The 57671-nt window shown below is 58.7% G+C and carries 33 protein-coding genes (1 of these 33 running past the window's edge); 9 read left to right on the top strand and 24 right to left on the bottom strand.

Annotation, left to right across the window (positions count from 1 at the left end; all coding sequences use genetic code 11):
• Window positions 1-103, bottom strand: the 5' end (the start) of a protein-coding gene (locus MPRO_RS14815) for a sugar diacid recognition domain-containing protein (RefSeq protein WP_158651832.1). The gene continues 1082 nt to the left of window position 1, outside the view; only the first 103 of its 1185 coding nucleotides appear in the window; its start codon is at window positions 101-103; the stop codon falls past the left edge of the window.
• Between the two features lie 193 nt (window positions 104-296).
• Here MPRO_RS14815 and pyk point away from each other — a divergent pair, with 193 nt between their 5' ends.
• Window positions 297-1742, top strand: a complete 1446-nt coding sequence (gene pyk, locus MPRO_RS14810; protein WP_067294195.1) for a pyruvate kinase — start codon at window positions 297-299, stop codon at window positions 1740-1742.
• 94 nt (window positions 1743-1836) lie between these two features.
• Here the strand turns inward: pyk and MPRO_RS14805 are convergent, their stop codons facing one another.
• Window positions 1837-2460 (bottom strand): LysE family translocator, encoded by a 624-nt coding sequence (locus MPRO_RS14805; RefSeq protein ID WP_067294192.1) that lies wholly within the window; start codon window positions 2458-2460, stop codon window positions 1837-1839.
• Window positions 2461-2811: 351 nt separating this feature from the next.
• Between MPRO_RS14805 and MPRO_RS14800 the strand changes: the two genes are divergently transcribed.
• Complete coding sequence (locus MPRO_RS14800) at window positions 2812-4233, top strand: aminotransferase-like domain-containing protein (protein WP_067294190.1); 1422 nt, start codon at window positions 2812-2814, stop codon at window positions 4231-4233.
• A 21-nt stretch (window positions 4234-4254) separates the two neighbouring features.
• Here the strand turns inward: MPRO_RS14800 and MPRO_RS14795 are convergent, their stop codons facing one another.
• From MPRO_RS14795 to chvE, 14 genes are all read right to left on the bottom strand, one after another.
• Entirely contained in the window at window positions 4255-5061 is an 807-nt protein-coding gene (locus MPRO_RS14795; RefSeq protein ID WP_067294187.1) for an efflux RND transporter periplasmic adaptor subunit, read from the bottom strand.
• Window positions 5061-7040, bottom strand: coding sequence for a preprotein translocase subunit SecA (locus MPRO_RS14790; RefSeq protein WP_067294183.1), 1980 nt, complete (start codon window positions 7038-7040; stop codon window positions 5061-5063). Before MPRO_RS14790 ends, MPRO_RS14795 begins: the two co-directional genes overlap by 1 nt.
• Window positions 7041-9188, bottom strand: a complete 2148-nt coding sequence (locus MPRO_RS14785) for a biotin/lipoyl-binding protein (protein ID WP_067294180.1) — start codon at window positions 9186-9188, stop codon at window positions 7041-7043.
• A complete protein-coding gene (locus tag MPRO_RS14780) occupies window positions 9189-11015 on the bottom strand; it encodes a GAF domain-containing protein (RefSeq protein WP_067294177.1) in 1827 nt (608 codons plus the stop codon).
• A gap of 87 nt (window positions 11016-11102) precedes the next feature.
• Window positions 11103-11429, bottom strand: coding sequence for a DUF3467 domain-containing protein (locus tag MPRO_RS14775; protein WP_067294174.1), 327 nt, complete (start codon window positions 11427-11429; stop codon window positions 11103-11105).
• Between the two features lie 18 nt (window positions 11430-11447).
• On the bottom strand, window positions 11448-32024 hold the full coding sequence (locus tag MPRO_RS14770; RefSeq protein ID WP_067294171.1) for a DUF4347 domain-containing protein: 20577 nt from the start codon (window positions 32022-32024) through the stop codon (window positions 11448-11450).
• Between the two features lie 84 nt (window positions 32025-32108).
• A complete protein-coding gene (locus tag MPRO_RS14765; RefSeq protein ID WP_082708814.1) occupies window positions 32109-33458 on the bottom strand; it encodes a TolC family outer membrane protein in 1350 nt (449 codons plus the stop codon).
• Between the two features lie 1320 nt (window positions 33459-34778).
• The gene (locus MPRO_RS14760; protein ID WP_067294168.1) at window positions 34779-36284 is read right to left on the bottom strand and encodes an aldehyde dehydrogenase (NADP(+)); all 1506 of its coding nucleotides are present in this window, start codon (window positions 36282-36284) and stop codon (window positions 34779-34781) included.
• A 51-nt stretch (window positions 36285-36335) separates the two neighbouring features.
• Entirely contained in the window at window positions 36336-38081 is a 1746-nt protein-coding gene (gene araD, locus MPRO_RS14755; protein WP_067294165.1) for an L-arabinonate dehydratase, read from the bottom strand.
• Window positions 38078-38881 carry an SDR family NAD(P)-dependent oxidoreductase gene (locus MPRO_RS14750; protein ID WP_067294162.1) on the bottom strand — a complete coding sequence of 268 codons (804 nt, stop codon included), beginning with the start codon at window positions 38879-38881 and terminating at the stop codon, window positions 38078-38080. The genes araD and MPRO_RS14750 overlap by 4 nt, the downstream gene beginning before the upstream one ends.
• Window positions 38878-39843 carry an AraD1 family protein gene (araD1, locus tag MPRO_RS14745; RefSeq protein WP_067294159.1) on the bottom strand — a complete coding sequence of 322 codons (966 nt, stop codon included), beginning with the start codon at window positions 39841-39843 and terminating at the stop codon, window positions 38878-38880. Before araD1 ends, MPRO_RS14750 begins: the two co-directional genes overlap by 4 nt.
• Before the next feature lie 11 nt (window positions 39844-39854).
• The gene (gene mmsB, locus MPRO_RS14740; RefSeq protein WP_067294156.1) at window positions 39855-41066 is read right to left on the bottom strand and encodes a multiple monosaccharide ABC transporter permease; all 1212 of its coding nucleotides are present in this window, start codon (window positions 41064-41066) and stop codon (window positions 39855-39857) included.
• Between the two features lie 14 nt (window positions 41067-41080).
• Window positions 41081-42604, bottom strand: a complete 1524-nt coding sequence (gene mmsA / locus MPRO_RS14735; RefSeq protein ID WP_067294154.1) for a multiple monosaccharide ABC transporter ATP-binding protein — start codon at window positions 42602-42604, stop codon at window positions 41081-41083.
• A gap of 68 nt (window positions 42605-42672) precedes the next feature.
• Window positions 42673-43734 (bottom strand): multiple monosaccharide ABC transporter substrate-binding protein, encoded by a 1062-nt coding sequence (chvE, locus tag MPRO_RS14730; protein ID WP_067294151.1) that lies wholly within the window; start codon window positions 43732-43734, stop codon window positions 42673-42675.
• A gap of 168 nt (window positions 43735-43902) precedes the next feature.
• On the opposite strand from chvE, the gene MPRO_RS14725 reads away from it, so the two are divergent.
• The gene (locus tag MPRO_RS14725) at window positions 43903-44844 is read left to right on the top strand and encodes a LysR family transcriptional regulator (RefSeq protein WP_067294148.1); all 942 of its coding nucleotides are present in this window, start codon (window positions 43903-43905) and stop codon (window positions 44842-44844) included.
• 24 nt (window positions 44845-44868) lie between these two features.
• Here MPRO_RS14725 and MPRO_RS14720 read toward each other — a convergent pair whose 3' ends face one another.
• On the bottom strand, window positions 44869-45636 hold the full coding sequence (locus MPRO_RS14720) for an SDR family NAD(P)-dependent oxidoreductase (RefSeq protein ID WP_067294145.1): 768 nt from the start codon (window positions 45634-45636) through the stop codon (window positions 44869-44871).
• 110 nt (window positions 45637-45746) lie between these two features.
• On the opposite strand from MPRO_RS14720, the gene MPRO_RS14715 reads away from it, so the two are divergent.
• A complete protein-coding gene (locus tag MPRO_RS14715; RefSeq protein WP_067294143.1) occupies window positions 45747-46088 on the top strand; it encodes a winged helix-turn-helix transcriptional regulator in 342 nt (113 codons plus the stop codon).
• Between the two features lie 59 nt (window positions 46089-46147).
• Here the strand turns inward: MPRO_RS14715 and MPRO_RS14710 are convergent, their stop codons facing one another.
• The 4 genes from MPRO_RS14710 to hemH all read right to left on the bottom strand — a co-directional run bounded on the left by MPRO_RS14710 (window position 46148) and on the right by hemH (window position 50803).
• Window positions 46148-46999 carry an AraC family transcriptional regulator gene (locus tag MPRO_RS14710; RefSeq protein WP_082708812.1) on the bottom strand — a complete coding sequence of 284 codons (852 nt, stop codon included), beginning with the start codon at window positions 46997-46999 and terminating at the stop codon, window positions 46148-46150.
• Window positions 47000-47138: 139 nt separating this feature from the next.
• On the bottom strand, window positions 47139-48311 hold the full coding sequence (locus tag MPRO_RS14705) for a Gfo/Idh/MocA family protein (protein ID WP_067294142.1): 1173 nt from the start codon (window positions 48309-48311) through the stop codon (window positions 47139-47141).
• Window positions 48312-48329: 18 nt separating this feature from the next.
• Entirely contained in the window at window positions 48330-49265 is a 936-nt protein-coding gene (locus tag MPRO_RS14700) for a sugar phosphate isomerase/epimerase family protein (RefSeq protein WP_067294139.1), read from the bottom strand.
• A gap of 512 nt (window positions 49266-49777) precedes the next feature.
• Window positions 49778-50803, bottom strand: coding sequence for a ferrochelatase (gene hemH / locus MPRO_RS14695; RefSeq protein WP_067294136.1), 1026 nt, complete (start codon window positions 50801-50803; stop codon window positions 49778-49780).
• Between the two features lie 260 nt (window positions 50804-51063).
• On the opposite strand from hemH, the gene MPRO_RS14690 reads away from it, so the two are divergent.
• Window positions 51064-51279: a TIGR02450 family Trp-rich protein gene (locus MPRO_RS14690; protein WP_067294133.1), complete on the top strand. Its 216-nt coding sequence runs from the start codon at window positions 51064-51066 to the stop codon at window positions 51277-51279.
• Window positions 51280-51399: 120 nt separating this feature from the next.
• Window positions 51400-51615 carry a TIGR02450 family Trp-rich protein gene (locus MPRO_RS14685; protein WP_067294131.1) on the top strand — a complete coding sequence of 72 codons (216 nt, stop codon included), beginning with the start codon at window positions 51400-51402 and terminating at the stop codon, window positions 51613-51615.
• Window positions 51616-51701: 86 nt separating this feature from the next.
• Here the strand turns inward: MPRO_RS14685 and MPRO_RS14680 are convergent, their stop codons facing one another.
• Both MPRO_RS14680 and MPRO_RS14675 read right to left on the bottom strand, forming a co-directional pair.
• Complete coding sequence (locus tag MPRO_RS14680) at window positions 51702-52571, bottom strand: alpha/beta fold hydrolase (RefSeq protein WP_067294129.1); 870 nt, start codon at window positions 52569-52571, stop codon at window positions 51702-51704.
• Window positions 52572-52887: 316 nt separating this feature from the next.
• Window positions 52888-54123, bottom strand: a complete 1236-nt coding sequence (locus MPRO_RS14675) for an OprD family outer membrane porin (protein ID WP_067294126.1) — start codon at window positions 54121-54123, stop codon at window positions 52888-52890.
• Window positions 54124-54255: 132 nt separating this feature from the next.
• On the opposite strand from MPRO_RS14675, the gene MPRO_RS14670 reads away from it, so the two are divergent.
• The gene (locus tag MPRO_RS14670) at window positions 54256-55227 is read left to right on the top strand and encodes a LysR family transcriptional regulator (protein ID WP_082708810.1); all 972 of its coding nucleotides are present in this window, start codon (window positions 54256-54258) and stop codon (window positions 55225-55227) included.
• Here the strand turns inward: MPRO_RS14670 and MPRO_RS14665 are convergent.
• Window positions 55210-55446, bottom strand: coding sequence for a hypothetical protein (locus MPRO_RS14665; RefSeq protein ID WP_067294121.1), 237 nt, complete (start codon window positions 55444-55446; stop codon window positions 55210-55212). The two genes, MPRO_RS14670 and MPRO_RS14665, sit on opposite strands and share 18 nt — an antisense overlap.
• A 79-nt stretch (window positions 55447-55525) precedes the next feature.
• Between MPRO_RS14665 and MPRO_RS25860 the strand changes: the two genes are divergently transcribed.
• Together MPRO_RS25860 and MPRO_RS26515 are read left to right on the top strand one after the other, a co-directional pair.
• Window positions 55526-55687, top strand: coding sequence for a hypothetical protein (locus MPRO_RS25860; protein WP_158651831.1), 162 nt, complete (start codon window positions 55526-55528; stop codon window positions 55685-55687).
• 223 nt (window positions 55688-55910) lie between these two features.
• On the top strand, window positions 55911-57425 hold the full coding sequence (locus tag MPRO_RS26515; protein WP_067294118.1) for a M20/M25/M40 family metallo-hydrolase: 1515 nt from the start codon (window positions 55911-55913) through the stop codon (window positions 57423-57425).
• Window positions 57426-57671 lie beyond the last annotated feature (246 nt).

Raw genomic sequence — 57671 nt, 5'->3', positions numbered from 1 at the left:
TGCGCGCAGCATCGCCGGAGCCAATGATGACACCGTGGTGATCCATCACGTTGACGTTCACACCGGTGATTTTCATCGCCCGATCAACGATTTTTTGTGCCATCTGTCGATCTATAAACATCGCTTTCACTCTCGTGCGCCTGAGCGCTGCACTTGTTCCCAGCCAGCATCATGGCTGTTCACTTGCACAAAAAACAAGACACCGGAGTGACTTTTTTCCGTCGTCTGAACGAAGCCCTGTAACAGTTGCCGGATGATAATGGCTGCAATCCGAATCCCACTGCGCAGGTGCTCTAATGCGAAGAACAAAGATAGTTGCGACCCTTGGCCCATCCAGCGAAACCCCGGAACAGATTGCCCGCCTGGTAAAAGCCGGCGTCGATGTGGTGCGGCTCAACTTCTCCCACGGCAGTGCCGACGAGCATCAGCTGCGCGCCGACCGGGTGCGCGAAGCCGCCCGTGCCCAGGGGCGCCATGTCGCCATTCTGGGTGACCTGCAGGGTCCCAAGATCCGCATCTCCCGCTTTGCCGAAGGCCCGGTGACACTGGCCACGGGTGACCGCTTTATTCTGGATGCAGCCATGGCGAAAGACGCCGGCAACCAGGAAAGAGTCGGTATCGACTACAAGGAACTGGTAGATGACTGCAGCGCAGGCGATATTCTGCTGCTGGACGACGGTCGCCTGGTGCTGGAAGTCAGCGGCGTACAGGGCCGCGAGATTCACACAAAAGTGCAGATCGGCGGCAAGCTGTCGAACAACAAGGGCATCAACCGCCAGGGCGGCGGCCTTTCGGCAGAGGCCCTGACCGACAAGGACAAGGCCGATATTCTGTCGGCGGCCAAGATAGGCGTGGATTACCTGGCCGTATCCTTCCCCCGCAGCGGCGACGATATCCGCTATGCCCGTGAACTGCTCGAAGCCACCGGTAGCAAGGCCGGTATCATTGCCAAGATCGAACGGGCCGAGGCCGTCAGCAGCACCGAGGTACTGGATGGCATTATCGATGCGTCCAACGGCGTGATGGTGGCGCGCGGCGACCTGGGCGTGGAGATCGGTGATGCCGAGCTGATTGGCGTACAGAAACAGATCATCGAACGCGCCCGCAAGCGCAACAAGATCGTGATCACCGCCACCCAGATGATGGAGTCCATGATCAGCAGCCCGATGCCGACCCGCGCCGAGGTCTCGGATGTGGCCAACGCCGTGTTCGATGGCACCGATGCGGTGATGCTGTCGGCCGAAACCGCCGCCGGCGACTATCCGGTGGAAACAGTCGAAGCCATGGTGCGGGTCATCAACGGCGCCGAAAAGCACCCAAGCATGCACAGCTCCAAGCACCGCATCAATCAGGAGTTCACCCAGATCGACGAAACCATCGGCCTGGCGGCCATGTATGCGGCCAACCACCTGGTGGGGGTCAAGGCGCTGATCTGCATGACCGCCACCGGTGCCACACCGCTACTGATGTCGCGCATGAGCTCGTCGCTGCCAATCTTTGCCCTGGCGCCCAGCGGTGAAACTCTGCGCCGCGTGGCCCTGTTCCGCGGTGTGCATCCGCTGGCCTATGACCTGTCGGGTCTGTCCAACGACCAGATCAACCAGCAGTCGGTGGATGCCCTCAAGGTGTTGAACGTCGTGGCCGACGGTGACCTGGTGCTGATCACCAAGGGGGATTACATGAACGTGCACGGCGGCACCAACACACTTAAGGTGGTGCGGGTCGGCCAGCCGATTCACTGATAACCCCGGCTCGAAGCAACAACTGCCGCTTCGAGCCACCCCGCACCAGCCTGCATCACCTCGCGCCACCCCGAAACAGCGGGTGGCACAGCGGTCACAGCAGAATCAGCACCACACAGCCGGCGGTCAATACCCCCATCAACAGGTTGAACAGCCGCCAGTGACCCGCGGTTTTCAGCAGGCGCCCAAGCGCCACCCCAAAGCCGGCCCAAAGTGCAATGGACGGCAGGTTCACCAGTCCCATCACGCCTATCACCACGATCACAGATGCGGTGAAAGCATCCCCACCCAGCGTAAAAGACGCTATCGCACTGATCGCCATCACCCAGGCCTTGGGATTGGCAAACTGAAACGCCGCCGCCTGGATAAATGTCATGGGCCTGGCCTTATCGCCCTCAAGCCGAACCCTGTTGGGCGGCGGTGCACTGGCGATCTTCCAGGCCAGCCACAGCAGATAGATACTGCCCACCAGTTTCAAAGCCTGCTGCAGCACCGGCCACTGCTGAAACACCGCATTCAGCCCCAGCGCAACCGCACTCATCAGCACCATGACACCAATAGAGATCCCCAGCATATGAGGCACAGTGCGGCGAAAGCCGTAGAGCGCACCCGAGGCCGTCAGCATCATGTTGTTGGGGCCAGGCGTCGCCGACATGCTGAAGGCAAACAGCATCATCGGGCCCACCAGCGCCAGCAATTCCGCCACGGGCGCGCTCATGCCCCTTCTCCTGTTGAAAGCCCTGCTGACAATTGCGCAACCCAACCACGCGCTGAGGCCGCACACGAAGGCCCATGACACCTATTTTCAGCGCTCGGTCTTTTAATCAATAGCATGACTCAGCTCCCCTGCTCTTGCGAATAACTCTGCGAATAACTCTGCGAATAGCTACTGCGAATCCACTTAATTGTATGGATACAATATGACGCTAATTCACGAATTAAGTTAAACAATATCGATAGAGGACAGTATTATCCGCAAACAAAAAGGGTTCAATTGTAGATTTGTCACGCATACAATCCATTATCACCCCGACAACCCTGCAGAGGGCCGCACGGCCGGAGAAGAAAAATGACTGTTCAGCAACGTGCACAATCGCGCTGTCACTGGTTGCCGGAGCTTGAGCGTGACAGCAGCCCGCTTTACAAGGCGCTGGTCGATCAACTGGCCCGGGATATCGCCGACGGCAACCTCAAACCCGGTGATCGCCTGCCACCCCAGCGCCTGCTGGCGGATGCACTCCAGGTCACAGTGGGCACCATCACCCGCGCCTACCGTGAAGCAGAACGCCGCGGCCTGCTGGAAGCAAAGATAGGCAGCGGTACCCGGGTGCGTGCGCAACAGACTGAGGCTCCCGGATTCCGTCACCTCTCCGCCGCTGGCCAAAACAGCATAGACCTGTCGCTAAGCACCCCGATCGAGACGCCTCTGCGCCAGCAGCAACTATCCGCCCTGATGGAGCGCCTGGCCGGCAGGCCCGATGTGTTAGAGGCCGCGTTGCACTACCAACCCGAGCAGGGCAATAGCGCGCAACGCAGCAGCCTTGCCCGCTGGCTCAGCGCCCAGGGCCTGCCGATGGCGGCGGACGAACTGATATTGACGGAGGGTGGGCAGCATGCGGACTTTCTGGCGCTGCAGGTGCTGGTACGCCCCGGCGAAGCCGTGGCCTCCGATGCCCTAACCTACCCCGGCATGATTGCCGCCGCCCGCCAGCTGGGGTTGAAACATCTGCCCGTGCCCATGGATGGCGAAGGCATGCGACCGGATGCGCTCGAGCGGCTCTGCCAGCAACAGCGCATCCGCCTGCTCTACCTGATGCCCGAGTACAATAACCCCACGGTCGCGCAGATGAGCCAGGCCAGGCGTGAAGCCATAGTCGAGATTGCGCGGCGCTACGATTTGTTGCTGCTGGAGGATGGGGTTCAGTACGTCGCACCTGAGCATCGCGGCCAGGCGTTCTACCAGCTGGCGCCGGAACGCGCGCTCTATATTTTCAGCGTGTCCAAGATTCTGGCAGGTGGTCTGCGTTTTGGCGCCCTGCGCGCCCCCGCCAGCCTGATCACCCAGCTCAGTGCCGGTCTGCGCGCCCAGTGCTGGGCCAGCTCCAGCCTGCCGGGCGCCATTGCCTGCGAATGGCTCGCATCCGGCATGGCCGAAACGCTAATTGACTGGCAATGGCAGGAACTGGCGGCTCGCCAGCAGCTCATGCGCGAATGCCTGCAAGGATACGAACTGAATTACCACCCCTGCGGCCTGCACGCCTGGCTGGCACTGCCAGACCCCTGGCGGGCGGTCGATTTTGTCCAGCGCGCTGCCGAGCGCGGCGTCACCCTGATCGGCGCCGAGCCCTTTTGCGTTGGCAGCCAGCCCGCGCCTCAGGCCGTGCGTATCTGCCTCACACCACCGCCAGCCCGCGACCAGCTAAAGGTGGCGCTGGAACGCCTGAGGGAACTGCTGCACGAAGGCCCGTCGCTGAAAGCCCTGCTGGTGTGAGCCAGAGCATTAGGCTTCTGTCTATTTACCCGCGACCTGATTGAGCTCGAAGTTGACGCTGCACTTGAGGCCTGCGGGCAGCAGGTAGTCGGGGTTATCCAGCTGCAGGCGCACGCCGAAGGTGCTGCTGGCGGCATCGAGCACGCGGTCAACGATCTCGACCCGCGCCTGGTGGCTGCTGTTCAGCGGCGCCGCCAGGGTCACCATGGCGGTGGCGCCGGCCTTGATCTTGCCGTGATATTCCGCCGGCACTACCGCCTCAACGTAGAGCGGGTCCAGCTGTACTACCTGCAGTATGGGTTCTTCGCCGACGTACTCACCGGGATCCAGAAAGGTCTCGACCACCACGCCTGTGAGCGGGCTCTTGATGGTTTTCTGCTGCAGCAATGCCTGGGTCTGGCCCAACTCATAGCCGTAGAGACGGTTGGTGATAACGATTTCGTCTTTTTCCTGCTCCGAAATCAGATTGCGCTCATAGAGTTCGGTATTGCGGGCGATGGTGCGCTTGCCATACTCGGTCTGGGCACGGTTGAGCTTGAGCGTAGCCTCCTCTACTTCGGAGCGCAGCTTGAACAGCACCTGGCCCTTTTTCACCTGATCCCCCCGCCCGACCTTCACCGTATCCAGAACACCCACTACTGGGCTGGCAATGTTCGCATCAATACTGGGGGTCAGCAGGCAATCGGTGGCGAGATTCGGGCTCTCGGCCGACAGGGCCAGGGGCACTTCCAGCGGCGCGGCGAGCAGCAGCTCCACTTCATCCAGGCTGGCGGCAAAGCTGCTGCCGGCCAGGCTAAGCAGGGCGATAGATACGAGTGTCTTGGTCATCAGTCGGTAGATCCCGAGAAAGCGAGCAGCTCATTGAGCCTAAGATCATACTCAAGGGTCACCTGGCGGGCCAGGTAGTTTTGCCGCTCGGTATACTGTTGTTCAGTGCGCAACGCGGACAAAGCCATGCGTTGCCCACTGGCAGTTGTGAGGCCCAGAGACTGGGCGGTGGTCAGCAGACTTTTGGCCTTGAGTGTGCGCAGCGGCTGATTTTCCAGCGTCAGCATCATCTCGAAACTGCCCGGATCTCCCTGGCGTGCACAGCGCCCGGCCAACTGCCGGTCGACCCGCCCCGACTCGTAGTGTTCGGTGAGGATAACGTGCAGGCCACCGGCCTGCTCCACCACCGGGTCCAGCTTGATATCGGTGCCCCGGCCCGCCATATGCGTGGCCAGGGTGATACGCCCAGGCTCTGCCGCCCGGGCCACGATCTGGGCTTCACCCTGGTCCTGCTTGGCACTGAGAAGCTGATGTTCAATACCGGCCTGGCGCAGGTAGCCGCTGCCACACTCGGAACTGGCCACCGACTGGGTTCCGATCAATACCGCCCGGCCCTCAGCGATCAACTGCTGACAGCGCTCAATCACGGCGGCCCAGCGCTGCGCATCGGTGGCGAACACCCGTGCAGGCCAGGTCTCGCGCCTGGATGGTTTATGGGTGGGCACAGGTGTAACCGCCAGGCCATAAACCCGCCAAAGCTCCTTGCGCACTTCCCAGGCGGTGCCGGTCATGCCGCACAGATGCAGGTAGCGGCGAAAGAAATTCTGATAGCTGATACGGGCCAGGGTCACGCGCTGCTGCGTTAGTTCGCAGGCCTCCTTGAGCTCCACCATCTGGTGCAGCCCGCGCTCCCAGGAGCGCCCCTCCATCACCCGGCCACTGAGGGGATCTATCAGTTCAATCTTGCCTTCACGCACCAGATAGTCTTGGTCCACCCGGTAGATCAGCCGCGCCAGCAAGGCCTTGTGGACGATCTCCTCACGCCGGATGGAGCCACGGAACAGCGGCCCAAGACCTATGCTGAGCCTGCGCAGAGTCTCACAGCCCTGCTCGGTCAGATCGACGCTGCGCCTGTCCCGGTCAAGATTGAAATCCGTACCCTCGCCCAGCTGAAACGACAGCTGATAGCCAGTTTCGATAAAGGCCTGTTCCTCGGCGTTACCCTGGGTGCCGGAGATGATCAGCGGCGTGCGGGACTCGTCGATCAGCACGCTGTCGACCTCGTCCACCAGTGCAAAGTGCAACCCGCGCAGCTGCAGCTGTTTTTCCAGCCGGGTGCTTTTAAGCGACTCCACCTGAAGCCGCAGTGGGTGCGTCTGGGGCATTTTCATGCGATCGCGCAGGTAATCGAACACCAGTTCCTTGCCGGTCACGTAGACGATATCGCAGCCATAGGCCTGGCGCCGCTGCACGGGAGTTGCAGCATGCGTGATCAGGCCGAGACTCAGACCAAAACGCAGGTACAGCGGCTGCATCTCCATGGCATCGCGTTCGGTGAGGTAGTCGTTCACGGTGATTACATGCACCGGCAAGCCGGCCAGGGCCGCAGTGATCACCGGCAACACGGCGGTGAGGGTCTTGCCCTCGCCGGTTTTCATCTCGGCTGCGCGCCCCTGCAGCAGAATCCAGCCGCCCACCAGCTGGCTGTCAAAGTGGCGCATGCCCAAAGTGCGTCCCGACAGCTCGCGGATAATGGCGAACAGCTGCGCGACCTGGGCATCGTCAAAACCCGTCACGCGCAGACGCTCGCCCAGCAGGCGGGCCTGCTCTATCAGGCTGTCGTCGTCCTCGACCTCAGTCGCACGGGCAAACAGCGCCACCTGACGGACAAAGCGCTGCTGGCGCCCGTGCAGCCGCCTGGGACTTTGCTCCAGCAGTCCCTGCAGCCGCTGACCGAGACGCTGCAGCCAGCCCAGCTGCGGACGCACGCGCTCGGGTCTGTGGCGGTAATCCGCCGGCGGATGGGAGGCGCAGCCCACCTAAAACTCCAGCTCGCGCAGCAGCACGCGGCGCAGATTGCGGTAAATGCGAAAGCCGATGGCCTCGGGTGTATGTTCGAAGCGCACATAGACACGTTCACCGATTTTCTGAATCGGCAGGTTGTCCACACCGACATCAAACAGAAACACGGTATCGAAGGCTTCCGGCTGGTCCTGATTGCCGGGATCAAGCGCAAATTGTCCACCGCCTGTGACCGATAGCGCGGGGCTTGGCAGTATTTTCTGGGCGCTGGGCACCTCCGCCAGCATGCGCGCCGGAAGTTCCTGTTCGACCTGCTCCGACAAACGCACACTCAACCCCTGCAGGTCGTTGCGAATGGACTCGACATCATCCTGCCCCACCGCCACCCGCACGCGGTAATCCCCCGGCTGCAGCAGATAGCCCATCAGGGTGCCACGCGGTATCAGGCGCCCCAGGGGGTCAACCGGCAGCGCCAGCTGAAATGCGCCCTGGGCACGGCTGCGCAGCGTCAGATCACGCTGTTCATCGGCATAGCGCGCCAGGGTCGCCCGAGCCTGGGTAATTTCCTCCAGCACCATGCCGGCTTCGTTGCGCCGCTCATCGGCAATGGCAGTCTGGTACAGCACCATCAGCTCCTTCAGCCGCCCCACCGCCTGGGCGAGATCGGCCTCCAGCTGCGGATTATCACTGACAAAGAGCACCTGGCCCGCCTCCACCGACTGGCCGGAGCCAACCTCGATCTGTTGCAGAAAACCGTTACTGCGGGCCTGAACCTGGGCCTCTTCCGGGGCCCAGAAAATGCCCTGGGCCAGGGTCATTTTGGGTACTGGCATAACAAACAGCAGCGCAAACAGCAGGCCACCGAGGCCCAGGGTAACAGCCAGAATACGGCCTCTTTTATGTAACACGCTTCTATCCATGGTCAGATACTTGAGGATGGCCAGCAGGGGTTTGCCGAACATGTTGTAAAGCGACAGCATGGCCAGCAGTATGCCGATAAAAAACAGCTCGCTGGCCACAAAGAGCACAATAGTAAGGGTAATGAATACCCGGTACACGAAGCTGGCCAAGGCATAGCAGAACAGCCACCAGGCTTCCCGCCGACTGTAGGCCGGCGAGGTTTCGTCGCTCAGCCCCAGCAGGTAACGCTTGCACAGATAAGCCACCTGACGGGTGCTGCGCGCCCCCAGGTTCGGTATCTCGAGCCAGTCTCCCAGCACATAGTAGGCATCAAAGCGCAGCAGCGGGTTACCGTTGAACAGCACCGTCGATACGCCGGCGATCAGCAGCGTATTGAAGGCCAGGCTGCGCACCACACCGGGTTCGGCATGAACCCAGACCCACATGGCCAGGGCCGCTATCGACGCCTCCACCATAATGCCCGCCGCCGCCACCAGCATGCGCTGGTACTTGCTGCGAAAGGACGCCGAGGACGAGGCATCCACATAGGGGATGGGCATGAAGATCAGGAACATCACCCCCATCTCGTGCACCTCACCGCCCCAGCGTTTGACCGCATAGGCATGGCCGAACTCGTGCACCAGCTTGACCACCGGATAGGCCAGCCAGATCAGAAGCAAGTTTTCCGCCGCCAGTACCCGATCGGCCAGGTTCTCGGTCAGTTGCGGCCAGTGGTAGGCCGCCTGGCTTAGCGCCCAGCCAATGCAGAACAGCCACAGCAGCGCGGTCACCGGATTGAACAACCAGCGGCTCAGGCCCGCGGTGCGGTTGAGAAAGGGCTCCGGATCCAGCAGGGGAATTTTGATCGCCAGGGGCGACTTGAAGATGGCCAGCAGGCGGTTCTGCTGATCGCGCTGGCGGCGCTGACTCAACTCGCCAATATCGGGGATCACGTCGGTCTGAATAACATCCACCCGATACAGCTGCGATAACAGCCGAATCACCTCATCCTGGGAGGGCATGTCATCGCCGAGCTGCTCACCGGCACTGTGCCACAGATCATCCAGGGTACGGCGGCCATTCATCAGGCCAATAAGGCAATAAGCCTGTGGGGTAAAGCGGTGGTAGCGCCCGCTGGCATCGTCCTGCACCACATACCAGACATCGCCGCGATAGACATGGCGATTGATCTCGACATGGGAGCGCAACCGCGGTTTGAGCTGCGCAACGCGATGCCAGGAGGCACTGAAAAGCGACTCTGCCACTCAGGGCCACCAGGCCCAGAGCTTGAGTCGCAGCCACTGCTGCAGCGGGTAGGTCCAGATCCAGATCAGCTTACGGTCATCCACCTCGATCTTGCCGACACCCTCCATGCCAGGACGCAGCTCCGGCAAGGGCGCCGCCAGTGCCGCCTCGACACGGAAGAAGTTACCGCCATCCCGCGCCTCGGTCACCGGCGTCACCTGGCTTACATCGAAATCAAAAGCAGTTTCCGGCAGCGCATTGAGCACCAGCCGCCCCTGCAGACCTTCGCGAATATCCGCCATGCGGTGTTCATCGACCCACAGAATCACCCGGTAGCTGTCCAAAGGCGCCACTTCAAACAGCACCTCGCCCTGCTCCACCGCACTGCCCAGGCGCTGGCTCAGATCGCCGCTAACCACCAGGCCATCAAAGGGGGCCCGCAGCCGCGTGCGGGCAAGCTTGCTGATCACCAGGTCCAGCTCGGCCCGGTTCTGTTCCAGCTGCGCCTGCACCACCTTGGCTTCGGAGCGGTCGCGATTGGCCACCGCTTCTTCGTACTGGCGCTGCAGCTTGGCCTGTTCGCTGATAAAGCCGAGTTTTTCCAGCGTCAGGTCACGGTCATCCAGCCGACTCATTTCCTGTTCCGCCGTCACCCGCTCCCCCGCCTTGACGGCAGCGGTATCCAGATAGCCCTCGAACGGCGCTACTATGGCCCGGCGCACCGAGCCCTCCAGCACGCTGTCCGCCGCCACCCGGTAAGTGCCGGTGGCCAGGCTGAAAAACACCACCAGGGCGATCAGCAATAACAGGCTGAGCTTGCGTCCGGGATGGCCCTTGCCGAACAGGCGCTTGAACTGGGTCAGGCAGGCCGACCCAAGTTGCTGATACCAGCGCCTATCCTGGCCATGTTTGTTCTTCAGTGCCTCCCCCGACAGCGCCACTATGCTGCGAATGCGATCCACCTCGTCCTCAAGGAAAGGCCTGTCGGCTTCACGCTCCAGGGTCACGGCACCAAAATAGTCCTCCCCCGAATGCAGCGGAACCGTCAGCAGGCGGGCATTGCCATAACTGAGGGAAAACTGCATATGCTCGCGCTGCACCAGCATGTTGCCGCTGTCACCGCTGTCGGGGTAATTGATATGGCCGCGCTGCAGTACCGCCTCATCCATGACGCCACTCAGGCGCCGGATCAGGTTCATTTTCTTGCCGAACTGGGCGCTGTGGGACAGCGCGCTGATCTGCACCTGGGCACCTTTGCAGAGTCCAAAACTGACGCGATCACAGCCATGGGCGCTAGCCAGTTCGTTGACGAAGGTCATGGACGCAGCGTTGAAATCCGGCTCCGCCAGCACGGCACCCAGCAGGTCCACAGCGCCCGACAGACGCTCAAACTGCAGGCCCTGTTCCTGGCCACGGTGGCGACGCAGCATCAACTCGATCCAGGCGCTGCCCCACTGCACCTGCTCCATCACCGCGGGCAGGCGTGCACTGGGCACGCGCAGCGACAAGGCCACCACGCCCACCAGTTCGCCATCGAGGCGTACCGGGAAGGCCACCCCAAAGGCGCCATTGCCAAGGGAGTGCACCAAACCCGAAGCCTCTTCGATGCCTTCCTCTATGAGGGCGGTAAAATCAGCATCGGGCTGGGACTTTTCGGGCCAGATGGCGGTGGGCTGAAAGCCCGCTTCACCGCTGTCCAGCACCAGGGCGGCCAGATCGACATTGCCTATGCGGGTGCAGATCAATGCCAGCCAGTGCTGGCAGTACTCTTCATGGCTGGAGGCGGCGCTGAACTGAACCCAGGCCTGGCGCAGGTCATCCTGGGCGGTATCGGAATCTGTTTGCATCAATGGGGTACATTAACCAAAGCGGGCAGGACGAAAACAGCCCTGGTCGGACTGTGTCCGCCAGGGCCGGCGTGTAACAGTAACGTCTTAGTGACTGGGCTGAGTCTCAGCCTCGGCTGCGGCCGGTACTGCAGCGGTTTCACCCACTTCGCCAAAGCGTTCTTCGTACTGCGCCAGTACATTGTTCAGCAGTGTAGCCATGCGCTTGGCGGCAAAGGGATTGAGGATAATGCGATCCGACAGTTCGATGGACAGTTCCTTCTGCTGTGCATTCCAGGCCTGGTTCAGGCCGAACAGCAGGGTAATTTCTTCCCGGGTGCTGGAGACGTTACACACATTGGCATAGGTACTTTTCATGCGAGAGTCATCCCACTTGATAGTAGGTGCTGCAACTTTCTGCTTGGGCTTGTCCATGTTTCTTCCTTAAATTAATCAGTGTGTACGGATATTACCGGCGGCCTTTTCCCAATCGAGGGGAGCCGCCTTTTTGATCTTGTCGTCGCCAGCGAAGCACTGCTTGGCCTCATCCCAGTGCATGACATGACGCTGTTCGTGACGCAGCGAATCAAAACCTCGCTGAGCCAGTTTCACAGTACCAGATCGCTCACCGGTTGCCATCTTCCAGCCGGTCAAACCTGCGATGGTCGACGGTGCCAGCGCAGGCTCAGCGCCCGACTCGGGTAATTCACGCACGCCGGCCGCGAGCGTCGTATCCATCAGCAGCGATGCACCGCGACCGGAGTTGCTGTGCACGTAACCCAGCACATGGCCGATCTCATGACTCAGTACCGTCAGCAGATCCATGCGCGCGTAGGCTTCCGTGCCGGCGCGGGCCTGCAAGCTGCCATCCGCCATGGTCCGGTATTCTTCATCGGCAGCGGCTGTCGCATCGACAAACCAGCCCCAGCCCGCCGCATTGCTATCGATGTAGATGGTATTGCCCTCGACCTGTGCCAGCACCGCGCCGTCCAGACTGACGATCTCAACCCGGAGATCATCCAGCCGGCCAAGACTGGCAGCGTCAACCAGACCGGACAAGGCCCAGCGGTGTTTCGCCTGCGCCAGAACCTGAGCGACAGCCTCAGGCGTAACGCTCAGCTGGTCATCGCTATACATGCCACGCGGTGCCTCGCTGCTGGCCAGCAGATTGTTGTTCGCTTTTGCACCCTTGGTTTTAACTTTTGTGCCCGATGTTTTGGTATCGGACTGCGGATCGGCCGGACCGCCGGTCTGATCGCCCCAGTAAGCATCTTTTTGCGTGACCAGCCCCAGCTCGCCATCGGGTTCACCGTGGCGCGCAGGGTCACTGCCGCTATCCGCGGCGCGCGTTTGATCGGCACCGTCACTGGCAGACAGGGCGTACAGAAAGTCCGCTACGCTGGGCTGCAACTGGCGGCTGACCGTGCCCAGACCAAAGGGATTAAAAGGTACCAGATAGGTATTAAACTCGCCGGCCCAGTCGATCAGACGATCCGCCTCGGCGTTACCGATCATGATGTCACGGCCAGCGCCACCGAAGGCAAGATCGGCGTAGTCGGCGTCCGGTGCGTTGTTGAGCCCGCCATTGGTATTCAGATTGTCATCGACGTTGAGCAGGTCATCCCCGTAGCCGCCGTAGAGGTTGTCGTTGCCGCTGCCGCCCACCATCCAGTCGTTGCCCAGGTCGCCGAATAGTACATCGTCGCCATCGACTTCGGCCGGATTGAAGTTGAGGAAAAATTCCTTGCCGCTACCCGTTTTCGACAGGCCACCCATGTCGGTCAGCAGTATCTTGCGCTGCGGATCGTATTCATCGTAAAGCGCAAACTCTCCAGCCGGGCGGCTGGCATCATAGCGAATGGACGTCACATCGTAGGGGTTGTAGTGCAGCACATTGCCAGGATTAAACGGACGCTCAAAATCGATGCGCACCAGGCCCGCTGTCGGATTACCCTCAGCATCGGATATCTGGCCATAGGCAGGCGTGGCCATCGCCTCGGCGCCGGACATGGCATCATCACCGGCTCCGCCGTGCAACGCATCATTGCCGAGCCCGCCAAAGATAATGTCATCGGCATACTGGGCCGCAAAATGCACATCCTGCACAGTGGCGGGATCCACATTGAATGGCGTCAGATTCACCGTCTTCTTCAGCTTGCCGGCAACATTGATGGTAGCCTCCTGAGCCTTGCCGGAGGTGGCGATGTTCTGTTGGGTGACAGCCGTGGTGAGCCCGTTGAGCGTTTCAGTGAGCCCATTACGCGAGCTATGAATCCGGCCATCATCGCCCAGCACGCCATCGTCCCCTGTGCCGCCCGAGATCCAGTCGTGGCCCCAGCCACCGATAATGTCATCGTCCTGGGCATCGCCGAACAGCACATCGTTGCCGGTCATGCCGTAGACAAAGTCATCGCCCGATTCGCCGTGAATCTCGTCACCGGCGCCATGATCACCCGCCAGCGCAGCTGCATCCAAATCAGGGCCGCCCTCGGTGTAGTCCAGCAACTGTGCGGCGCGTACCACAATCTTGTTTAGCGTGCCGCTGCCGCTATTGTAATTGTCGTAGCTGAAGTTCAGGTACTGGCCCGCATTGGCGACACCCTCTGTACCGACGATACGGTAGATATTGCCGTTGTCACCCAGGATCATGTCGGCATCACGGGCATGGCCCCTGCTGTCGGTATCGCCCATGTTGTTACGGGAAATATCGGTGCCGGCGCCACCGAAGATCAGGTCGGCCCCGTCTGCGCGCTGATTTTTCAGCGCAAGTCCGAACAGGCTGGAGTTGCCGCCGATGATGTCATCCTGACCCAGGTTGCCGAAGATAACGTCGTTTTCGCCGCCACCCTCTATATAGTCATCGCCATCAGCGCTCGCTTCAACCGATGCAACCACAACCAGATCGCCCGCCGCAGTGCGACTGGCGCTGACCCCGGTGCCATCACTCAGCCTTGTGTCGATCGAGCCATCGCCCTGAATCGTATCCTTGCCGCGCTGGCCGAAGATAGTGTCATTCTCGGCACCACCTGCGATGTAATCATTACCAAAGAGCCCATCCAGGCCATCGCCGACACTGATAGACCAGTTGCTCCAGGCGGGAATATCCGCCGCTGGGCCGCTAAAGTGCGTTGCTCCAATCTGTGCGCTTGCGTCACTGCCATAGAGCAGACCGTCCGTGAGTGCGCGCAAGCGCGGATTGCTGTTGTCACCGCCCGCGCGGCTCGTCAGCATTGCCTGATCGCCAAAAATCAGGTCGCGGCCGCTGTTGCCATCGATGATATCGCCACCTACGCCACCGAAGAGGATGTCATCCCCTTCGTTGCCTTTAATAGTGTCGCTGCCTCCGTTGGCGTTGGCGCCATCGATACTGCTGATAGACGCTGTCTGGAAGTCGTAGGCACCGTTGTCACCTATGCCTATATCGTTACCCATGCCCAGCGTAATTGTGTCCGCGCCCTGGCCGCCAAACACAATATCGATACTCCCCTGGGTATTGATATCGTCGTTACCACCGAAGGCCTGGTCAGTACTGGTCATGCTGTCGATAATGCCGGCAGTCCACTGGGTAACGCCGTTATCGCCGAGGATATAGTCGGTGCTGTCGCCGGTGTCTATATCATCGCCACCTACGCCGCCTATCACCAGGTTGACGTCTGCACTGCTGGCGCCGCCCAGGGTCAGAGTATCCCCATCACCCCGGGTGCTGGTGCTCTTCGCGGTTTGCAGGATGTTATTGGCGTCGAAGTCGAACTCGCCTTCATCGCCAATCACGTAGCGGGTACCCAGGCTCAGCAAGGGCGTGGTGACCGTATCGGCACCGATGCCGGCGATCACGACCTTGTTTCCAGCACCCAGCGTGATCTCGTCATTGCCACCGCCGGTCTGCGTCAGCGGGCTCTGCATATTGCTGAGTAACTCGTCGCCAGCGGCACCGGTGAAGGTCATGCTGCCGTTGTCGCCCAGCACCTGGTCGGTGCTGCTGGCCGTATTAACGGTGATAAAGTCGCCGTCGCTGCCACCGATAACCTGGTTCAGTGAACCCAACAGGGTGATGGTATCGACACCGCCGTTACTGTCAGACGTGCTTTGCATGCTGCGCAATGCGCCAGCTTCAGCTGCGTCATAGTCGATTGCGCCGTTATCGCCGATCACCCGATGGGTGCCGGTGCCAGCGTTTACGGTATCGTTGCCAACACCGCCGATGACCGTCTTGTCACCGTCGCCCAGATCAATAATATCTGCGCCGCCGATGGATTCGTCGCTGCTGTGGATACTGATCAGCTGTGCACCCGAGAAGCTCATGGTACCGTGATCACCCAGCACAAAACCGGTACCCGTTGAGGTAGTGATCTCATCACCGCCACTGCCGCCGATCACATAGTTATTGGTGCCATTCAGGGTAATTTGATCCTGCTCACCTTCACTGGCGAAACGACTGGAGACCGCCAGGGTCATGCCCGCCAGGTAGCTAATGAGCGCATGGTCACCCACGACCAGGCTGTTGCCGTCGTCATCTGTGATGACATCCATTCCAGCGCCGCCCATCAGCGCGTCTATGCCACTACCACCGGTGATGGTATCGCCGTTGCCAGCGTTGCCGCCTGTCAGGGTCGACAAGAGTGCGGTAATGGATCCATCACGCAGATACTGATACTGGTATTCCTTGCCCGACAGATCGGTTGCATCGACGGTGGCGTAATCCACTGTGACCGGACCAATACCCGTTACCTGCAGAGTTACGCTACCCAAGTCACCCAGTATCAGGTCATGACCCGCGTTACCACTGATGGTATCCGCGCCCAGACCACCCAGAATCAGGTCGTTATCTTCATTACCCGACAGGGTATCGTCATGCTCGGATCCGAAGATGACATCATCACCCTCGTTGCCTTCGATGGTGACCTGGAAGCCGGCTTTGGACGCATCGATCACATCATCGCCAAGCTCGCCCAGGATAGTCAGCGAGGTGCTGTCATCAACACGGCTGGTGGTATCGGTGACGGTGATATCATCATCGCCTTCACCCGCGCGTATCAGGGTTGCGGCACCGGCAATCACGCCATCAATATGAATGTCATCGCCATCCTTGCCCGCCTGCAGCAACACTCCCTGTCCGTAAGCGCCACGGTAATGAATGTTACCGGAAGCAATCCCCGTCACTGAGGTATAACCCGCGCGCTCGGTGTTGGTCATGATGATGCTGTCGGCCGTGGCATCATTGATATCGTTGATATCCAGCTTGTTGCTGCCTGTACCGGCATCAACAATCAGGTGTGAAACAATCCCCTCGGTCGTGGTGTTTTCATCCGACACTGTAATCTCGTCGTCGCCACCCGCGGTGTTGACAAAGACTTCTGCTGTGGCCTGCCCCAGAGTATCCAGCACCTGCACACTGTCAGCGCCCTCACCCAGGTTCAGGGTCAGGTTTTCAACGTCGTCGTAGCCGACGTGGATAAATACATCTGCGTTTGTCATGCCCGCCACCGTGGTTACGGCGGTGTAATCGCGCTGTTCAGTCTGGAAGATCACCGAGTTCTTGGTCGCCTCGCGGCTACCATCTGCGCTAACGCTGACAAACTTGGTCAGATCCAGTGGATCCTGCGCGGCATCTTCATCCAGGATGCGGTATTCATCGTTAAAGCTGATGATCTCGGAGATCAGACTGCTGTCATCGGCAAAGCCCGCAATATCCTGATCAGGACCGCGCGCCTTGATAATTTCGACCGCCAGGCCGCTGATTTCCTTGAGTACCAGGAACTGGGCATTAAGCGCTTTCTTCTGCGCTTCGTAGGTGCTGCCCAGCGTTTCGATCAGATTTTCAAAGCTCTCTTCCTGATCGCTGTAGGCCTGACGCAGCGCCAGAAGCTCGTCGGTCTGGGATTCACTGCCATCAAAGTAAGACTTGGCCAACGCCACCTGAGACTGCAGATTTGCCACCAGCGCCTGTTGCTGCACATAGCGGAAATCAACGGTGTAATCCAGATGCACCGTACGGGTAAACCACCAGTAGTCGAACGTGAATGTGTACTGCGTATACAGGCTCGTCTTGAGGCTGGCGAACTGAGTCACAGCCGCATCCCGCGCCGCTACCAGCAGCTGGTACTGCTGTTCATTCAGTGCCGCCAGGGTGACAACATCATTAGCGTCCCGGGTCAGGGAGGAGGTCATGGCCTCGTAGCGGGCCTCGGACTGCAGGTAGGCAATGTACTGCGGATTGTTGGCTACAAACTGCTGCACCGCCGCCTGGTTCGCCAGGTAGCTTGTACGGAAAGTGGCGAAATCAAAGCCCGACTCCAGCGCATTGACGAAGGCCTCAAAACGCTCGGCGGCGCGATCCAGCACCTTGATACCGCGCAGTACATCGGTCACTGCGATAGGCAGATCTTCCATATCCGGCTGACCGGCGCTATAGATCAGGAAGCTGTCGATCAGCTCTGATGCCGTGGCATAGGCCTCGCGCACCTGGGTGTAACCTGCGCTGTTAAAGAGAGTTTCGAAATCATCGTAACCCGCCGCTGCCGCGGCCGAATTCAGGATGGCGACGAAGTCGGCGCCATCGAGGTCGGTGTGCAACTGGTTGATGCCGTCCAGAACGTCAATCAGGCCATTGCTGGTATTGGCCGCCAGAGCATTGTAAACCGGCGCCAGTACCATCTGCCTGTCAGCAGCAAAGCCATTGTCATCGTCATAGGGGTTGAACTGGGCCAGCAGTGTAGCCAGATCGGCACTGATACTGGCCAGGGTCGCCTGGCTGTAATCATCACTGCCAAGGGCAGCGCCGATCTGGGCGATCAGGGCATCGAGCTTGTCATCGTAGATATCGGCGAAGCTGTTGCTGCGCGTCAGATCAAACTGCTGCAGCTGCGCGATCACAGTGGCGCTCTGCTTGGCCAGTACTGACGCCGACAGATCCAGGTTGACCGCATCCACCGAGGCGATCAGCTCACTGGACAGCGCTTTACCACCGGCCAGCGGATCATTGATATTAAAACCGCGAATATCCGCGTTGCTCTGGTAGCTGTTGTAGAAACTGTTCAGATCGGCCTGGGTGATATCACTGCCGTTGTAACTGCGCGCCTTGAGCAAATCGGCATAGATGTCCTGGCTGCCCAGATAATCATTCACCAGGGTGTCGTACAGCTGTGCCAGAGCGCGGACGTTATTGTCATTGGCCTGGTGCACACTGGTGGACACCAGTTCCAGCTTGAAGGTCACATCCAGCCAGCCATCATTATCCTCGGTAGCGGTGAAGACGGTCTGGCGATTCTGGTTCAGGGCACCGTTGATCAGGTCGTAGATATCACTCTGACCCGATGCATTTTCCAGCAATTGCTGCAGGGCACTGCGGTTGCCGCTGGCATCCACTGTAATGTCCTGGGCATTGCCATCGTCATCGGTAATATTGACCCGGCTGCCGAAGTTGCGCAGCCAGTCTTCGGCGGTATTGAAACCGCTCTGCAGCCCGGTAACGGCCGAATGGGCCACTAGGTTGTCGAAGGTGATACCGAAGATTTCGTAGGAATAGGTGACACTAAACTTGGCCTTGAGCCCCAGCGCCGACATCCGATCCAGCAACGCATCGTCGATAGCGTTGGATTCGTAATAGCGCGCCCGGGTGTACAGCTTGATCTGGTTTTCCAGCAGCTGCTGATCATTCAGACGCAGCGTATCGGCAGCCTCGGTCACCGAGGTCGCCAGCTTTTCCTTGCTGCTGTTAAGAACGTCCAGCAGTTGCTCCAGGCTGGCTTCGGAGATTTCGTCAAGGGCCGTATCCAGATCACCCTGGCTGACGGCAAAGGCCGCGTCCGCGTAAGCCTCAGACGCGCTCTTGAGTTCCGCTTCCAGCAGATCGTTTTCTTCGTCTGTAATGCCCTGCAGGCTGATCGCGCTGGTAATGCGGCTCAGCTGCTCAAAGCCGGTGCTGTGTTCCAGCAGGTTCTGATCGACGCTAACGTCGGCCGCGCTGGCATCGCCTGCGCGATCCACTTCAATGCTGTCGGTGCCCTCATCGCCAAACAGGTAGATCGACTGCCCTAGCTGATCGAGCATGCCGTTCTTGCCAACGATAATCTCGTCGTTGCCGGCATTGCCGTGCACGGTAGTAACCGCCTGGGTCTGCTCCACGAAGATGCGGTCGGTATGAATACCGCCCTGCACCTGCAGGCGTCCGGTGAAGAGACTGTTGTCTATATGCAGTTCAGAGCCCTGCACGCCGCCGGTTTCATCGGTCAGGTTAAGGGTGACTTCATCCATGCCGGTAAAGTGCAAGGCTGCGGCGGCATCAACCCCGTGCAGGGTATCCATGGCATCGCTGCGAACGCTTTCGATGCTGGTGATGGCACCGGCACCAAACTGCACCCGCAGGGGCGCTGTGGTTTTCAGGGTCAGGGCTGTCAGGTCCTGATAGACAATGCGATTGCCCCCCAGGTCATAGACCACGGTTTCCTTGTGCTGCGCCTCGAAGGCCACGGCCACATCGTTCTTGCTGATGCCATTGAGCTGGTAAAGGTATTCACCGGCGCGGGACGGATCAGGGTGCTCCACTTCGGCATAGTCGAGATCCAGGTCAAAGTCGGCGGCAAACAGCTCCAGCTCGGCACGGGCATAGCTGATGGTGCCGTCGGCCTTAAGCGTATTCTGAATATTGAAGTAGCTCAGGCCCGCCGGAATCGTTAGCTCCGTCTGGCTGCCATTGGCAATATTATTCAGCAGCTCAGTATCGTAGTAGCGATCCTGGAAACGAAGGTAATCGCCGGCGGCACTGGCCAGCAGATCCTGGGCAATGGCACCGGTGCTGGCATTGCCGAGCACCGTATCGACAAAGTCGGTGGCTGTGCTGGTGAGCGTGAAATGGGTGTAATCGAACACCACGTCCTTGCGCTCAAGCTCGACGTTGGCGAAGCGGATACGGTTGTTGCCGCTCTGGTTGTTGACGATAACGCGATCGTTAGCCCCTTCACCGCCATCGATCAGAACCGGTGACACGAAGGCATCAATATCGGTGGATTCCGGCATGGTGACCTGCAGGGTCACCGCCGGGTTTTCCACCTGGAAGCCGACAATGCGGCCGGTTTCATCAATTTGATAGAACGGCATGCCGCTGACCGTATCCACCGAGAGGTAGTTGCCCAAGGCATCCTGATCCACCTCGTAACCTTCCACCGCGGCGTAGAACTGGTCGCGGTTTTTCGGGTAATTGAGGTTGATCACCTGCTCGGGGCCACCGATCTGCACCAGGTCACTGCCGGAGCCGGTCTTGATCACCATATCGCCGATCAGACCCATGTCGACACCATAGAGGTAGACGGTATCGTCGCCGCCACCGGTGAGCAACTGCAGGCGTTCGATATTCAGCAGCTTCTGCAATTTAACGCCGGCGCCGTAGATGCGCTGTATGCTGTCGCCGGTGACCGGGTCTCTTTCTACAAAGACATAGAAGGTATCGCTCAGTACCGTACCGACCAGGGCCACGCTGTCAAAACCTGCCCCGCCGTTAATAATGATATTGGCGTTTTCGACATAGACCAGGGTATCCACATCCACTTCCCGGGTGTCCGCCGTCGGGTCCTGAGACACGCCGCTGACCGAAGACACGCCGGAATCCAGATCCAGCAGTTCGCCATCGTCATCCAGCGTCAGCAGAGCCTTGATAAAGAAGGTGTCGTTACCGTTGTCGCCATAGAGACCGATGTCGGCAACGTTGTGGTTCACCTCGAAGTAGTCATCGCCTTCGCCACCAAAGAAGTTGGAGTTGTTGACGTTGGCACCGTCGGTAATCTCCAGCACTATGGTGACTTCCTGACCTTCCACCAGCACGGTATCGGTTTTAAGCACAGATCCGACATAGAACAGATCATCGCCGGCATCGCCGTAGACATCGATCTGGGACTCGGTGCTGTCGGAAATAAACTTGTCAGCTTCTGCACCACCGAACACTGTCACCTGCTCGACGGAATGGTAGTTGACGACCTGATAGTCGGCACCTTCGGACAGGCTGGCTTCACGCACATTCATCAGTGAATCTTCGTCGTCAAGATCCACCTTGCCAAAGCTGTCGTTGGCATCAAAGTGGGCGATCAGCAGGCCGTCGCCATAGTTGCCGTAACTGCTCCAGCGATCATCGGTAAAGCGCTTCTCGACATCTCCAGCACGCTTGTAGACGGTATCCAGCTGGATGGTGTCTTTGCCTGCGCTGCCCTTATAGATCAGCGAATCCAAGCCGGCCGCACCACCGGAATCGGCAATATTCAGGTACTGGCGCCCGCTGGCCAGTTGCGCCAGTTCCAGCGTATAGCTGTCGCCGCCCTTGCCGCCATCCAGCAAGCCGCCACCGGACCAGCCGGTCAGTTCAAACCAGTTGGCGCTGTCAAAACCAGAGAGTTCTGCGTTCTCGAACAGATTGGTAAAAGTCTCGGTTTCATTACCGAACTGGCCCGACAGCCGTTGCGGGTCACCGACTTTGCGCAAAGGTTCGGAATCATCGATCACCAGCCGGGTATCGCTGAGGATAAAGTCAGCGTCGCGGCTTTCCACCAGTACGTCGACATCACCGTCGATATTAGCATCAGCACCGCTATCGGACTGCTCGTAGAACTGATCGATGCCGGCGCCGCCGGTCATGCGGTCGGAACCGCTACCGCCGATAATGACATCGGATACGCTGGCCAGGTTGGTGCCGATGATGCGGTCATCGTCAGCGCCGCCATCCAGATAAATATGGGACACCAGCGCCTGGGTCACGCCCAGGGCATCGATGGAGTCATTGCCACCAAGGGTACTCAGGCGGCTATAGTCGTTGGTTTCCAGATCATAGACATCGACGATGACATGGCTGCTCGGATTGCCGGCAATATCTTTGCCGCCATCCAGCTGTTCGTAGCGCATGGCGGTCTGGGTATTGCCGCCCACGCCAGTGGACTCTACTGTGCTGACCAGATAATTGTCGGCACTATGGGTACCGTCGATCTGTACACGGTCGATGGCATTGTCATCGGCCACCTGCAGCATCTTGAACTCCAGTGTCTGGGCGGTATCCACCAGATCACCGGCGTCATTGCGCTCCTTCACGAAACGATTTTCCACCACCAGCGAGCGCTGAGTACCTGTACTGAGCTTGACGCTGCCCACGCTGGTCGTTGCCAGGTTGCCGATGACAATATCGTCGGCGCCCATGCCGGTATCCATGCTGAGGATCTCGACACCGCTGCCACTTAGCGTTATGCCGGCGCTGGCGCCGTGCTGCCAGTTAATCCGGGTATCGCCGCCACTGGCCGATACGACCACGGTATCCACAGCGCCATCATCGACGATGTAGTTACTGGTATCGGCCTTGTAGAACTCGTCTGGATTGACGCTGTAGCCGGCCATGAAGATTTCATCGTTGCCCTGGCCACCGTCAAAGCTGTCGGCGCCATCGCCGTTTTCCCAGCTAAGGGTGTCGTCGCCACGGCCGCCGACCACAATATCGGCGCCGGTACCGGCAATGATATGGTCGGCATCGTCACCGCCATCGATGGTGTCGATGCCGCCACCTGCATTGATAAAGTCATCGCCCGTCCCGCCCAGAATGCGGTCATTGCCCTCACCTGTGAGAACCTGGTCACTGCCAGCACCGGCATCAATGTAGTTGGCAAAGCCATTGGCAAGGCCACTGGTACCCAGAGCCGTACCCGTTGCCCAGATAAAGTCACTGCCGGTGCCGGTGCCATCTTCATTGTCGCCGAAGATCACATCAGCGCCGTCCTGCGCCATGATGTTGTCATTACCATCGCCACCCACGATCAGGTCCGCCATATTGGTGCCTATCAGGGTATCGTTGCCGCCTTCACCATAGATACGACGGCTCTTGTCAGCGTTGCTGTTACCGGTCAGGGTGATGATGTCATTGCCACCAGCGCCGTGAATCTCCAGGTTGGCCACAATTTCGGTACTGATTTCGTACTCGTCGTTGTTGGCGGTACCGGCGGCGCGGATCGAAGTCACCAGGGTCGGATCAAACACCTGGGTATGGCCATTGCCGGTGACAAAGATGCGCTCAACCTCATTATCGATACCATCGCTGGGCGTGACGTCGATATTATCCAGGTACACCTTGTAGATTTCCGGCAGATTGGCCTGGGTGTTGCCATCGGCATCGGTGTAGGCCAGGGTCAGCACACCATTGTTCAGTGTCGCCACTGTCGGGTCCGGCAGGTCCGGGCAAATCCATTCAAAGCGTGCCAGGGTCACTTCGACAAAGCGCTTGCTGGCTTCGAACAGGGTGATCTTGGAGCCGAATACCTTGACCCCGACCCAGAGGTAGCCTTCAAGGAAGGCCTTGATGGTGCCTTCCATATCGAACAGACAGAGCGGATTTTCCTGCAGAATGCTGGCCACTTCCTCGAAGCGGATCTTGCCGTCGTAAACGGCCTCGACACCGGTATTGCCACCGGTACCTGTCTTGGGCAGGTCATGCAGGTTCAGGCCAATTTCGGCCTCTACCCCGCCCAGTACACCGGCTTCTACCAGCCCACCGATACCCAGCGCAGCTCCTGCGGCAAAGGTAACCTTGAGGGTGACCTCGGGAACATCATCGCCCTGAATCAGCTGGCCGGTGTCAGACACGGCCCAGTCAGCGATAAAGAAGCCATCGAAGATATCGCCCAGATGGCTGACCGAAGCACCAAAATCGTAATCGTTGGCTTCGAACTCATTGAACCAGCTGCGAATACCGGTGGTATCAAAGCCAAAGTAGAAGTCACTGAAGACCTCCAGCTCACCCTTGATGACCGCATTCAGGCCGGCAAAGATAGGGAACGACTGCTCATACAGAATCGAGAAGTCGATATCCGGCGTATCGTAGATGAAAAGGTCAACATCCTTGCCCAACAGCAGCCCGACCGCCGTCATGGGGTCGTACAGAATCGGGAACATGATGGATCCTGGGCTGGTACCCAGATTCGCCACCAGGTTCTTCTGGCTGGCTGTCGCATTGGGGTCATTGGCAACGGCATCGGTGGCCGACTGGCCGCCGGACTGACTCAGGTCGTCGTTGGAAATGGCCGTGCTGTCCGAAGTCACCAGGCTTGAGCCCAGTGCAAAGGTGCCGAAATTAACCTCGATGGAGGTACCGTTTCGCGCTGCATCCGCTGCCAGGGTAATAAAGTCCGACACCGCCAGCAGCGCTGTTACGGTGGTGCGCAGTATATCGCCGGTGCCCGCCGCCTTGACGTTCATCGCCAGTACGGCGATGTCCAGCAGGTTGATCTTGTCGACACCCAGATCTATATCGGTGGTGAGGATATCAAGGACCCGGCGCAGCTCGGAGTCTGCGCCCAGGAACGGATCCAGTTCCAGCGCTATGGGGCCGATAAAGCCGCTGAACAGGTCACCTACATCCAGAGTCACGTCTTCGAGCACGACCTCAGGCGGAGCCAGGAAGTCGGCGCTGAAGCTGCTGCCACTCTCCCAGGTGATATCCGCCAGCTGCTGATCGTAATGCACCGTCGTAAAGGCATTGGGCAGCGCTATATCGTCGCCAAAATCCATTTCCAGGGTGGCGAACAGATCGACATTGGCCTCGGCCGAGATCTGCGCCGACATGGTCAGGGCCTCACCGATACGCCAGCGATCTCCCGTGGCCTGCAAATCCATGGCGATCTTGCCACGCAGGCCGCTGTTGCCATCGTCGTCATCGACTTCGGTCATGCGCATCTGCAGGAAGCCCAGGGTGCCCAGCAGGCTGGCACCCTCGCTGAGGGAGGCATCCAGCGTGAGACCCAGCTCTTCACCTGCTTCGGTGACACCTGCGGTATCGAGGAAGAAACCGCTGGTATCCAGGCCAAAGCCCAGCCCGAAGAAGTAGTCCAGACTCACTTCGATGGTATCGGTGGGGCCAGTTTTAAGCCCCAGACCCGGTGCTGAAAGATCAAAGTTGATAGGTACTTCGAGGAAGCGCTTGATGATCGCATCATCAATGCCGTCACCGTCGGTATCGCCCATGCGCTCCACATAGTCGGCCAGGCCTTCAAACACGCTGCCAGCCAGCAGCACGTTAAACGTCAGCGCGCCTTCGGCGGTCAGCACCAGGCCTATGTCATCGGCGCTTTCCACATCGCCGTAAATTAGCTTGCCGAGCTCATCGTAGGCCGGATCGCCGTTGGCGTCGGTCTTGGCCACCTGCAGGTAGGCACCCAGAGCATTGAACAGCGCATCGCGAATCAGGCTGATCACATCATCACCATTGGCCGCGGCATCGGTGAGTTCCTTGCCCAGGCCATCGACGTAGGTACCGCTGCTTTTATCCCCCAGCAGGCTGTCGCGCAGCTGATCGACAAAGGCACCGGACTGGTTAAGCACATCGCCCACCAGCGGCAGGCCCAGGCGGCCCAGTTCACCGACCATCAAGGACTTGATGCCCTCGAACATGCCCTCCATGCCCTCCAGTACAGTGGCCGGGTCGTTAAGGAAGGCAATCAGGCTAAAGCCTGCAAAATTGGGTGCTATGACTTCAGGTGTCGACAGGCCGGACAGATCGAAATCAAAGCCCGCATGCAGCACGTTATCCGCGTAACTGTCACCATTAAGGTCCAGTTCTGAGCCGCCCATGGGCAGGCTGCCGGTACCCAGGAACATGGGCAGATCCAGGCTGGCTTCACCGCCCGCCTCGAAACTGAAATTACTGATATCGAAGGTGCTGAGCTGATAGCGACCGTTGCCCACCTGGGGCAGCGTGATGGCCGCCACGGCATCGACTATGGCGCTGCCGTTTTCGATCCAGAAACCGATGTCCGGCAAGCTATCGCTGATACTCAGGGATGCCTCCACATCGATGTCATCGGCACCGGCGCGCACGGCGAGCGAGACCTGAGTGTCGTCGCCGATAAAGGCGTAATCCTGCACATTCAGGCCCGCGGGGCCGGCATTGCCGATCACCGCCAGGGCATATTCCTGCAGTGCCAGATCCAGTTCCAGCGCTATATCCAGGTCGGCATCCACCAGCAGGGTGCCATCGGCCGCCATGGTGATGCCAAGCTGAGCCGGGTCAAAGCCCGCCGGCAGATTGAGGAAGGCCGCCAGATCCGCCAGGTCAAAATCAAACCCCAGCTCCAGCTGCGGCAGGCCCAGGGCACCGAACAGATCGCCCAGATTCAGATCGAAGTCGAAATCAATGCCCAGATCGAAGCCGTCATAGCTGAAGTCAAAGCTCGGCAGTGACCAGTCAGGCCACAGATCCGGTAGCAGGTCCGTCAGCTGTGCATTGAGCCAGTCTTCCAGACCCTGCAGACCGAGGGACACATCAAAGTTGTTCAGCGGCTCCAGCAGGCCGGAGAGGAAATCCTCCAGCCCCAGATCAAAGCCCGGCAGGTTCTTGAAGATGTCATCCAGTGACAGGTTCAGACCCGGAATATTGAGGCTGAAGTCGAAATTATTGACCAGATAGTTGAGACCGCTGCGCATCATCTCGAAAATCTGATCCAGGCTGATGGAGCCCAGATCGAACAGTTCGGACAGATCCGGCAAGCTCCAGTCCAGATTGCCGAACAGCGTGCCCAGATCTCCCAGACTCGGCAGTTCAGGCAGCGCCGGCGTGTTGAGTGTAATGGTGGGCAGGCTTGGAATATCCAGCCCAAGCCCGGCGGCATCAACCACTACCGGCAGGGACGCACTCACGCCAGTATTGCGGTCGGCCTGCAGACTGAACAGGCTGTCGTAGCTGTTGTTACTGACCGTATCCAGCAGAATCTGCTCACTCAGATCACCCTGGGCGCCAATCGTCAGGTCGATATTCAGTGCCAGCAGGCCCTTGGCATCATCAATGGCAGGGCCGCCGATGGACGCCGCTATGACGCCAAAATCGAGCCCGGCATAGATGGCATCATCGAACAGGGAAACAGCGAAGTTCAGCCCCGGATTGGAGACATGGAACGCAAGATCCGCGGCAGGGTCCGCAGGGTCGGTCGGCAAGACGCCAAAGGCATAATCAAATTTAAGTGTAGTGGTGACGTCGGGATTCAATTCGACCTCGACACCCGGTATCTCGCTGAGAGTACCGCCAAAATCAATCCCCAGCGGTTGGGTGCGGGTAAACAGCTCCAGGCTGGAGCCAAACTCCAGCAGGCGGGTATTTTCTGTAATAAAGAACAGTGGCTCGCCGCCGGTGTCCGTCAGGGCAAAGAGCGCATCCGTGTTTGAGTCATTACCGTCATTGGCTGTCGCGCTGCTGGCGCCCCAAAAGAGGGTCTTGAGCGCATTGATCTGGGCCTGAATGCGCAGCGCCAGCTCATCGGCAATATTCACCGCCACACCGCTGTCGTTCACCAGCAGGCCCGACAGGGTTTCACCCACCAGCGGCAGCTGCAGATCCAGCAGAGCATCGAACTCGGAGTAGCCCGTGGAGAGCCCCTCAGCCATGGCTTTGAGTGCTTCCAGGCCGCTGATCATCTCATCCTGCACCGCCGTGGTAAGGATGACGTTGGCCTGCTCCAGGGTATCGGTTTCCTTGACGCCGGCGAAGGTCTCAACATTGAAGTCGGCGGTCAGGACACTGCTGCCATCGGTAACGGTAACGTTACGCGTCAGCGCTGTGGCCAGATCAACCTCGGTGCCATCACCGCGACCGTTGTTGAACGTCAGCGCTTCAGTGACGCCCGAGAAGTTCAGTACATCTGTGCCCTCGACCAGGTTCTCGACGATGCTGTCCAGCCCCCAGTCAGAATCAAAGGCGTAGGTATCATCGCCGTCGCCGCCCTCAAGGCTGTCGTCACCGCCACCGCCGTTGAGCACATTGGCCGCTGCATCGCCGATGAGTCGGTCGTTTCCGGCACCGCCGACTAGATTCTCGATGCCGGCGAGGGTCGCCACGGTCATCACCGTACTGGCGGTATCTTCATGGGTGACGATGCTGCTGCTCAGGTCCAGCACCAGGTCAAAATCGGCTTGGTCAAAGTTGACGAAGCTGATGGTATCGCTGCCATCACCACCGTCGATCACATGATTGCGCGCGTTGCTACCGTCCAGCTCGCCCCAGATGCCGACATAAAAATTGTTGTCGCCATCATCGCCGGTGAGCTGATCGGCGCCACCATTGACGGAGCCATAAATGTGCTGGAAGTCACTGATGCCGGCCAGGCCCGTAGCCGTGCCCGCATCCAGATCGACGCTCACGGAGGATTTGTAGCCGCTAATGCCCTTATCGCCGCCAGTAAAGTAATCCAGGGTGTTGCTGCCCTCGCCCGCTTCAAGGCTGACTGTGGAATCCACTTTATCCTTGATGATGACGGTATCATCGCCGCTGCCGGTCTTGAGGGTCCAGCTATCGGTGCCGTTGCCGGCATTGTCGATTTTGATGGTGTTGCTGAGCAGCGCATTAAGCGCCACCTTGACGGACACATTGGAGCCACCGGCGGCCACATCGGTGAAGGTGACCTGCAGATCCTTGCTGATGTCGGACAAATCCAGCGTATTGGCGCCATCGCTGTCGCTGATGGTATCGGTCTGGTTCGGCGACAAACTCAGGTCCAGCGACGTCCACTTGGACTCCACCTTATAGGTGTCGTCACCGCCCTCGCCCTGCAGGCTGTCACTGCCCTTGCCACCGATAAGGGTGTCGTTCTGGGCGCCACCCTTGAGGGTATCGTTGCCGGCACCGCCATCAAGGCGGTTAACCTGGGCATCGCCGGTGAGCTCATCGTCAAAGCCGCTGCCGATCAGATCATTGATACTGCTCAGCGTACCTGCGATAAGCGCAGTATCCTGGGCAGCATCCGCCGGATCAACGATCGCCTTGGCCGTGGCCGCAGTCAGATCCAGCTTCACGCCATGGCCGCTGCCGCCATCGTAAGCGGAAAAATCCAGTGTCGCCGTGCCTGCGTTGACGCCGGTGCCGGAGAAGCCCGTAAGACTTCCTCCCAGCACCGCCGCACCTTCGAAGCGATACTGATTGTCACCGGTGCCGCCAATCAGGTTCTCGACGCCGCGGGCCGTCACGCTATAGACCTTGCCGTTCACCGCGGTGGTGACGGTAATCACCGTTACACCATTGTCATCCGTGATAACAAATTTCAGATCGCTGCTGACAGCGGAGAAATCCAGCGTGCCCGCACTCGAGGCGGTGTCATCCAGCAGGATCGAGGTGCCACTGCCGTTGCCCCAGTTATCCTGGAACACATAGTCATTGGCACCGCTGCCACCGAGCAGGCTTTCGATTTCGGGCAGACTGGCGGCTGCCACCGCCAGGGTGTTGGCCGTGGCGCTGTCGTCGGTCACGTTGAGTGAGCCATCGGCATTAAATGTAATCGTCAGATCGGCGCTGACCGCCGCTATCGCATCGATCTGCGGCAACGCGGCCGTGGCCGCCTGCAGGTCCATGCCGGCAAAACTGATGGTATCGCTGCCGCCATTGGCCAGCTCGGTAATACCCGTATCCTGACCCCAGCTGCCGCTGAACAGGTAGCTATCGTCGCCCTTGCCACCGCTGAAGCTGTCGTTGCCAGCGCCGCCAACAAGGGTGTCGTCGCCCTGATCACCGGCCAGCACATCGGCACCGCTGCCGCCAAACAGGAAGTCGTCACCGCGATCTCCCGACAGGCTCTGGCCACTGTCAGCCGCGCTCAGGTGATCCTGTTTCTCGCTGCCGACCAGCTCATCAATGTTGCTGAGTGTGCCGCCGACGCCGGGCACCGCTGTGGCCACGTTGGACAGATCCACCACTGTGGTCAGGTCAAACTGGCTGTAATCCAGAATGCCAGTACCGCTGCCACCGTTGAGGTTGCCGCTGATGGAGCCGCCTGCCGCGAAGCTGAAGGTATTGACACCCTGGCCACCGACAAGGTTATCGACATGGCTGAGCGTAACCCGATGGCCGCCGCTGCGATTGCTGGTATCCGCCACCACCACAGTGCCATCGGCCTTGATGCTGAAGTACAAATCCGTGGTCACGGCGCTGAAATCCGCCGTCACAGTGGCACCTGCGGTGGCGCTGATCACCAGCTTGTCGGCCCAGCTGTTCTTGAAATTGAATGTATTGATGCCACTGCCGGCAACAATGCGCTCAATATGGAGTGCGCCGCTCAGGCTACTGGCACCGGCACTCACCGCCAGCCCGGTTAGGGCAAGGTCATTGACGGTGAAGCTCAGATCCGCGCCAACAGCGCTAAAGTCCAGGGTATCGGTGCCCTCGCCCGCAAGCTCGGTGACAGTAGTGCCGTTCCAGTCCGCAGTATCGCTGAACTCATAAAGATCATCGCCGGCGCCGCCTTTAAGCGTATCGCCGCCGGTACTGGCCACCAGGGTATCCTTGCCGGCGCCGCCTTCCAGCGTATCGGTATCGGCACCACCATCCAGGTGGTCATCTCCGGCATCGCCCTTGAGAAGATCAATGCCGGCGCCGCCTTGCAGCGTATCAGCGCCCTTGCCGCCGGAAAGATCATCGGCACCGCTAAAGCCTTTGAGAAAGTCATCGCCGTTGCCGCCGATCACCTGCTGGATATTCGTCACCTTGCCCACGGCAAAGCCCGCAATAGCGGTAGCCCTGGCACTGTCGGCGGCGCTGCCTACTGTGAAATCTACCGCGACGGCGCCGCTATAACTTTTGTCGAAGATGCCGGCAGCGGGGTCGGTATAACTCAGGGTATTGGTACCAGCGCCGCCATCCAGAGTGCCTTTGAGCTCAGCACCCTTTTGCACGATAAAGGTATCGTTACCCGAACCACCCTTGATGTTTTCGATCTGGGTGGCGGTGATCTTATTGGCTGTGCCACCGCTGGAATAGGTCACCACCACCACATTGTCTTTCTTGATGGTGAATGTCAGATCGACGCTCAATGCCGACAGGTCGAGGGTATCGGTGCCTTCGTTTTTCAGCTCAGTGACTGTGACCACACCAAAGCTGTTGGTGTTGAATACATAGGCATCGTCACCCTTGAGTCCCTTGATGGTGCCGGTGGGGTTGGTCAGCGTATCGTTGCCATCGGTCGGGGTCGTCGCCAGCACGCCCTGCATCGCGGCAATACTGAGGCTTTGAGTCTCGATGACACCGGTACTGTTTTCCAGATCCCAGTCGGCGCCCGGCAGATTACCGGTATCATCATTTGAGGCGGCCACATCGGCGCCGGTCAGGGTCGCCAGAGTCTCAACAAACTCCAGCCCCAGCTCACCTTCGGCCACATCGCAGCCGTACAGCAACAGGTCACCATCGCTGGACAGGGCACTGCCCCAGCGTTTCAGTTGCTGCTGACTGTTTTTCAGTTGCTGCGTAGTCAGCGTGCTGCTGCCCAGGAACAGGGCTCCGGCAGAACCATGGCTGAGCAGATGAATAGCCGCGACGTTTTCGAAGTAGTCGAGAACACTACCTATCTGCTCAACACCCTCTCGCTCGGCATCCAGCACAAATATCTTGATGTCCCGGTCTGCGTTAAGCAGCAGCTGTTGTTGCAGATCGGCCCCGGCCAGCTGAGCACCCATATCCGTTGCAGGCTGATCAGCACTGGAGACGGGTGCAGGCACCAGTGTCAGTGGATTGCTCTGCAGGGATTCCAGAGTGGCGGCAAGCTGAGTGTCGGCGCTGCTGAACAGCTCGTTGATCACGGATTCCAGCTGGGGGATACCGGCATCCAGGATCACGATCTGGGACGCCATCATGCGCTCGACCAGATAAACTTCACCGGCGCTCAGCACCAGGCCTTCGTCTTGTGCATCACCGTCAGCGGGCACAACATCGTCGGGGCCGCCAGCCTCTGGTGCCGGTTCCGCTGCTGGATCCGCCGTCGCAGGCCCGCCCATATCAAGCGCAGTACCCTCACCGAGAAGCCGTGTCAGGCTGTCATCCACGGCGATACTCTCAGGCTCAAACTCGGCATTTTCCAGCACACTGAGCTGCAGCTCGGATTCGATTACCCCAGTAACGGACTCATCCGGCTGCTGCAGATCGGCGGCGGAAATACCCAGATCTGCCGACAGCAGCACCCGATTTTCCAGCGCTTCAAACTGCAGATTCTGCTTTTTTTTGCCGGCCTTTTTGGCCTTTTTACCCTGATAAAAGATCTTGTTCATAGCAACGCCCCCGCGTTAAGTCACTCATGCTATGCCTTCACCGAAACTTCGGGCAAAAACACCACGTACCTGTGTTGTTAGGTGTCAGCCTTGCAGCCAACCATTAATCAGATTCAGATCATCCTGCGTCAGCACGCCAACCAGCGCCTTGAGGCGCAGACTGTTGAGCAGGTAATCGTATTTGGCCTGTGCCAGATCGCGCTTGGCCGAATACAGATCACGCTCTGCATCCAGCACACTGATGGCCGTTTCCAGGCGCGACTGGTAGGCCGCGCGGCGCAGGTCCAGAGTGGCCTGCTGTGCGGCCACTGCCTTGTTCAGCGCTTCGGTGCGTTTTACCGCATTCATTACACCCCAGTAGGCATCACGGGACTGGCGGCGCGATTCACGCAACAACCGCGTCTTTTCCTGCTCGGAGCTGTGATAACGGGCGACGGCCTCGCGTTTCTTCGAACTGACAGAACCGCCGGCATAGATGGGTACACTCAGGCGCAGCATCAACTCCTGGGTGTCGACCTCATTGCCGCCACCAAAAAGTGAGCCCTTGGTATCGCGGTTGCTCTTGCTCAGCACTGCATCCAGGGTCGGGTAGTGCCCGGCGCTCTGACGGGAAATTTCGGTGCGGGAGACATTGACCACATGGCGTTGAACCACCAGGGCCGGATTGTTTTTCATGGCGGCATCGATCCAGTACTGATCGTCCGCCGGCTGGGGCAACTGCAGATCGATATCATCCTGCAGGGTCGCCAGCACCTCTGGATCACGGCCTGCCATTTCGTAGAGCGCCTCATAGGCATCACGCAGCGCGACTTCGGCCACCGCATAATCAGCCTCCACCAGCGCCATGCGGGCCTCAGCATCGTAGCGGTCTACCGCGCGCCCGATAGAGGCCTGCTCACGGCCCCGGGCCAGATCCAGCTGTTTGGCAACGGCGCTGCGCTCGGCATCCAGAAAACGCAGTTCGTCGGCGGCCGACAAGGCGCCCAGGTAAGCTTCACTCACGCGTAAAATAAGGTCTTGTTCAGCCTGAATCAGCTCGGCGTCGGCCTGCAGCAACTCTTCCTTGGCCTGGCCGATACGTTTGTAATTGGCCCAGCGGAAGATGGGCTGGGTCACGCTGAGGGTCCAACTGGTGGTGGGGAAGGAAGTACTACCGTCCTCGAAGGCTCCACTAGCGCCATTACTAGTGACATCCTGAGTGGTGTCGATGCTGTCGTAACCCAGCGTGATGACGGGCCTGTAACCGGCCCAGGCCTGGGTGACCACTTCGGCACCGGCGGCATGATCAAAGGTGGCGCTGCCCAGACGCGGATCTGACTGCAGCGCCGACTGATAAATATCAATCAGATTTTCTGCCTGCACCAGAGGCGCCGATGCGCTCCAGCACAAAACGCCAAAACCTGCGCACAATCGAACCAGCTTGCTAAATCGCATTCGTGTTATTCCCCTGGCGCTGTTTGCAGCCATTGGCCTGTTAAGTATCCCTGTACACCCGGGGATTGAGCCAATCCGACACATCAAACCGCAACCGCCCTGCAAGCAAAATACGCCTGCAGTATCAATCGACTACAGGCGTTCGTATTATTATTCGCCAAGCAACAAAATTTGTACAAATTCCCTATAACAGGCAAACCCAAAGGGGGTCTGAGCACTCACATAAGGTAACAACTCGTACAAAACCTGTTCTGACATCCCCGTGGATACTGAACAATATCGCCACGCAGACAATGTTTCAGCATTATCAGCCGCACCGAATCGGTGAAATGGACCAATAGCTCAATACAACCATTCGACGCTCCCGCCACATGAGCCTAATATCTTAGCCCAATTATCAACGCTGTCTTTACGCTTGCGTTAACAGTCGCTGAACCGTTTGTTAGCCAGTACTCAACCTTATAGCCATGACACCCCTGACGCAACGATTTTGGCCACTAAAACAGCAATAGACAACCCTGATTACTTATTGAAATTTGTCAATAAAATTGCATTTATTCGACGTAATTGCCGTCATACAAGCGTATTAAATGCTCGCGATCAGCGGCGATTCCGCGACCCGATAGAATATGGGAGCGCAGCAAATAAAACAGGTATCTAAAACCTATGTTATTTTCAGCCTTCGAGAGTCCCGGGGACATTGCCGCCCGCCCGGCGTACCCTCGCAGCCTTACCGACTGAAAGCGCAGGATAATTGCATCTGCAATATCTAAGGGAATATCTAAGGGCGTACAGAAAACGATCAGCAATAATCATCCGACCACGACAGCAGCGGCCTGACTATTAGGTGTTGAGGCAGGTGTTGGGGGATTTAATATGACAGAACGCCTCAGCTAGCTACGAACATTGCCCTGCCTGCAACAAACGCTCGCACTCCAGCCGATTGGAAATCGGTATTGGGATTTATTTACCTGGCAGACAAACTGGTTCCCACATATCTGCCCTGCCGCATACAGCAAGTGCGCTCGTTGTTTACTCTTCGCAACGCAAGGGGGAAGCCCATCCCTGACGCCCCCCTTCCCAAGGCTCCGCTAGATCGGTGAAATTCGACCCATTGTTTTTAAAACGGTGGGTACTGGTGCCTGTGACCTTGCCGCCGGGCGTGTCGCCATCTAGTCCATTAAATAACGGTTCTTCCAAAACAGTCACTGTTACCTCTAAAAACGTCTCTACTCAATAAGACTGGCAACAATGCCACAATTGAATAACCTCCGGGGACAGGGTGATTGCAGGGACTCATAAAAGCGGCAGAGGAATATCCTAGCGCAGATCCGCCGGCAGTATATCGGACGGGATATTCTGGTAGCACACCGGGCGCAGAAAACGGCGGATCGACAGAGTACCCACCGAGGTCGCACCAAAGTTGGTGGACGCCGGATAAGGGCCGCCGTGCACCATGCTGTCGCATACCTCCACCCCGGTAGGAAAGCCATTGGCGAGTACGCGGCCGGCCTTGCGTTCAAGGATCGGCAACAGTGCCCTACCCTGTTCGCTGTCGCTGCTATCGAGCTGCAAAGTGCAGGTCAGTTGCCCTTGTAGAGATCGCGCGAGGGTCAGCATTTCATCAAAGTCCGCCACCCGTACCACCAGCCCCAGGGGGCCAAACACCTCTTCGGCCAGGTTTGGGTTTGCCAGCCATGTCTGCCCCCTGGTCTCGAACAGCCAGGGCTCTGCGTCACGCTGGCCACTGTCGCTGGCCAGCAGCGTTTGTACACCGTTACTGGTCTGCAGCCGGTGGGCACCACTGCGATACGCCTGGGCAATACCGTCGGTCAGCATCGTCTGGGGCGCCACAGCGCTGAGAGCCTCCCGGGCCGCAGTGACAAAGGCATCGGCATCGGCCCCGTCAATCACAATCGCCAGACCAGGATTAGTGCAGAACTGGCCGGCACCCATCGTCAGGGCGCCGGCCCAACTGGTCGCAAGGGTGGCGGCACGGACCGACACCGCGCCCGGCAGCAGAAACATCGGATTCACCGACCCCAGCTCGCCAAAGAACGGAATGGGCTCGGGGCGCTGCGCACAGAGATCAAACAGCGCCCGTCCTCCAGCCAGACTGCCGGTAAAACCCACCGCCCGAATCAGCGGATGCTGCACCAGAGCCTGGCCCAGCTCGCGGCCGCCATCCTGAATCAGCGAGAACACGCCGGGATCCAGTTCACAGGCCTCGATCGCCGCCGCAATGGCCTGGGCGACGATTTCGCCGGTACCGGGATGACCCCCATGCCCCTTCACCACCACCGGACAACCCGCCGCCAATGCTGCTGCCGTATCGCCGCCAGCCACCGAAAAGGCCAGCGGGAAGTTGGAGGCACCAAACACCGCAACAGGGCCGATGGGGCGCTGCATCAGGCGCAGATCAGGCCGCGACAGTGCACGCCCGGGCAAGGCGCCATCCTGCCTGCGCTCCAGATAGTCGCCGGACTCGATATGCTGTGCGAACAGACGCAGCTGGCCCACAGTACGGCCACGCTCGCCGATCAGGCGGGCTTTGGGCAGGCCGGTTTCCTGGCAGCCTATTTCGGTAATGGCATCGCCACGGGCATCGATCTCATCGGCGATGCGGTTCAAAAAGGCCGCCCTCAGGCTGCGACTGGAATAGCCGTAACTCTCAAATGCCACTTCTGCAGCTCGGGCCGCGGTATCTGCCATGGCGGGCGTGCCGACGGCAAACTGATGGGCCGAGCCAAAGGCCGGAGTGGACATGAAGTGACTGTCGCCGGACACCCAGTTTCCTGCCAGATAGTGCTTGCCAGTTAACGTCATTAAATACTTAACTCCTTTACTGCTGGAAATAGAAAGCCCGCTGTTGCAGCTTCAGTGGCTGTCCTTGGGTACGGCAGACCCTCGGCACCCACGCAGAAAATCAAAATCCGCACCGGTATCGGCGCCCTGCACATGGTCGTGGAACAGCTTGATATAACCACTGACAGGCGACTCCTGGGGAACCGACCAGTCCGCCAGCCGGCCGGCCAGTTCGTCATCGGAAATATCCAGGTGCAAACGGCGGTTTTCGACATCCAGCTCTATCATGTCGCCATCCCGTACCACAGCCAGAGGCCCGCCCATGGCGGCTTCCGGCGAGGTATGCAGCACCACGGTGCCGTAGGCCGTACCGGACATGCGGGCATCGGAAATACGCACCATGTCCTTGATGCCCTTGCGCAGTACCTTGGGCGGCAGACCCATGTTGCCGACCTCCGCCATACCCGGATAGCCCCTGGGGCCGCAGTACTTGAGCACCATGACGCAGTGTTCGTCGATATCGAGATTCTCGTCGTTGATACGCGCCTTGTAGTCATCAATGCCTTCGAACACCACGGCCCGGCCACGGTGCTGCAACAGATGCGGCGAGGCGGCTGAGGGTTTCAGCACCGCGCCCCTGGGGGCCAGATTGCCGCGCAGCACAGCAATGCCGCCCTTGGCGGTCAGCGCCTTGTCGACCGGACGAATAACGTCGTCGTTCCAGTTGCGTACATCCTTGACGTCGTTCCAGATCGGCTCGCCCGAGACGCTGATGGCATCGCGGTGCAGTTTGCCCCCTTCCCCCAGCATGCGCATGACCACCGGCAGACCGCCGGCATAGAAGAACTCTTCCATCAGGTACTTGCCCGACGGCATGAGATTAACGATGGTCGAGATGTCCTGCCCAAGCTTGTCCCAGTCGTCCAGTGTCAGATCGACACCGACGCGCCCGGCAATGGCCAGCAGGTGAATCACGGCATTGGTGGAACCGCCGATGGCACCGTTCACGCGAATGGCATTCTCGAACGCCTGGCGGGTAAGAATATCCGATGGCTTGAGGTCGTCCTTGACCATCTGTACGATGCGCCGCCCGGTCAGATGCGCCATCACCCTGCGTCGGCTGTCCACCGCGGGAATGGCTGCATTGCCAGACAGCGCCATGCCGAGCGCTTCGGCCATGCTCGCCATGGTGCTGGCCGTGCCCATGGTATTGCAGGAACCCGACGAGCGGGACATGGCCTGCTCGGCTTCCAGAAAGTCCTCCTGGGACATGGTGCCGGCCTTGATCTCTTCCGACATCTGCCACAGGGCCGTACCTGAGCCGACCCGCTCACCGCGGAACCAGCCATTGAGCATGGGCCCCCCGGAGACCATAATGGCCGGAATATCCACGCTGCTCGCACCCATCAGCAGGGCCGGTGTGGTTTTGTCGCAGCCTGCCAGCAACACCACGCCATCCAGCGGATTGGCCCGCAGGGCTTCCTCCACATCCATGGCCGCCAGATTGCGGTACATCATGGCGGTGGGACGCAGCGAGCTCTCACCGGCCGAGAACACCGGAAACTCCAGCGGCAGGCCGCCGGCTTCATAGATGCCGTGGGCCACCCGTTCCGCCAGATCGCGCAGATGGGCATTGCAGGGCGTCAACTGGGACCAGGTATTGCAGATGCCGATCACCGGGCGACCGTCGAACAAATCCGCCGGCAGACCCTGATTCTTCATCCAGCTGCGATGATAGATATGATCCCGCGAGGTACCGCCGAACCATTCGGTGGAGCGCAATTTGCGTGGCCATGCTGCAGGTTTGAATTCGCTCATACCCAGCCTCCGTCAACTATGAAATTCTGTGCCGAGCACATGGACGCCGCATCGGACGCCAGAAACAGCGCCATGTCGGCAATATCTTCAGACATCACTGAACCTGCCAGACACTGGCTGCGCTTGATCAGCTCCCTGGCGCTCTCATCGACCCACAGCTGCAGCTGTTTCTCGGTCATGACCCAGCCGGGTACCAGGGTATTGACCCGTATATGGTCCGCCCCCAGTTCCCGTGCCAGAGCGCGCGTCATGCCGTGCACCGCCGCCTTGCTGGCGGCATAGACCGGGTAACCTGCGGTGGCCATCATCCAGCCCACCGAGCCGAAATTAATAATCGAGCCGCCGCCTGCCTTGCGCATCATGGGCGCCACGGCCTGGGCAGCGAACATCGCGTGCTTTAGATTCACCGCCACCAGCGCATCGAACTGATCCAGACCCAGGGAGTCCAGCGAATGACGCACATCGTTGGCGGCATTGTTGGCCAGCACGGTAATGGGACCGTACTCTTCTGCTACCTGCTGGATCAGCTGCTGATAGGCCACCGTATCGGTGATATCGCAGCACCAGAACTGCGCCTCGCAGCCCTCGGCTCGCAGCTGTTGCTCCAGCGCCTGGCCCGCAGCTTCGGCCAGATCAACAAAAGCAGTGCGCGCACCCTGGCGGGCGAACCCCTCAACCACGGCTTTACCTATACCGGTAGCACCGCCTGACACCAACACAGTGCGCCCTTCCAGATCCGGGTAGATAGCGCGAGGCCGGCTCACGTCAGAGGCCTGATCAGCGCTCTGCGGCGACGTCATAAGGGCTGAACCTCGGGGGTCTGCTCGGCAGCGCGCTTAAGCAGGTTGCGCAGCGTCAAGCCAAAGTCCGGCGCCTCGATCTCGAACCTGTCCCCCTCCTGGACCACTATACCGTCGGCCACCGACAGCGTGGCGGTGCCGAACATGTGCAGGTGCAGATCCCCTGGTGCACGAAAAAGTCCGTACTTGAAGTGGTGGTACTCCAGGTTGGCGATGCTGTGGGACATATTGTCCTCCCCCGACAGAAACGGTTTTTCCCACAGCACTGCACCGTCGCGCACAATGCGTGAGGTACCGCGAATATCCCGCGGCAGCTCTCCCACCCAGAGCTCGGGGCCAAAGGAGGCCGGGCGCAACTTGGAATGGGCCAGAAACAGATAATTAAGCCGCTCGGTCAAATGATCGGAAAACTCGTTAGCCAGGGTAAAGCCGATGCGATGGGGTGTACCATCGGGCCCGATCACATAGGCACCGGCGATCTCCGGCTCTTCGCCACCATCCAGTGCAAAGGACGGCGATATCAGCGCCTCCCCAGGAGCCACGGCCACAGCGCCGGTGCCCTTGTAGAACCATTCCGGCTGCACGCCGGTTTCGCCCGGGGCGGGCTTGCCACCCTCAACCCCTGCACGGAACATCTTCATCGAATCACTCATGCCCTCGCCGCTGGCGTGCATGGCATCACGGGTAGAGGCCGAACCCAGATGGGTCAGGCCGGTGCCGGTCAGAAACATGTGCGCGCTGTCGGGATGACGCACCGGGCAGTCAAGCAGGCCCTGCTCGGCCAGGGCCAGCAACTCAACCGACTCACCCAGGCCATGACGCTCAATAATATCGGCCAGGCTGCAAGTCGCCGCTATGGCTTCCATGGCCAGCCCGTAGGTGCTGTTCGCATCCTTTACCAAGCGTGCACTTTCACCCTGGCGGCAGATCACGCCGCCGCCCTTTAACTGAGACAAATGCATCTGTGATCCCCTTACCTGGACTTGTTCTTGTTGTAGACATCGAAAATAACGGCGGCCAGCAGCACCAGGCCCTTAATGACCTGCTGCCAGTCGATGCCAATTCCCAGAATCGACATGCCGTTATTCATGACACCCATAATGAAAGCACCGACCACGGCGCCAATAATCTTGCCAACACCGCCGGACATGGAGGCGCCACCGATAAAGACCGCCGCGATCACATCAAGCTCGAACGCCACCCCGCCCTTGGGCGTTGCGGTATTCAGCCGTGCGGCAAAGATCAGCCCGGCCAGGGCCGCGAGCATGCCCATGTTGGCAAAGGTCAGGAAGGTCAGGCGCTCGGTATTGATACCCGACAGCCGGGCGGCTTTTTCGTTGCCACCCAGGGCATAGATACGTCGCCCCAGGGTGGTGCTGTTGGTGAGGAAGGTGTAGGCCGAAATCAGCACCGCCATGGTGATCAATACGTTCGGCAGGCCGCGGTAAGTGGCGAGCAGGTAGGCCACAAAGATGATGGCCCCGGCCAGCAGCGCATTCTTGGCGACAAAGAAGCTGAAGGGCTCATCTTCAATGCCGAACTTCAGCGCCCGGGAGCGGGCCCGCGCCGCCAGCAACACTATGGCCGAGGCCGCGATCACGCCGAGCAGAATGGCGGTGACATTGGGTTTGTCGGCGCCAAACAGATCGGGTACAAAACCGGTGCTCAGCAGCTGAAAGTTTTTTGGGAAAGGCCCCACCGACTGCCCTTCCAGCAGCGCCAGGGTCAGACCGCGGAACACCAGCATGCCGGCCAGGGTGACGATGAAGGAGGGTATTTTCCAGTAGGCGATCCAGTAACCCTGGGCCGCCCCGATCATAAAGCCCACCAGCAGGCAGACCGGCACCACCACCAGTGGTGGCAGCTCCCACTCCACCATCATCACCGCCGCCAGGGCGCCGATAAAACCCACCACCGAGCCCACGGACAGATCGATATGCCCGGCGACGATGACCAGCAACATGCCGATGGCCATGATAATGATGTAGCTGTTCTGCAGGAACAGATTGGTCAGGTTGACCGGGCGCATCAGGGTGCCGTCGGTCAGATACTCGAACAGCGCCATGATAACCACCAGCGCCAGCAACATGCCGTAGTCGCGCAGATGACTCGCCAGATAGACACCAACCGTCGGCCGGGCCTGTGGCTCCGGGCGCGTCTCGTTCAGGGGTTTAGCTTGTTCCATCTTGTTTACTCCGCTTACGCCGTCACGATCATGGACATGATTTTTTCCTGGCTCGCCTCAGCGGCTGCCAGTTCACCCAGGAAAGCGCCTTCGTTCATGACATAGATGCGATCACATATACCCAGCAGTTCGGGCATCTCGGACGAGATCACGATCACGCCTTTGCCCTCGTCGGCCAGCTGGTTGATGATGCTGTATATTTCAAATTTCGCGCCGACATCAATGCCCCGGGTCGGTTCGTCCAGAATCAGCACATCGGGTTCGGTGAACAGCCACTTGCTTAGCACCACCTTCTGCTGGTTGCCGCCGGAGAGGTTCATGACCTTCTGAAACACACTGGGCGTACGGATGTTAAGCGCCTTGCGGTAGTCCTCGGCCACACGACGCTCCTGCGTATCGTCGATCACACCGCGCGTCGATACGCTGCCAAGGTTCGCCAGAGTGGTGTTGCGCAATATGCTTTCATCCAGCACCAGCCCCAGTTCCTTGCGATCCTCGGTGACATAGGCAAGGCCATTGGCCACCGCCTTGCGCACCGTGGAGACATCCACCGGCTGGCCCCGCAGCTTCACAGCGCCGCTGATGTTCTGGCCGTAACTTTTGCCGAACAGGCTCATGGCGAACTCGGTGCGCCCTGATCCCATCAGGCCCGCAATGCCGACCACTTCCCCGGCCGCTACCTTGAGATTGATATCGCGGATCATTTGGCGCTCGGCGGATTCGGGATGCCAGACATTCCAGTCCGTCACTTCCAGCAGGGTGGCGCCTATCTTGGGTGTGCGCTGCGGATAGCGGTGCTCCATGTCCCGCCCCACCATGCCGCGAATAATGCGGTCTTCACTGATTTCCTCGGCGTGGCAATCCAGCGTGGCCACCGCCATGCCGTCCCGGATCACAGTGATGGTGTCGGCAACACGGCTGATCTCGTTGAGCTTGTGGGAAATCAGAATCGACGCTATGCCCTGCGCCTTGAACTCCAGCAGCAGATCCAGCAGCTTTTGACTGTCGTTTTCCTGCAGTGCCGCCGTGGGCTCGTCCAGAATCAGCAGTTTGACCTTCTTGGACAGCGCCTTGGCGATCTCCACCAGCTGCTGCTTGCCCACCCCCAGCTTGCCTATCTGGGTGGAAGAGGATTCGCTCAACCCGACCTTGAGCAGCAGCTCTGCGGTGGTGGCATACACCTGGGGCCAGTCGATAACGCCCTTGTGGGCGATCTCGTTGCCCAGGAAAATGTTTTCCGCAATCGAGAGCTGCGGCACCAGCGCCAGCTCCTGGTGAATAATGATGATGCCCTGGTCTTCACTATCGGAAATACCGCCGAAGGCCACCGTCTTGCCTTCATAGACGATATCGCCGTCATAACTTCCGTGGGGATAGACACCGCTAAGCACCTTCATCAGGGTGGACTTGCCGGCGCCGTTTTCGCCACACAGTGCATGGATTTCACCGCGTCTAACCTTGAGGCTGACGTCGCTCAGAGCCTTGACGCCCGGAAAGCTCTTGGTGATGCCGCGCATCTCCAGAATGATATCTTGCATAGAAATAACCCGATCATGCTGGCCCGCCGGAGTAGCCGACGGGCCAAGTTACGTGCAGTTGCAGTGACTTACTTGATCTGATCCATGCTGTAGTAACCGCTGCCGATCAGGATTTTTTCCCAGTTGGAGGCATCGACGGGTACCGGTTCAAGCAGATAGGCGGGCACGACTTTTACGCCGTTGTCGTAAGTGGTGGTGTCGTTAATTTCGGGAACGGTTCCGGCCAGTACGGCTTCGACCATGCCCACGGTGACGCGGGCCAGCTCGCGGGTGTCCTTGAATACAGTGGAATACTGCTCACCGGCCAGTATCGATTTAACCGATTGCACCTCGGCATCCTGGCCCGACACAACCGGCATCACCATATCGCCGGAGCCATACCCCACACCCTTGAGGGACGACAGTATGCCGATGGAAAGACCATCGTAGGGCGACAGTACACCCTGTACCTTGCTGTCGGTGTAGTGGGCTGACATCAGGTTATCCATGCGGGCCTGGGCCACAGCGCCATCCCAACGCAGCGTACCCACGGTATCCATGCCCATCTGGCCCGACACAATTACTATGTCACCGGAATCAATCAGTGGCTGCAGCACTGACATGGCGCCGTTATAGAAGAAGTAGGCATTGTTATCATCCGGCGAACCGCCAAATAGCTCGACGTTATAGGGGGCCTGGCCGCGCTTTTTCATGCCCTCAACCAGGGTGGTGGCCTGCTGCACACCGACCTTGAAGTTATCGAAAGTGGCGTAGTAATCCACGTAGGCGCTTTCGCGAATCAGGCGATCATAGGAAATTACCTTGATATCGGACGCATGGGCGTTTTCCAGCGCATTGGACAAAGTGGTACCGTCTATCGCCGCGATCACCAGTACATTGACGCCCTTTACGATCATGTTTTCGATCTGGGACAGCTGGTTGGGAATATCATCCTCGGCATACTGCAGATCCGCCTTGAAACCCGCGGCCTCGAGCTGTTTGACCATGGAGTCGCCATCGGTAATCCAGCGTGCCGACGACTTGGTAGGCATCGAAATACCAACATAGCCTTTCTCGGCGGCGAATACGGCGCCAGACAGCATGACGGTACCCAGTGCAACGCTCGCCATGAGTTTCTTGAAGTGTTTCATTAGCATCTCCAGTGGTGCCAGCGCCTATGGAATTGATCCCGGCGCCAAACGCACATTATTGTTATCGTCGAGCCAATTGAGCCCCTCCAAGATAGTGCGGCACAGGCATACCAATCAAATTCATTTTATGTATAAATACATACCATAATTGGTATTCGAGGTGTTTTTATGGAACTCGGGCTCGCCAAAAACCTGAAGATCACCCAGCTGCGCCTGATCAGCGCGATCGCCGAACACGGCCAGATACGCATGGCCGCCGATGTGCTGGCCATCACCCAGCCGGCGGCATCGCGCATGCTGGCCGACACAGAGCAGCACCTGGGGGCCAAACTGTTCGAGCGTCACCCCAAGGGCATGGTGCCAACGCTGATCGGCCGCGCCCTGGCCCAGCGGGCGCACAACATGCTGGTTGAACTGCGGGATCTGTCGCGGGATCTGGATGAACTGAAAAGCGGTGAAGGGGGTATGGCCACCGTAGGCGCCGTGACCGGTGCCGCGGTGGGCTTTGTGATTCCGGCCATCAACCAGCTCAAGGCCACCTCCCCCAAGGCCGACATCCATGTGAATGTAGAGGCCAGTGAGGTACTGGTACGGGATCTGATCGGCGGCAAGAACGACTTCGTACTGGCCCGGCTGCCGCCCGGCTTCAACGCCAATGAATTCGAGCTGATGCCGGCGCGCACAGAAACCGTGAAACTGGTGGTGCGCAGTGATCATCCGCTGGCGCGGGCACGGGAGGTCGCCATTGGTGACCTGACACACTATGAATGGGTCATGCAGACCCACCGCGCCCCCATCCGCGAAGCCGTGGACTCCGCCTTTCTGGAGGCGCGGGCGCAGCCGCCCAGCAATATCATCAACACCACCTCCCTGCTGGCCATGATCGCCGTGCTGGTATCCACCTCCGCCATAGCCCCCCTGGCCAGCGAAGTCTCGGACCTGCTGGTCGGCAACCGTGTCGGCGCCAAACTCAGCGTGCTGCCGATCAAAAGGCCCATAGTGCTGTCGCCCTATTACCTGCTGCTGGTAAAGGGCCGCCAGCTCTCCCCCATCGCCAACCGTCTGCGCGCCCTGGTCGCCGCCGAGCTGAATCGCGGCACCAGGATCTGAAAACTCAGTCCCCCAGACTTAATATCAGTTACGCCCGGCTATCACACCGCCGTCGACATCCCAGATGGCACCGGTGACCCAGCTGGACTCATCCCCCAAAAGGAAATTAATCGCATAGGCCACATCATCCGGGGCGCCAATCCGGCCAATAGGGTGGAAACTATCAAAGGTCGCCAGGGTTTCATCCAGTAAGGCCGGGTTAATAAAAGCTTCATAGATTGGCGTTTTTACAACCGCCGGAGAAACAGCATTCACGCGAATATTGTGCTCAGCCAGCTCCATTGCCATATGCTGTGTTAGCGAGTGCAGCCCAGCCTTGGCCATTGAATATGCGGACGAGGGCGTGGCCTTGATTGCCTGCTTGGCCCACATGGAACCAATATGAACAATTGAGCCTCCCTGGTGTGCCGCCATATTATTTGCCACGGCCTGGGAGATAAAGAAAGTGGCACGGTTCAGATCCATATAGGTATCGTAATCTTCGTGGCCATGCTCCAGAAAAGCGGTAGGCTTGAACTTGCCAGCCGCATTCACAAGATACTTGATATGGCGCTGTTCATTGGCGACATAATCTATGACATGCTGAATATCGTTCGCGTCGTATAAATCGGCCTGCAGAGTTTCAACCTGCCCGATATCGACGAGAGATTTTTTAGCGGCGTCTAGCCTGGCACCGGAACTGCCGACAATCAGCGTATCAATACCGCGATTGAGTAACTGGCGTGCCGTTGCCAGGCCCATTCCACTGGAGCCACCTACGATCATGGCCAAAGGTTTATTCATGTTTTTCATCGAGTTATCTCCACTGCTCGTTGCAAGGTGTAGACGAATTCTATGAAACTGAGTAGCCTTTGGCACAGTAAGCACAATCCGGTGTAGTAGGTACTTAGTGGTACATGTTAATGAAAAATCAGGATAAATTATTTTCCAGAAAGTCCGCGCCTGAGCGCAGCGCCCGCATGGTCGAGACCATTTACGGCTGCAAATGGTCGCTTACCGTTTACCAGCTGCTGGCAAACGGCATCAATCGCCCAGGCGCCATGGTACGCAGCGTTGAAGGTTTAACCACCAAGGTACTTAACGAATGCCTGCGAAAAAACACGGACTTCGGTATTCTGCAGCGCCTGACCTATAATGAAGCGCCACCGCGCGTTGAGTATCAGGTTACCCGCTTTGGGGAAAAGTTTGTACGTATTCTGGATGAGCTTGAAAAACTGCAGGACGAGATTGAAAGTGAGGTATGAATAGAAACCAGGTGAAAGGTGAAAAAATTAAACGGCAATATCGATCTCCATAAAAAATATTATCTCAGGCACTGCACCCGGTAATTACTCGGGGTAATGCCAACCACCTTTTTAAAGGCTGTAATGAAATAATTGGAGTTATCATAGCCGACCATGGTAGCGATTTCGGTCGCGCTCAGATCGGTATTGATCAGCAGCGACTGGGCTTCGCCAATCCGCCGTCTGATCAGATACTGGATGGGGGAGCAGCCGACGGCTGCTTTGAACTTATGCGCCAGGTAATAATGACTGATACGCATATCCGCCGCCATTGACTTCAAGCCTATGGCTTCGCGGTAATGTTCGTCAATATAGTTTTTCACCTGCTGCCCGATATCAAAATGCTCCGAAGCAACACTCGGTTCATTATCGCGAATCAGGCTCAGCACAAGCACGATCAGTGCCTGCAGCAGCTGATTGCAAAACTCGCCCCCGTACCTGTGCTCCCAGCACACCCGGCTATAAAGCACCTGCAGTAGCTGATCGAATTCGGCATAGAGCGTACCACTTTGCAGCACCACACTATCGCCCGGTTCCGTTATGCGGTTCCTGCCCAGGCCCTTGAGTTTCAGGTTTCTGAAAGCACAGCAGAAAACGCTCATATCAGCATAGGGGCTGGCGGACTCGTCGTGCAGCACGCCGCTGTTGTAGATCAGCACATCACCCTTGCGGGTCTGATACTGGCGCCCATCAATAATATGAGAACCGCTGCCCTCGCGGATAAACAGAATCTCGATACAATCCTCGTGCCGGTGCATGGCACGGGGCAGCCGGGTATGAGTGGCGTCGGCGGCGCACATGTACATAAGCTCGGCCTGGCTTTCGATCTCCAGCCGACTGCGGGATTTCCGCTTTGCGAACCGCTGCATCATACTGCCTGTCTCCGCAACAACAGAGCCTGAGTATCACCGCCAGGTGGCGGACGGCGCAGGCGACGGCGCCATGCCGCCTGCGCCAATGCTCGCAGAGCCCCGCCGATGACGCAACTCTGTGCGCCTTCGCGCCAGGGCGCTATGCGTAATCGACCCAGGTTGCCCCCAGATCTGCAGAACGCACGCAGTTCTCGACCCAGCGCACCCCCTCGCATCCAGCCTCGATATCCGGAATACCCAAGGTACCGGCCAGTGCCGCATCCCCCTTGTCCATGGCTTCCATGGCCAGGGCAAAGCGGTAATACAGATTGGACCAGGCCTCGAACAGACCTTCAGGATGACCGGCACCGATACGGTCATCTTCCAGCGCATCGGGATAAAGGTAATCCATGCCACGCTCCAGTACCTGAGAGGGTTTGCCCTGCACTTCGTAGATCAGCTGATTGGGGTGCTCATCCCACCACTCCAGGCTGGCTTTGGAGCCGATTACCCTGATTTTCTGGCCATGCATGGAACCTGCGTTAACCGCCGACGCCCAGAGCGTGCCCGCCGCGCCGCCCTCGTACTCCATCATCACAAAGGCGTTATCCTCCAGCGGCGCCCGGCTTTTGACGAAGCTCTGCCGGCTGCACAGCAGGCGCTTGATTTTAAGCGCAGGCAACATCACCTCCGATAGATACAGCGGGTGGGTACCGACATCCCCCAGCACATAGCTGGGCCCGGCAAAGCGGGGATCGACCCGCCATTGAGTGCTGGGGTTGGCCCCCTCCACCGCTTCGCTGTGAAAACCGTGGGCAAACTGCATGTTAATGATGCGAATCTCGCCCAGGTCGCCATTGGCGATCATCGCCCGAGCCTGGCGGATCAACTGGTGCCCTGCGTAGCCATAGGTGACGCCGACGATTCGCCCCTTTGCCTCTGCCAGAGCGCGCAGCTCCTGGGCTTCTGCCAGCGTGAAGCAGAGCGGCTTTTCACACACCACATGCAGCCCGGCGTGCAGCGCCGCCTTGCAGATGGCGAAGTGGGTACCATTGGGCGTCGCGATCGAGACGGCCTGAATGCCATCGGGCCTTTTCGCTTCGGCGTCAAACATGGCCTGGTAATCGCCATAGCAGCGCTCAGCCTCCACCTGCAGGCGCAAGCCAAAATCACGCCCACGCTCAGGGTCTATATCGAAGGCTCCGGCTACCAGTTTGAAGACATTGTCTCGCAGTGCAGCCGAGCGATGAATGTAGCCTATCTGGCTCGCGCGGCCGCCCCCCACCATGGCCCAGCGAATCGGGCGTGCGACTTTCAGTTCACCATTGATCATGTTATTTGCCTCAGCGTTTTATTGTTGTTGGTTAAAGCCTTTGCCCTGCAGATACGCAAGACTTGCCGTCACATCCTCAAGACTGCCGGCGGCATTGCGCGGATCACGCTCCTGTTCGATAGTGATATAGCCCTGATAATCGATATCCCTGAGCAACTGATAGATGGCGTCGTAATCCACCACCCCCTGGCCGATGGGACACATGACGCCCTTGGCACAGGCGGCAAAGAAGTCGATGGGTTGGCCCATGACGGCGCTATAGATCCCAGGCTCGATATCCTTGAAGTGCAGGTAGTCGATGCGATCCTTGTGTTCACGAATCCACGCCACCGGATCCATCTTCGAGTAGTACAGATGGCCGGTATCCAGGCACAGGCCCGCGATAGCGTAGGGCACATCCAGCAGCAGCTGACGAATTTCGTCCTCAAACTCGATATAGCCGCCGGCATGGGGATGCACCACGGCGCGGATGCCGTATTCATCCCGGGCCAGCTCGGCAATGGCACGGATATGTGCCATGGTCTGCGCCCATTTTTCCGCACTCAGGCGCGGCGCCGCCCCGGGGTGCCCGGCCACCAGGCTGCGCTCTGCATGCACATGATCGATCAGCACCAGGTAGGGCGCCGGATAATGCTGACCTTTTTCCTGCGCCAGCTTCGGCAGGCTCGAGATCAGCGCGCAGATCTCATGGGTCTGCCGGAGCAGACTGTCGAGATTGGCGGGGTCAACCAGATTGTCGAAAATGGTGCCTGCGACGATACTCAACCCCCGCTGTTCAAGCGCCGCGCTCACCGTTTCGATATCAAGCGGCAGGTAGCCATAGGGACCCAGCTCTATGCCCTTGTAGCCAGCAATGGCAGCTTCATCGAGCACTTTCTGCCAGGGCGGAAGGTGGGGGTTACGGGGATCGTCGACACCCCAGCAGCAGGGTGCACTGGAAATTTTTATGCTCATTAGTGTGCCTCGAATTGGGTAACACGGATTGCCCAGGCCTGGCCCTGGATGCGGCACGACAATCAGCCTGCAGTGCAGCGCCCTATCAAACCTTGCCAGCGGATAGTGCATATTTAATCAGGCAGGGCCGGTATCGACGTTTGAATTCTTGCTCATTTTCAGGATGTAATGCGCAGCACAAGCGCGGTAAAAATCGCGAAGAAATACTCAATATTGGCTACTCAGCGGCCTGAAGCGCTCGCTTTTTAAGGGAGCACTGAAAGATGCGAATGCCGACAGAAGCAAAGTTCGCCTTCTGGCCCAGTACCTGGTATGCACCTGGACAAGGCCAGTAACTTCACTTTCTTGCTATTGAGCACCTGGCAGGCCTGTAATCGGGCAGCGGGTTGCCCAGGCTCTCAGAGGACAAGATCCCACTGAAGCAGCCCCATATAGAAACGGCCCTGCAAAAGCAGGGCCGTTTCTATATGCGTCACGATGGCGAAATGTCTGCGACAGAGCGCAGCTGCGGGTTATTTCATCATCGGTGCCCGCTCGCACAGGCTGTTCAGCGCCGCCACCCAGTCGGGATGATCATTCAGGCAGGGCACCAGCACCAGTTCTTCGCCACCGGCGCTGCGGAACTGTTCGCTGCCCCGGTCACCTATCTCCTCCAGCGTTTCGATACAGTCCGCGACAAAGGCCGGGCACATCACCAGTATCTTCTTTACGCCCTGGTGGGCCAGTTCTTCAAGGCGCTGTTCGGTGTAGGGCTCTATCCATTTGGCGCGCCCAAGGCGGGACTGAAAAGACACTGACCATTTATCGGCGGGCAGGCCCAGCTGAGCGGCGAAAGCCTCGGCACTGTGCATGCATTGGGCACGGTAGCAGTGCTGCAGTACCTCGGCGGGCGCTGTGGCACAGCAATCTGCAGCGCCGCAGCAATGACTGCCGGTCACATCGAGTTTTTTCAGATGCCGCTCCGGCAGGCCATGAAAACTCAACAGCAGATGATCGTAATCCTGCACCAGGTGCGGTCGGGCACTTGCCACCAGCGCATCCATATATTCAGGCTGATCATAAAAAGGCTGCAGCAGCGACAGTTGAATGTCCAGTTTGCGCTCGCTCAATACCCGCTTCGCCTCTTCGATTACCGTGGTCACGGTGCTGTCGGCAAACTGTGGATAGAGCGGCGCCAGCGTCACTCTCGTAATACCCTGGGCGGCGAGTTTACTTAACTGGGTTTCGATCGACGGCTCACCGTAACGCATGGCCAGCTCCACCGGGCCCTGCTGCCAGGTGCTTGCCATGGCCTGCTGCAGGCGCTGGCTCAGTACCACCAGCGGCGAGCCCTGCTCCCACCAGATGGAGGCGTAGGCATGAGCCGAATCCTTGGGCCGGCGGATCAGAATCAGCGACACCAGCAGGCGGCGTACCGGCCAGGGCAGATCGATCACATAGGGGTCCATCAGGAACTGGTTCAGGTAGCGTCGAACATCCGCCACCTCGGTCGAGGCCGGCGAGCCCAGGTTAACCAACAGTAACGCCTGATCCTTCATGCCATCTCCTGTTTCAAATTCGCCCGCCACTAAGGCAACGGACAGCTTAAAAGCGCTAAATTCTAGGGCGAAGTCCTGCCGCTGTCATTGAAACAGATAAAAAACTCGCCCGGCTGATCCATTTCATGGCTGCAACCGTATCTGTCTTTGGAAAGTAGCATCAGCTCAATGCCCACCAATGCGACAGAAAGGAATTTGACTATACAGGCATTGATTAACAGCATGGACGCCGACACTGCAGCGAGAGAAGGTCAGTTATCATGAATCCAATTAATCCAGGCGCGCTGCAGCTCTCCAAATGGACAGCAACTGATCCCAAGAACAGTGAAAGCCACTTCCTGGTGACCGCAGTTGTTTTTGATGACGAGAATCGCCTGCAAGATGTCGAACTTCGCGCCACCAAGCCTCAAAGCACCCTGCGCCTGTGCTGGCAGGCACTGCAGGACGATACACTCTGGACACCCGGTTGGGTCTGAACAGCACTTCCCTCAGTAAAACACGATAGGCTAAATTGACGCCTACTTTGCTGAGTCATCCAGTCTCGGTTCCTGTGCGTATACTCAGTAATCACCGCACCCCAGAGGAGAGACACCATCGTGAACCGCATCAATCCGCAAAAACTGCAGCTGTCCAAATGGACCGCAACCCTGCCGCACAATCGAGAGAAGCACTTCCTGGTAACGGAGCTGTTTCGGGACGACGAAGGCACTGTGCTGGAAGTCGAGCTTCAGGCGGTATTGTCCAAGCGCAACCAGCGCCTGCCCTGGCAGACGCTGCAGGACGATAGTCACTGGAGTATGGGCTGGAAATAAAGTGTCCATACCTGGACTGCTTTGGGTTGTTCCACACTCCAGGCACAGAGTAAACCGCCGATACAGATCAGCGACAAGCCGCCGTATCACCCCAGAAAGCGCCGCAGCACCTCACAAAACCGCTCCGGCTCTTCGACATGGGCGAAGTGCCCCGAGTTTTCAAACACTTCCAGCTGGGCGCCAGGGATCTCCCGGGCAATTTCTTCTGACATCGCCAGTGGCGTTACACAATCCTGGCGACCGGCAATCACCAGCGCCGGAATCTGCAGCCTTTTGAGCCCAGGCCTCAGATCCATGCTCGCAGCCTCGCTACCCATAAAGGTTAGTAACGGCGCAATGTGCAGAGGCAATTGTGCAGTACGCTGCAGATACTGCTCAGCCTTGCCATCAAAGGCACTAAAGTGAAATTTCACCATCCGTGACCATAATTTACTGGCCTCTTCATCGGTCGTACAGCGACCTGACCACCAGTCCCGCAGGGCCGCCATCGAATCCGCAAACCAGGGCTGATTCTGGTAAGCCATCAGGGCGCTGAGCATTTGCTGCGGATCTGTGAGGCTGGCGCCAAAACAGGCACTGCTGCTGTAGAGAATGAGTTTTCCTGGCCCGTCGGGATAACGGCGGGCATACTCCTGGGCCACCATGCCACCGTGGGACCAGCCCAGAATGGCGGGTTTTTCCAGCTCCAGGTGGCTGCACAGCGCATCCAGATCGGCGGCATAATCCGCCAGCCCGTAGGCGCCATTGGCGGGTGCCGCCGACAGACCAGAACCCCGCGGATGCAGGACAATAACGCTCGCGAAGGCATCGATACCGGCCAAATCATCCCAGGAGCGCGCATCCCAGCCAGGACCACCGGAATGGGCGATCAATACAGGCCCCTGGCCCCGAACACTGTAGTGAATGCGAGTGCCATTCAAAACGACATTATATTCGCCGGGGATTAGCTCAGGCATGCAACAGTTCCTTGCGTGTAACAGTGAGCCTGCAGCTTGCACCCATCACGGGCGCTGGTGCAAATTTTCTGTGCATAAAAGGTACGAGGTGCGAGGTACGAGGTACGAGGTACGAGGTACGAGGTACGAGGTACGAGGTACGAGGTACGAGGAACAGAAAAGGGGCTATGGGTAAAAGTCAGGGGCTAGGGGCTAGGGGCTAGAAGTTAGAAGCTAGAAGCTGGAAAAAGCTGGGGCCAGAAACGAAGAAGGCCTGTGCGCCGGGGAAAGTAGCGTCACAGGCCTGAAAAAGCTGCTCTACACGAGCGTCATGCGGTTAGAGCACGGCGATGGTGTAGTTCAGGATCAGACGGTTTTCGTCCGAGTTGTAGGTTTCGCTGGAGCGAACGCTGGCGTTACGCAGGCGCAGGGACAGGCCTTCAATGTTCTGGAAGCTGTATTTCAGCTCCACATCACGTTCCCATTCCTTGCCTTCGGTGGCATCGCTGCGACGGATATCGGTGCCGCGGGTGTAACGGGTCATGAACGACAAGCCAGGAACCGCCGCGAAATCGTAATCAACACGTGCCTGCCAAGATTGCTCGTTGGCGCGGTCAAAGTCCAGACGCTGCACCGAGTTCCAGCTGCTCAGGCCGCTGTCGTCGTGATCGAATCCATCCCAGGACTCTTCATATTCGTCGCCATCGACGTTCTGCCAGGACAGGGTGAATTTGGCATTGTCGATCTTCAGCTGGGCCGCCAGGTTGGTCAGATCACTTTCGTAATCCGAACCTACGGAGTCCAGCGCGCCAGCGCCATCGGCTTCACCGTGGTAGTGGTGCAGATCCAGCACCAACTCGGCACCGCCGGACAGCTGCACCGGGTAGCTGGCGTTGACATAGGTCTGCTGCAGCACGTTATCTGCTTCGCCGTAGGCCAGCTGTAATGCCAGGCCGTTGTCGAAGCTGTAGCCACCACCAATGACCGCGACTTCAAAATCCTTGCCAGTATTATCGGTATAGGACTCAAAATCGTCTTCGGTCTTGGATGTGCCCTTGTCGGACCAGATACCGTACAGATCGACACCGTTGAAGTTACCAGTAGCCATCACCGCCTGGGTTGCACTGGAGGTAGCGCGGGAATCAGAATCGTTGAACAGCGGCGTATCCAGCACCATGCGACCGGCGCGCAGTTCCGCGTTTTCACCCAGCTTCAGCTTGACCAGCGCCTGGCCGAGCTTGGTGTAACCACTCTGGGAGCCGTCAGTGTTGGTCTGCAGTACGCCAGTACCGCCTTCGCCCCGATCGCCGGACAGCTTGGCGACACTGAACAGGGATGCATCAAAGCCAATCAGGTCGTTGGCATAGCCAGACTGGTAATCCAGTCGCAGTGCCTGACCCAGGGCTTCGGAATCGGCGTTGCCGGAATCCTTGTCACGGTTGAAGTAGAAGGTACGGAAACTGGCCGACAGGCTGTCATCTTCAAACAAACCGGAACCGGCGGCAGTCGCCTGCAGACTCAGGGTTGTAGATGCCAGGACAGCGGCGGTGATCGCGGTGCGCTTGAATTGCATGAAGGTCTAGCTCCTTGCCAAAGGTGAATCGAAACTCGAAAGCCTGAACCATATACGTACCGGTCGGTTTACAGTAGTATTCTGCGCGTTATTACTGTTTAAACCATAAGTTTAAGGCAGGCATAAACCACTATGATTCCACCTCAGTTATCCCTGTTTCGTACCGTGATCGTCGCCGGAAATTTTTCGTCCGCAGCGCGCCAGCTGGGCATTTCTGCCGCCGCCGTCAGCAAGGCTATTGCCCAGCTGGAGAAAAATTTGGGCCTGCGACTGTTCCATCGCACCACCCATTCCCTGACCCTGACCCAGGATGGCCAGAAGCTCGCTGAGCGCGTGATGCCGCTGCTCGATGAACTGGAACAGCAACTCACACTCAGTACCGATACCCAACAGGCCGCCTGCGGAAGACTAAAGGTCAATCTGCCCGGCAGTTTCGGCCGCCGTCTGATTTTGCCGCTGCTGCCGGCGTTCCAGCAGCGCTACCCCGATATAGAACTGGACCTGCATTTCGACGACCGCATACGCGACCTGGTGGGGGAAGGCTTCGATATTGGCATCGGTAATGGCGTGCACGAAGACAGCCAGTTGATTGCCCGCCCGCTCCCCCCCCAATCCTGGGTGACGGTAGCCTCGCAGGACTACCTTGCAGCCCACCCCGTGCCTCTGCATCCCAACGCGCTGGCGCAGCATCGCTGCATCGGCTACCGCTCTCCCACCTCGGGCCGCATCCAGCCCTGGTCTTATCGAGTCGCCGGCAAAAGCGCTAAAGTCATGCCCTGCGGCGGCCCTACTGTTACCACAGTGGAAGCCACACTGGACGCCGCACGTTTGGGGATGGGAATAGCGCTGCTGGGACTCTGGCATGCCGCAGCCGATATCCGCAGCGGCATCCTGGTGCCCCTACTGGACAGCTTCGCCCCGCCGCCGGTTCCCATCTGGATCTATTATTCGTCCCGCAACTATCTGCCGGCGCGCACCCGGCTGCTTATCGATCACCTGCTGACGACCTTCCCGGACCACGCCAGGACAGTGTCGCTGCTGCCGGCAAACAGAGCCGCGACTCCACAAACAACGACAACACCGGTATCAGGTGCCAGCCAATAAAAAGCGCAGCCTCTGTGGAGTGCTGCGCTTATTAACATCTAAACGGCTGCCTTTGCTGAGCAAGCCCTTAAAAGCCCATAGGTTATTGAATATCCAGCGCCAGCAGTCTTCAATCAGCTGGGTGATATTCATTCTGATTACACCTTCATTCACCAGTCGCAAACGCTCCACGGCCACAAAGGTATCACCGAAGGCTGCAGTATAGGGCTCATCAATCAAGCGTCTCAGCGCTATCGCAAGACACCCGGCTTGACGGCCACGCCCTGACATTCCTGTTCAACATTCGGATTGCGCGCCCATGGCCGCTTACCATGCCACCGCAGAGCAGATCGCCGAAACCCATCCGCTGCTCGGCGACGCTTTTCTCTGGAATGCCGGTTTTCATGTTATGCCTGCGCTATATCATCATTTCGCGCTATTAACCCGGCGGGTTAATAGACGACTCAGGGATAAAAGCTAAAAGACCGCACTTCCTGTTCATAACGGATGACGGCGAAGGATACCGTTTATCCGCCAGGCCAATACCACAAAGTTGCTCTACGCTTTCATGGCCGCCGGGCAGCCAAATGTATGAAACGATTGTTTTATACTTGGTGCCCCCGGTCACAATACCCGTTTTGTTTGACACTCACTGAAGTGCTCAATGCGCCGTCTTCGGTGGAATATCCGTAGAGGAGTACTAAATGAAAAATATCAGATATGCGCTGTTGGTCGCTGTAGCAGCTGCCAGTCCAACTGGCTGGGGCGCGGTGCCGATCGACACCGCTACCCTGCGCAGCGCCGTCACCGTAGAAGGCGTCAGAAGCCATCAGCTGGCCTTCCAGGATTTTGCCGACGCCAATGGAGGCACGCGCGCGGCCACGACCGGGGGCTACGACGAATCAGCCACCTATGTTGCGCAAATGATGCTGGACGCCGGTTATGATGTCTCGATAGAACCCTTTGACTTTCCATATTTCGAGGAGTTTTCGCCTGCAATACTGGAGCAGACAGCACCTATCATCAGGGTATACCCCTATGCCGATATCAGTGGTTTTGTCACCATGACGTATTCCGGTGGCGGTAACGTAACGGCAGCGGCCACAGGCGTTGATCTGCAATTGCCACCCGGCGCTGATGCCAACAATTCAACAAGTGGCTGTGAAGCGACAGATTTCGCCGGCTTCCCTGTTGGGAATATTGCAGTGATTCAGCGGGGCAGCTGCAGCTTTCAACTAAAGGCACTCAATGCAGAAAACGCCGGTGCAGTTGGGGTCGTGATATTTAATGAAGGTCAGCCAGGACGAACAGACGCCTTCAACGGTACCCTGGCAGACCCTGTGGTTGGCATACCTGTCGTGGGCGCCGCCTTCTCCGTGGGAGAGGAGCTTGCTGCCGGCGGCGTGATGGCTAAACTCAGCGTCGACGCCGTATCTGAGGTTCGTACTACCGATAATGTGATCGCCGAAACCATGGGGGGCCGGGATGACCGAGTTGTTGTAGTCGGTGCCCACCTGGACTCTGTACCCGAAGGCCCTGGTATTCAGGATAATGGCAGCGGCTCCGCGGCGATCCTCGAGATTGCACTGCAGATGGCAGCCATGGGCACAGAACCCCGTAACAAGGTTCGCTTTGCCTGGTGGGGCGCTGAAGAGTCCGGACTACAGGGTTCGCAGGCCTACGTCGACGGATTGTCGCCGCGCGAGATCAAGAACATTGCGTTGAATCTCAATTTCGACATGATAGGTTCGCCCAATTTCGTGCGCTTTGTATACGACGGCGACGGATCGGCCACCGAAGCCGCAGGCCCGAACGGCTCGAGTAATATCGAGCAGGTATTCCTCGACTACTTTGCCGCTCAAGCTCTGCCAGTCGAAGCCACCGCCTTCGACGGCCGCTCCGATTATGGTCCCTTCATTGCAGCCGGCATACCCGCAGGCGGCCTATTCACTGGCGCCGAAGATATCAAGTCCGAAGAAGAAGCCGCACTTTATGGCGGCACCGCTGGGGATCAGTACGATCCTTGCTATCACCTGGCCTGCGATACCTATGACAACATCAGCCTGCAAGCGCTGGATCAAATGTCCGATGCCGCTGCCCACGCGATCTATAGCTTCGCGATGACCACGTCCTCGGTCAATGGTACCGACAAGGGCTCTGACAAGGCGAAAAAGGCAGCCGAAACCCTTGAGTATCTGGGCAACAAACTGCGTCGATAACACACCACTGCGATACAGGGAGGCCAGGAGGCTGTCCGAGAATGCTGGCCGTAGCGAGAGCCGACTGATTTGAGCGGGTTTTTGCGGTGTTTTAAGACGATAAATCGGCAGGATTGCCGATTTACACAGCGTTAGCTGCCCACCGGACAAGCTACAGGCTGTCTCTCATACACTTCTGACGCTTCCGACGACCCCCTACGTGTAGTTCCCACGTGCGTCGACGCACTGCAAATGAAATCACTAAAA

The organism is Marinobacterium profundum (assembly GCF_001528745.1).
Lineage (GTDB): Bacteria > Pseudomonadota > Gammaproteobacteria > Pseudomonadales > Balneatricaceae > Marinobacterium_A > Marinobacterium_A profundum.
This window is presented reverse-complemented; position numbering and strand designations above follow the sequence as displayed.

Coding starts and splice junctions, on each gene's coding strand:
- pyk (WP_067294195.1), top strand. CDS start 297: ATGCGAAGAACAAAGATAGTTGCGACCCTTGGCCCATCCAGCGAAACC.
- MPRO_RS14805 (WP_067294192.1), bottom strand. CDS start 2,460: ATGAGCGCGCCCGTGGCGGAATTGCTGGCGCTGGTGGGCCCGATGATG.
- MPRO_RS14800 (WP_067294190.1), top strand. CDS start 2,812: ATGACTGTTCAGCAACGTGCACAATCGCGCTGTCACTGGTTGCCGGAG.
- MPRO_RS14795 (WP_067294187.1), bottom strand. CDS start 5,061: ATGACCAAGACACTCGTATCTATCGCCCTGCTTAGCCTGGCCGGCAGC.
- MPRO_RS14780 (WP_067294177.1), bottom strand. CDS start 11,015: ATGCAAACAGATTCCGATACCGCCCAGGATGACCTGCGCCAGGCCTGG.
- MPRO_RS14775 (WP_067294174.1), bottom strand. CDS start 11,429: ATGGACAAGCCCAAGCAGAAAGTTGCAGCACCTACTATCAAGTGGGAT.
- MPRO_RS14770 (WP_067294171.1), bottom strand. CDS start 32,024: ATGAACAAGATCTTTTATCAGGGTAAAAAGGCCAAAAAGGCCGGCAAA.
- MPRO_RS14765 (WP_082708814.1), bottom strand. CDS start 33,458: ATGCGATTTAGCAAGCTGGTTCGATTGTGCGCAGGTTTTGGCGTTTTG.
- MPRO_RS14760 (WP_067294168.1), bottom strand. CDS start 36,284: ATGACGTTAACTGGCAAGCACTATCTGGCAGGAAACTGGGTGTCCGGC.
- araD (WP_067294165.1), bottom strand. CDS start 38,081: ATGAGCGAATTCAAACCTGCAGCATGGCCACGCAAATTGCGCTCCACC.
- MPRO_RS14750 (WP_067294162.1), bottom strand. CDS start 38,881: ATGACGTCGCCGCAGAGCGCTGATCAGGCCTCTGACGTGAGCCGGCCT.
- araD1 (WP_067294159.1), bottom strand. CDS start 39,843: ATGCATTTGTCTCAGTTAAAGGGCGGCGGCGTGATCTGCCGCCAGGGT.
- mmsB (WP_067294156.1), bottom strand. CDS start 41,066: ATGGAACAAGCTAAACCCCTGAACGAGACGCGCCCGGAGCCACAGGCC.
- mmsA (WP_067294154.1), bottom strand. CDS start 42,604: ATGCAAGATATCATTCTGGAGATGCGCGGCATCACCAAGAGCTTTCCG.
- chvE (WP_067294151.1), bottom strand. CDS start 43,734: ATGAAACACTTCAAGAAACTCATGGCGAGCGTTGCACTGGGTACCGTC.
- MPRO_RS14725 (WP_067294148.1), top strand. CDS start 43,903: ATGGAACTCGGGCTCGCCAAAAACCTGAAGATCACCCAGCTGCGCCTG.
- MPRO_RS14720 (WP_067294145.1), bottom strand. CDS start 45,636: ATGAAAAACATGAATAAACCTTTGGCCATGATCGTAGGTGGCTCCAGT.
- MPRO_RS14715 (WP_067294143.1), top strand. CDS start 45,747: ATGAAAAATCAGGATAAATTATTTTCCAGAAAGTCCGCGCCTGAGCGC.
- MPRO_RS14710 (WP_082708812.1), bottom strand. CDS start 46,999: ATGATGCAGCGGTTCGCAAAGCGGAAATCCCGCAGTCGGCTGGAGATC.
- MPRO_RS14705 (WP_067294142.1), bottom strand. CDS start 48,311: ATGATCAATGGTGAACTGAAAGTCGCACGCCCGATTCGCTGGGCCATG.
- MPRO_RS14700 (WP_067294139.1), bottom strand. CDS start 49,265: ATGAGCATAAAAATTTCCAGTGCACCCTGCTGCTGGGGTGTCGACGAT.
- hemH (WP_067294136.1), bottom strand. CDS start 50,803: ATGAAGGATCAGGCGTTACTGTTGGTTAACCTGGGCTCGCCGGCCTCG.
- MPRO_RS14690 (WP_067294133.1), top strand. CDS start 51,064: ATGAATCCAATTAATCCAGGCGCGCTGCAGCTCTCCAAATGGACAGCA.
- MPRO_RS14680 (WP_067294129.1), bottom strand. CDS start 52,571: ATGCCTGAGCTAATCCCCGGCGAATATAATGTCGTTTTGAATGGCACT.
- MPRO_RS14675 (WP_067294126.1), bottom strand. CDS start 54,123: ATGCAATTCAAGCGCACCGCGATCACCGCCGCTGTCCTGGCATCTACA.
- MPRO_RS14670 (WP_082708810.1), top strand. CDS start 54,256: ATGATTCCACCTCAGTTATCCCTGTTTCGTACCGTGATCGTCGCCGGA.
- MPRO_RS25860 (WP_158651831.1), top strand. CDS start 55,526: ATGGCCGCTTACCATGCCACCGCAGAGCAGATCGCCGAAACCCATCCG.
- MPRO_RS26515 (WP_067294118.1), top strand. CDS start 55,911: ATGAAAAATATCAGATATGCGCTGTTGGTCGCTGTAGCAGCTGCCAGT.